The sequence below is a fragment of the Novosphingobium sp. FG90 genome, from assembly GCF_057808725.1.
The window spans coordinates 1-48,728 of sequence record NZ_JBMDIO010000038.1; the positions used below are offsets into that span (position 1 = coordinate 1).

The window sequence follows — 48,728 nt, forward strand, 5'->3', positions numbered from 1 at the left end:
TGTCCATCGGCTTGCGCCAGTGGGCGCATGGGTCATGATCAGAGAGTCTTGGTATTACTCGATCCGTAAGATACTAGATTCCGTTACCAGCGGTGAGATTAGAATACCCGCGTTTCAGCGTGGCTTTGTTTGGGAAATGGACAGAGTAGCCCATCTTTTAGATAGTATTTACAAGGGATATCCGTTTGGCTCTCTTCTTTTTTGGCGAACCAAACAACAATTAGCTGCCGAACGCCGGCTAGGCACGTTTATTTTACCCAACCCAGAAGCGGAATATCCAATTGACTACGTGCTGGACGGACAACAACGCCTGACATCTATCTTCACGGTGTTTCAGACCGAACTACAGCCTGAAAAGAATCCCGATTGGATGGACATCTATTTCGATCTAGATGCGGGCGACAACCCTCAAGACAGTGCCTTTGTCGCGCTGGAAAAAATCGAAGACGCCGAACGTCATCGATATTTCCCAATGCGCGTCCTATTTGATTCCGTTGGCTATCGCGCCAACACCGAACATTTAGACAAAACAAGAATTGCCACTATAGATAAGCTTCAGGAGAAGTTTAAAGAGGTCACTATTCCCGTTCAGGTACTTAAAAGTGAGGACCGATCAATCGTCGCCATTGTATTTGAGAGAATCAATCATTTAGGCGTCGCACTCGATACATTGCAACTTCTGTCGGCCTGGACTTGGAGCGAAGATTTTGATCTTCTGGACAAATTTCGCGACCTTCGGGACGATTTGTCAGACTTCGGCTTTGCGGGTGTTGGTGACGATTCTGACTTGATTCTAAGTTGCGTTGCGGGGATTTTGGCGGGTGAGCCTGGACCAGAAACACTACTAAACTTGAACGGATCAGACGTTCGTGCACAATTTCCCCGAGTCGAACAGGGTATTCGCGGCGCGATCGACTTTCTCAGAACGCAGCTGAAGGTTGTGCACCTAAAGCTGCTGCCCTACCCTGCTATGCTTGTCCCGCTTGCGGTTTTCTTCGCCGAGCCTGAAGGAAAGGATGTCGTATATAATGCGGCAACCTATAACCGTTTGAAGCGGTGGTTCTGGCGAACTTGCTTTTCTGCTCGATACTCCAGCCAAACACGCAAGACTACTATCCACGATATTCAACAGGCAGAGCTTCTGAAAAATGGCCAGCCAAACACCTTTGGCGAAATTGACTTAAAAGTTGAAGAAACGTTCTTCAAAAGCACGTTCCGGGTGGGCGCTGCTGCCACAAAGACCTTTGTTCTTCTACTGTCCAACAACTCGCCGAAAAGCTTGTTGTCGGGCAAAGAAATTGACCTCGATCGGGTGCTGCAAGGCTACAACAGGTCTGAATTTCATCATACTTACCCGCGAGCATTTTTGCGTGACAGTGGGTATGATGAGCCATCAATTAATATGCTTGCAAATTTCTGCTTTCTTAGCGCGGCGGAAAATAGAAACATCGGCAAGAAACGACCCTCGGTATATTTGCAAGATTTGGGCGGGTCCGAACACAACCTCGACGAGACACTCGCGTCAGCCTTCTGTGCAGCGGAGGAGTTTAACGACGACTATGACGGTTTCATAAAGGCGAGGATGGCCCGTCTCGTCGCCTTCGCGGAAAAATTGACCGCCTAGAATAGCAATGCGCGGGGCCATTCGAGAGTTTAACGGCGGCTTGCTGCACACTCAGAATTGCGGAGTATCAGCCCAATAGGGGCGGGGAGCGGTCGCTAGCGAACTCATCCCACACCCCACTTTCCTACATGCCCAGCCCCGTCATACCCTCCCCGACATGACCCAACCCCGCGCACCCAGATCGCCCCGCCGGAGCAACGCCGACTATCGTTGGACCAGAGCCAGGGTTCATGCCTTCGTCGCGGCGCTGGCTCGGACGGGAGGGGTTGCGGCGGCGGCGCGGGAGGTGGGGATGTCTCGCCAGTCGGCCTATCGCCTGCGCGCGCGGCTCGGGCCGCAGTTCGCCGAGGTCTGGGACGAGGGACTGGCCTGGGGCGCCCTCTTCCGGCAGGAACGCCAAGCCGCACAAGGTGACACCTTTACACACAAGGTTACACCACAAGGTGACACATCGGGCGCGCAAGGTGACACATTTGCCCTGCAAGGTGACACTTTCGGCCCCGAAACGGCCCCAAGGTGACACTTTTCCCTCTGGACCGTGTAAACCGTGTAAACCTGCGTCACCTTGTACCGCGCCTGATTACCGCTTCTGGTCCCCGCCGCGATCGGGTATGTTCGCGCCACCAGTGAGGGGGGAGTTCGCCGAATGGCCGGGTTTGCTCCGCAGCAGCAGGGTGTCTTCTACCTGACCGAAGGCGGGCAGGAGACCGAGATCCAGTACCGCCACGGGCACGACCTGCCCGAATTCGCCATGTACCCGCTGCTCGACGATCCGGCGGCGATGGCGGACCTCAAGGCGATGTATGAAGCTGTGCTGGAGGTCGCGGCGCGCCACGGCTTCGTGGCGATGCTCTCCGGCCTAGACTATCGGGGCAGCCCCGACTGGGCCGAGAAACTGGGCTATTCGCGCGATGGCCTCGCCGATGCGCTCGAACGGTCCATCGCCTTCCTGCGCGATGTTGCGGAGCCCTGGCGCGACCGGCTTCCCGGCCTGCTCATCGGCGGACAGGTCGGCCCGCGCGGCGATGCCTATGCCCTCAACCGCACGATCACGGCCGAGGAAGCCGAGGACTACCACGCCTTCCAGCTGGAGGTCCTGAAGCGCGCCGGGGTGGACTTCGTCTGGGCCGCGACCTTCAACGGCGTGCCCGAGGCGATCGGCGTAGCCCGCGCCGCCGCCCGCATCGGCCTGCCGCTGGGCATCTCGTTCATGCTGGACGGCGACCACCGGCTGAAGTCGGGCGTGAGCCTGAAGGACGCGATCGAGACGGTGGATGCCGAAACCGGCGATGCCCGGCCGGACTATTACGGCATCAACTGCTCGCACCCGATCGAATTCGAACCTGCCTTCGAGCCGGGGGATTGGGCTTCCCGGGTGCGCAGCCTGCGACCCAACGCCAGCGCCCGGGACAAGATCGAACTGTGCTCGATCGGCCATCTGGAGGAAGGCGATCCCGTCGACCTCGGCAACCGCATCGCGGGTTTCGCCGGGCGCCATCCGCAGGTGGACATCTTCGGCGGCTGCTGCGGAACCTGGGACAAGCACCTCGACCAGATCGCCGCCCAAGTTCGCGAAGTCAGGCGCGAAATCCGGGCGCAGTCATGAAAAAGGGCGCCCCGGCCAAAACCGGAGCGCCCTTCTCCCCCCGATCCGGAAAGGATCAGAACTGCATGTTGATCGAGCCCGAGATCGTGCGCGGAGCGCCTATGTAGGCATAGACGGTCGAGGTGTTGGACACGCCCGCATCGTCGAAACCGCCGACGTAGAACTTGTCGAACAGGTTGGTGACGTTGAACTGCAGGTAGGTCTTCTCGCCAAGGCCGAGGAACGCGGCGTTGAGGCGCGCATCGAGGTTGACGGTGGTGTAGGCCGGGACCTTGGCGCCGTAGACCTGCACGCCGGCGCTGGTGTAGACCGGGGTATTCAGGTCGTTGTAGTACCGCGCGCCGGTGCGCTTGGCCTCGAGCCCGACCGACAGCGGCCCGAACTCGCCCTGCACGCGGCCACCCAGGGTGTAGTGCGGCACGGCGCCTTCCATGTTGCCCGAGGTATCGGCGTACGTGCTCGCCCCGGTCTGGACGTCGTCCTTGATCTTCGACCACAGGTACGAATAGAACACCGAGGCCGAGAAGTGGCTGTCCGGCTTCACCGCAAGGCTGGCATCGATGCCGTAGCGATCGACCCGGCCGAGGTTGGTGTAGACCGAGGTCTGCGTGTCCGGGTCATAGGCGGACGACAGGCGGTTGCTGAAGATCGTGTACCAGCCGCCCAGCGAGCCCTGCAGGATGCCGCTCTGGTAGCGCACGCCGAGGTCGAAGTTGTCGGTCGTCTCGGGCTTCGCAGCCGATTCCCCGTCGTAGTAGAACGAGTTGTAGAGGTTGTCCGTGCCCGGGACCTGAATGCCCTTCGAGTAGTTCGCGAAGGCGGTGATGGCCGGGGTGAAGGCGAACGTCGCGCCGATGTTGGGCAAGGCGCGGGTGTACGAGAACGTCTTGTGCATCGCGCCGGTGTAGGTGGTGCCGAGCGAGGTCAGGTACGCCTCGTAGGTAGCCTGATCCTCGCTGTTGCTGCCGAAGCAGGTGACGCTGCCGCTGGCGCTGGTGGTCAGACAGTTCTGCGTCAGGTTGCGACGCAGGTTCTTGAGCGCGAGGCCCGCATTGAGGTGCAGCGCACCGAACTCGCCCGAATACTCGCCCGAGATCTGGTGCAGGATCGCGTAGGACAGGCGGTCGCGCTTCTGCAGGACGTTGCCGTCGGCATCGACGAGCGGGTCGTCGTTGTTGAAATAGGACGAGGCGAAGCCGTTGCTGTTGACGTAGCCCAGCTCGCCGGTCTGGCGGTGGCGGCCGCGATCCCAGGCGTAGGAAACGCGGAAGCGCTGGGTGTCGCTGAGGTCGTAGATCAGCGAGGCGAGGACGCCGAGGCGCCAGGTCTCGGTCTGGCTGGGGGCGGAGAGGAGCACGGTGTCGAGCGTGTCGCCGTCGCCGTTGAGATCGACCCCGCCGAAGTAGGGGGTGCCGCCGATGTAGCCGCTGATCGCCGAGACCGGGTTGGCGGTCGTGCCGGTGTACAAGCCTTCCTTGGCCGAAACGGTGCCGCCGCCGTTGGCCGAGGTGTACTGGAGATAGGGATCGACGGTCAGGGTCAGGCGATCGCTCAGCGTGAACCTGGAGTTCATGCGGATGTTCCAGGTGCGCGACGGGTTGTAGCGCCACTCCCACGAAGCGCCGCAGGTAGTCGCTGCATCTGCCACGCCGGTAACGCCGTCAGCCGCCGAGCAGTTGTCGAGCGAGTAGTCGTCACGCTCGGCCTTGCTGGTCGGGAAGCGGCCCGAGCTGCTGGAATTGACGCCGGTGTTGTTCGGATAGGCGTCGGTAACGAGGCGGACCGAGGGGTAGTAGTTGTTGTGGTTGACGTTGTAGTGCCCGGCGATCGAGATGAAGTCCCCATTGTCGCCCAGCGGCTGATAGATCTTGGCGTTGAGCTGGGTCTTGTCGATCTTGCCCACGCCGCCGTAGGCGACGTCGTAGGTGTCCTTCGAGGCCGCGAACCAGGCGCGGGTGCCGGACGAGTTGAGGTCGCCGGTGTTGATCATCCCGAAGATGCGCATCTTGTTGTAGTCGCCCAGCGTGCCGACCATCCGCGCGCCGAATTCGTGGTCCGGCACGATCGAGCGGTAGTTTACCGTCGAACCCGAGGCCGATGCGGTGGGCGAGTCGACATCGGTAGTGCCCAGGTTCACGTTGACCTGCTCGATCAGCTCGGGGTCGAGCATCTGGTTCGAGTAGATCGCGTAGTTGCCGGTGTCGTTGAGCGGGATGCCGTCGAAGGTCTGCGAGATGCGGCTGTCATCGAAGCCGCGGATCATCAACGTGCCGCCCGAGGAGCCGTAGCCATCGTTGTTCTGGAAGCTGACGCCGGGCATCATGTTGATGATGTCATCGACCGACTGCCCGGGGGTCTGGCGAGCGATCAGCTCCTGCGTCATGACCTGCTTGGCCTTGGGGGTGTCGGGAATCTTGAGGCCCGCGATGCCGTTGTCGACCTTGCCGGTGACGACGATCTCGGAGTTCTCGAAGTCGAGCGAGCCGGTCGACTGCGCCCGTGCGGGGGCGGAGCCGAGCGCGCAAGCGACGGCGGCGCTCGCCGCGGTGGCGGCGAGCAGGCGATACTTATGCATTTGAAACACGACCTCAAGCTGGCCCCTCGCGGGGCGTCAATGGCGCGGGATCATCCCGCTATGAGGAAGCACAATCGTCCGCCAACGGCCGTCTTCGATGGCAGCCCGTAACCCGCTGCCGGGACCGGCATAATCAAAGCTGTGTGACGGTTTCAAGACACAGCGATGCGCGAAGCACCGCGCGGCCACCGCTGTGGCGCGCTCGCCACATTTGTTGCAAGCGCGCCGATATAGAACTGAAATATATCGATAAAGCCTACGCAGTGCGACAAATCGGTGCACGCCGTGTCGTCCGCCGCCTCGTTTCGAATCGCGCGGCTGTGGTCAATGAGGCGATCGTGACCCACTACCGTTACCATTAGCCATGCTGCCGGTCAGCGCCTCGACCATGGCCGGCGCCGGGCTCAGTTCCATCGGCGCGACCTGCAACTGGCGGCGGCGGGCGATGGCCTCGGGCTGCTCACGGCGAATCCAGTCCATCATGCCCTCGCGGATTTCGCAGCGCAGGTCGAACAGGGTGGGGCCGTCCTTGGCGCTCATCAGCAGGCGCACTTCGAGGGTGGCGTCGCGGCAGTCGGTGACCTGGAGTATCTGCGCGCGCCGGTCCCACAGGCGGTGGGCCTTGATCTGACGGGTATATTCCTCACGGATCGGGCCGATGTCGGTGCCCTGATCCAGATAGAGGAACACCGTGCCGAGCAGCTGCGAGGTGGTCTTGGTCCAGTTCTGGAAGGTGTCTTCGAGGAAGCGGTTGGAGGGGACGACAAGGCGGCGGTCGTCCCACAGGCGCACGACGACGTAAGTGGTGCGGATGTCCTCGATCCGGCCCCATTCGCCGTCGAGGATGATGACGTCGTCGATCGAGATCGGCTCGGTCATCGCCATCTGGATGCCCGCGATCAGGGCCTTGAGGGCAGGCTGTGCGGCGGCACCGACGGCCAGCGCGGCAAGGCCGGCCGAGGCCATCAGGGTGACGCCGATCTCCTTCACGCCGGGGATCGAGGCCAACATGCCCGAGATCGTCAGGAACACGATCAGGAACGTGCCGAGGCGGCTCATGATGCCAAGGCGGGTGCGGCGGCGACGGGCGTTGCGGTTGTTCTCGACGGTGATGTCGGCTCGCAGGATCATCGCCTCGATGAAGGCCCGCAGGATGGCAATCGCGACCCAGCCGGTGAGCAACGGCATGATGAAGGGGGCAAAGCGCTCCCACACCGCCTGCAGCGCCGAGGCCTCGCGCGCGGCGAAGACCACGCCGATGGAGACGAAGGCCCAGCGGGTAGGGCGTTCAAGGCGGTTGACGACGAGGTCGTCGGCATCGCTGGTGCTTCCTCGCGCCACCCGAACGAGGACGCGGAACAGCACTTTATGGAAGACCAGCGCCAGCACCACGCCGATCAGCGCGGCGATGATGGCGACCACGGGTCTTTCGGCCCAGTTCGGAAGGCCCGCAATGTGGCTCTCGATGAAGTCGATCATGGGGAGCAAACGATGCTGCAGTGCAGCAGTTTCGCAGACGGTCGCACCAGACGGGCGTTGCGCCGAGAACCAATCCTTCGAAGGGCTCAGGGTAAGCGGGATTTAAGGGCTATCCCCAAGTGAGCGGGACCGGAAGAACCCCTAATCCCGCTCAACCTGAGCTTGTCGAAGGCCCCGAGGCGGGGCACAAGGCTCAGTGCGCCGCGCCCCAGCTTTCACCAAAGCCGATCTCGATCCCCAGCGGCACGTCCAGCGTCACGGCGGGCATCGCCGCCTCAGCCATCACCCGCTCGATCACCGGAGAGGCCGCCGCGACATCGCCCTCGGGCAGTTCGAAGACGAGTTCGTCGTGCACCTGCAGCAGCATGCGCACGTTCGGCAGGCCCGCCTCGACAAGCGCCGGGGTCATGCGCGCCATCGCCCGCTTGATGATGTCCGCGCTGGTGCCCTGGATCGGCGCGTTGATCGCCGCGCGCTCGGAACCCTGGCGCTCGGCCTGGTTCTTGGAATTGACGCGCGGAAACCACGTCTTGCGGCCGAACAGCGTCTCGGAATAGCCCTTGGCGCGCACGCTCTCCAGCGTCTCGTGAATGTAGCGCTGGATGCCCGGGAAGCGCTCGAAATAACGGTCGATCATCGCCTGCGCCTCGTCCGAGGACGTGCCCAGACGCCCCGCGAGCCCCCAGCGCGAAATACCGTAGAGGATCGCGAAGTTGATCGTCTTGGCCCGGCCGCGCGTGTCGCGATCGACGGTGCCGAACATCTCCATCGCCGTGCGGGAGTGGATGTCCTCGCCCGCCGCGAACGCCTCCTTGAGGCTGGGCACGTCGGCCATGTGCGCGGCGAGGCGCAGTTCGATCTGCGAATAGTCCGCCGCGAGCAGGACATTGCCCGGCTCGGCGACGAAGCAGTGGCGGATCTGGCGGCCGATCTCGGTGCGGATCGGGATGTTCTGCAGGTTCGGGTCGGTCGAGGACAGACGCCCGGTCTGCGCGCCGACGAGGCTGTAGCTGGTGTGGACGCGGCCCGTCTCCGGGTTGATCGCGGCCTGCAGCGCCTCGGTGTAGGTGGAGCGCAGCTTGGAAAGCTGGCGCCATTCCAGCACCTTGGTGGCAACCACCTCGCCCTCGGCGGCCAGCTTTTCGAGCACCGACTGGTCGGTGGAATACTGGCCGCTCTTGCCCTTCTTGCCGCCCTTGTAGCCGAGCTTGTCGAACAGAATGTCGCCCAGTTGCTTGGGGCTGCCGATGGTGAACTCCTGGCCGACCTTTTCGAAGATCTCCTTTTCCAGCGCGCCGATGGCCTCAGCGAACTGGCTGGAAAGGCCGGACAATTTCTCGCGATCGACCTTGACCCCGTGGCGCTCCATCTGCGCGACGACCGGGATCAGCGGGCGGTCGACGCGCTCGTAGATGCGGGTGCCACCTTCGTAGGACAGGCGCGGTTTCAGCGCCGAGTGCAGGCGCCAGGTAACGTCGGCGTCCTCCGCGGCGTACTGCGTCGCACGGTCGAGCGGGACTTCGCCAAAGGGGATCGCCTTCTTGCCGGTGCCGCAGATTTCCTTGAAAGTCAGCGTGGTATGGCCGAGGTGGCGCTGCGAAAGCTCGTCCATGCCATGCCCGCCGCCGATACCTTCGATCTGGCGGCCGGCGTCGAGGCAGAAGCTGACGATCATCGTGTCGTCGATCGGCGCCACCGCAATACCGTGGCGGGCCAGCACGTTGAGGTCGTACTTGATGTTCTGACCGACCTTGAGCACCGCATCGCTCTCCAGCAGCGGCTTTAGGCGGGACACAGCGGCACTCAACGGCACCTGAACGGGCCTTTCGGCGAACATATCGCTGCCACCATGGCCCAGCGGGATGTAGCAAGCTTCGTTCGGCCCGACCGCGAGACTGATGCCTGCGAGATCGGCGCGCATCGCGTCGAGCATCGAGGTTTCGGTGTCCACCGCGACCAGCCGCGCGGCGAAGGCCTTCGCGATCCACTCGTCGAGCTGCGCCTCCGTCGTCACGCACTCGTAAGCATCGCGATCGATCGCGGGCCATTCGGGCAGCGGCTGACGCGCCGCGCCTTCGGTCGGGCTGGAGGCTGCGGTCGTCGCCATGGCAGGGTTCAGCTGCGTCGCACGCTCAGGGCTGCCGTGGCCGGTGTCGAGGCGCTTCAGGAGGCTGGTGAAGCCGTGAGTGGAGAGAAACGCCGCCAGCGGCTCGGGCGGAATCGCGTCGAGCTTGAAATCGTCGAGCGCCATCGGGAGGGTGCAATCCTCCTTCAGCGTCACCAGCACCTTGGACAGGCGGGCCTGCTCGGCCTGCTCGATCAGGCGCTCCTGCAGCTTGGACTTCTTCATCTCCGGCGCGGCGGCGAGCGCGGATTCGAGATCGCCGTAGTCCTGGATCAGCTTCGTCGCGGTCTTGGGGCCGACGCCGTAGACGCCGGGCACGTTGTCCACCGCGTCGCCCATCAGCGCGAGCACATCGCCGACCTTCTCCGGAGGAACGCCGAACTTCTCGATCACTTCGGGAATGTCGATGCGCTGGTTCTTCATCGTGTCGAGCATGTCGACGCAGCCGCCGCCGATGCCGCACTTGCCGACCAGCTGCATGAGGTCCTTGTCCGAGGACACGATCGTCACGTCCCAGCCCTGCGCAGTCGCGGCGCGGGCGTAGGAGGCGATGAGGTCGTCCGCCTCAAGACCCTGCTCCTCGATGCACGGCAGCGAGAACGCGCGCGTCGCATCGCGGATCAGCGGGAACTGCGGGACCAGATCCTCGGGCGGAGGCGGGCGGTTGGCCTTGTAGTCCTCGTAGATGTCGTTGCGGAACGAGTGGCTGCCCGCGTCGAGAATCACCGCCAGATGCGTCGGACCGTCGGCCTTGTTGAGATCCTCGGCCAGCTTCCACAGCATCGTCGTGTAGCCGTAGACCGCGCCCACAGGCGTGCCCACCGGGTTGGTGAGCGGCGGCAGGCGATGATAGGCGCGGAAGATATAGGCCGAGCCATCGACGAGATAGAGGTGCTGCTTGGAATCCATGCCGCAACCCCTAGCAGCGCGATGCGGCGCCGTCAGCAGCGCTCATTTCTTCACCGCACAGGAACCGTTCATGTCCGCAAGTGTTTTCGCCGGGCGCTTGAAACGCCGCACTGCGCCTCGTACCCACGGGTCTGAGCCCGTCGAAGAGGCTCACGCGGCGTTTTCGCCGACGGGGTAACTCGCAGAAAGAGGGATAGAATATGCGCAAGATCGTTTTCGTTGCTGCAGCAGCCGTAGCCGCCATGTCGCTGGCCGCCTGCTCGGAAAAGACCCAGGACGCCGCCAGCGAAGCCGCTTCGTCGGCCGGTGACGACCTTTCCGACACCGCTTCGGACGTGGGCGACGCGCTGGGCGATGCCGGTGCCACCGCCTCGCAGGCCGCCAACGACACCGCCGACGCCGCCAAGGATGCAGCCAAGAGCGCCGAGAAGACCACCGACGACATCGCCGCCGACGCCGAGAAGGCAGCGAACGACGTCGCCAAGGAACTTGACGATCACACCGACGGCAATCCGCACACCAACTGATTGGTCGGATCGAAGAAACGGAAAAGGGGCCTTCGCGGCCCCTTTTTTGTGTCTTGCTCACGGTCGCTTTGGGTAGAACCAACCTCGTCATTGCGAGCGTAGCGAAGCAATCCAGAGCGGCGTTGAACGGATCTGGATTGCTTCGCTACGCTCGCAATGACGAAAGGGTAACCTCAGCGCGCCGAGGCGCTGCGCGGGTAGTTCGGACCTTCGGCCTGATAGCCGTTGTAGATCGTGCGCGCGATGTTGGCGATGCGCGTCTCGCGCCCGGGGCGACCGCCCTGCCCGGTCACGTAGATTGCGACCGCAAAGACCCGCCCATCGGGCGTCTGGATGATGCCGACGTCGCTCGAGGTATTGTTGAGCGAGCCGGTCTTGTGGGACACCTCCACCCCCGCAGGCAGTCCGGCCGGAATGCGGCGCTTGCCGGTCAGGCAGCGGCTCATCGCGCCGAGCAGGACGTTGCGGCTCGACGGGCTCAGCCACTTGCCCTGGTAAATGCCCGAGAGCAGGTTCACCATGGCCTTGGGCGTCGCGCTGTCGCGCTTGTCGACGACGCGGGCGGGATCGATCGCGCCATCGTCGCGCACCAGCGTCGCGATGTCGCGGTCGATGTGCCAGTCGTCGATCCCCGCGCGCTGGATCCAGGCATTGACCGCCTTGGGACCGCCGATGACCTTCAGCAGTGCGTCGGTCGCGTAGTTGTTGGAGCGCGTGATCATCAGCTCGATCAGGCGCGTGGCAGACATGTACTCACCCGGCCTCACCGGCGCGATCGCGCTGGAGAACGGTGCCGAGCCGACCGGAACCATCAGCGGAAACTCGCTCGACAGGCTCCACTTGCCCTTGTCCACGCCTTCCAGGAACGTCGCGGCGATGGCGATCTTGCTGGTGCTGGCCATCGGGAAGCGCTGGTCGCCCAGCACGTCGACCATGCGGCCGCTGGCGAGGTCCATCGCAGCGACGCCGATGCGCCCCTGCGAGGCATTGGCGACGGCGGCAAGCTGCTGGCCGAACGGGGAATTGTACGTGCGGGGACCGCGTTGGTCAGTGCCGAAAATATCGTCGAAGCTGTTCTGGACCTGCACCACCTGCTCGGTCGGGCGGGTGAGCGGATCGATCTGCTCTGCCTGCGCGACATGCGGTGATGTGACAGCCGCGAGCATCGTCGCAGCAGCGAAAAAGCGTCCGGCGCCCTTACGGCACCGCGCGAAAAGTCGGTCTGCCCCGGTCATGCAGCCCACACCCTACCTTCGTCCATATTCCCAAAAGGTTAACGTTCCAGCGACGAAACGCCAGAGTCCAGCGATGAGTTGCATTGGACTTGCGGCGATTTCCCAAATGCGCACTTTCCTTTCACGCAGATGAACGAAGTTTACGCAAAGCGCAGCGTGCGCCTTGGGGCTTCGACAAGCCGTGCCTGACCCTTCGACAAGCTCAGCGTGAGCGGGGATGGCGAGTATCCCCCTCGAAGCCGCTCAGGCTGAGCTTGTCGAAGCCCCCGAAGGCACGCAAGCAAAAGGGCCGGGAGATTGCTCTCCCGGCCCCTTCGATGTGCTGACGCTGGGTCAGGTGCTTCTTAGAAGCCCATGTCGCCCATGCCGCCCATGCCACCGGGCATGGCGGGCATTGCGGGCTTGTCGTCGGCGCGCTCGACGATACCGGCTTCGGTCGTGATGAGCAGACCGGCAACCGACGAGGCATCCTGCAGCGCGGTGCGCACGACCTTGGTGGGGTCGATGACGCCGGCGGCCTTCAGGTTCTCGTAGACGTCGGTGGCGGCGTTGAAGCCGATGCCTTCGTCCGACTGGTCGAGCAGCTTGCCCGCGACGACGGCGCCGTCGCTGCCGGCGTTCTCGGCGATCTGCTTGACCGGTGCGGTGATCGCCTTGCGGACGATGTCGATGCCGCGGGTCTGGTCTTCGTTGGCACCCTTGAGGCCTTCGAGAGCGCGGGTCGCGTAGAGCAGCGCGGTGCCGCCACCGGGGACGATGCCTTCTTCAACAGCGGCGCGGGTCGCGTGCAGCGCGTCGTCGACGCGGTCCTTGCGCTCCTTCACCTCGACTTCGGTGGCACCGCCGACCTTGATCACGGCAACGCCGCCGGCCAGCTTCGCAAGGCGCTCCTGCAGCTTCTCGCGGTCGTAGTCCGAAGTGGTGACTTCGATCTGCGCGCGGATCTGCTCGACGCGGCCCTTGATGTCTTCGGCCGAACCGGCGCCGTCGACGATCGTGGTGTTGTCCTTGTCGATGGTGACCTTCTTGGCCTGACCGAGCATGCCCAGGGTCACGGTCTCGAGCTTGATGCCGAGGTCTTCCGAGATCATCTCGCCGGCGGTCAGCGTGGCGATGTCGCCCAGCATGGCCTTGCGGCGATCGCCGAAGCCCGGAGCCTTGACGGCAGCGATCTTCAGGCCGCCACGCAGCTTGTTGACGACGAGCGTGGCCAGAGCCTCACCCTCGATGTCCTCGGCGATGATGAGGAGCGGACGGCCCGACTGCACCACGGCTTCCAGGATCGGCAGCAGCGCCTGCAGCGACGACAGCTTCTTCTCGTGGATGAGGATGTACGGGTTCTCGAGCTCGACCGTCATCTTCTCGGGGTTGGTGACGAAGTAGGGCGACAGGTAACCGCGATCGAACTGCATGCCCTCGACGACGTCGAGTTCGAATTCGAGACCCTTGGCCTCTTCGACCGTGATCACGCCTTCCTTGCCGACCTTTTCCATGGCTTCGGCGATCTTCTCGCCGACTTCCACGTCACCGTTGGCCGAGATGATGCCGACCTGGGCGATTTCCGAGGAACCGGCAACCGGGGTCGAACGGGCGGCGAGGTTCGCGATGACCTTGCCCACAGCGAGGTCGATGCCGCGCTTCAGGTCCATCGGGTTGGTGCCGGCGGCAACCGACTTCATGCCTTCGCGCACGATCGCCTGGGCGAGAACGGTCGCGGTGGTGGTGCCGTCACCGGCCTTGTCGTTTGCCTTCGAGGCCACTTCGCGCAGCATCTGCGCGCCCATGTTCTCGTACTTGTCCTTGAGTTCGATCTCCTTGGCGACCGACACACCGTCCTTGGTGATGCGGGGCGCACCGAAGCTCTTCTCGATGACGACGTTGCGGCCCTTGGGGCCGAGAGTCACCTTGACGGCGTTGGCGAGGGTGTCGACACCGGCGAGAATGCGCTCGCGGGCGTCACGGCCGAACTTTACGTCCTTGGCTGCCATTTTAGAATTCCTTCAAAAAACAGATGTTGGGTCGGATGCTCAGGCGATGACGCCGAGGATGTCCGATTCCTTCATGATCAGCAGGTCTTCGCCGCCGACCTTGACTTCGGTGCCCGACCACTTGCCGAACAAGACGCGGTCGCCGATCTTGACGTCGAGCGGGGTCACGGTGCCGTTCTCGGCGCGAGCGCCCGAGCCGACCGAGACGATTTCGCCTTCAGCGGGCTTTTCCTTGGCGCTGTCGGGGATGATGATGCCGCCGGCGGTCTTTTCCTCGGCTTCAACGCGGCGCACGAGAACACGGTCGTGCAGCGGGCGGAAAGTCATTGGGTGTCTCCCTAGATCCAACGAAGTATAAAACTGGACTTGGCACTCAGTGAAGGAGAGTGCCAACGGCGGAGATATGGTCCGGTGCCATGGGGCCGTCAATGGGGACTTCGCAGAAAAAATTTATCTGCCGTTCAACTTCGCGGCGAACTGGTGCGCCCGGCAGATGATCGCTCTATGACAGTGCGACAGTCGGCGCAGAGATAGGCATCGACCGTTCGGGCACAAGGCCGAATCGATCGCGCCAGTGCCAGCGACCGAGCAGCAGGATCGCCGCGACCGTCAGCCCGACCGCGAGGCCTATCCACACGCCCACGCCCTTGAGCGGCGTGAACAGCCCCAGCGCAACCGAAGTCGCAAAGCCCGCCAGCCAATAGCCGACGATGGCGATGACGGCGGGAATTCGCGTGTCCTGCACGCCGCGCAGCACGCCAGCGGCGATCGCCTGCACGCCATCGGTCAACTGGAATATCGCGGCGATGAAGAGATACTGCACCGCCAGCGCGACCAGTGCCGCATTGGCGGGCGCAGACACGTCGACATAGGCGGAGATGATCGTGCGCGGGATCGTCAGCATCGCCAGCGCCGACAGCCCGACAAAGCCGAGCCCGATCGCGATCGCCACCCATCCGGCCCGGCCGATCGCCTCGCGATCCCCGGCGCCGTAGTGATAGCCGACCCGGATCGTCGCCGCTTGGCCAATGCCGAACGGCACCTGGAAGGCAAAGGCGGCGATCTGCAGCGCGACGGTGTGCGCGGCCAGTTCGACCTCTCCGACGAGGCCCATCAGGAAGGCCGCGCCGGAGAACAGCCCACCCTCGGCGATCAGCGTGGCGGAGATCGGCAGGCCGAGCCGCAGCATCTGGCGCAAGCGCTGCCACTCCGGCCGCCAGAACCGACCGAAGACATGGAAACGGCGCAAGTTGCGATCGCTTCGGATCGCCACGACGTAAGCCACCACGGTGACGCAGGCGGTGATCGTGCTTGCCAGCGCCGAACCGGTCAGGCCGAGCGCAGGCATGCCGAGATTGCCGAACACCAGCGCATAGTTGCCCAGCGCATTCACGCCGATCGACAGCGCCGTGATCACCGTCGCGAAGACCGGTCGCCCCAGCGCGGATACGAAAGTGCGCAACACGTTGGCGATCGCCATGGGCACCAGCGCCAGCGAGATCACCCGGATGAAATGCCCGGAGATGGCGGAAATACGGGGGCTCTGGCCGGTCAACAGCATGATCTGTTCACCGAAAAAGCAGATCGCCACGGCAACGAGCCCCAGCCCGAGGGCGAGCCACAAGGCCATGCGTGCGGAACGCCGCACCTCGCGCACCGAATTGCGCCTGCGTCCGATCTCGGCGGCGATCAGCGGGGCGACCGCGCCGGTCACGCCATTGAGGCCCATCATCACTACCGCGACGATGGCGACGGCCAGACTCGACGCCGCGAGCGCCTCCTGCCCAAGCCGCGCCACGAAGATCACGTCCACGGCGAAGACCGCCATCTGCAGCATGTTGGCAAGGGCCAGCGGCCCGGCCAGCCGCAGGGTCGCGCGCAATTCGTCGCGCAAGGGGTGGTTCTTCTTACTCTCCCGCATCGGCCGCGCGATAGATGCTGGCTGTTGCAAGGGGAAGCTATTTCGTCGGGAGCTTTATCACGCGCCTTAGATATATTACCCAGCACGCATGAAGCAGATCGCGATCATCGCCGCCCTTTCCCTGGCAACCGCACTGGCCGGCTGCGGCGAGAAAGCGCCAGAGCAGGCCTCATCCTCTGCGACCACCGCGCCGGTCGCTGCCAGCCCGGCAGCAGTCACAGACCCCGCGCCGATGGCCTTCGCGACGTGTCGGTCGTGTCACTCCACCGAGCCGGGGCGCAACGGTATCGGGCCGACGCTGCACGGTATCGTCGGCTCCAGGGCCGGCGCAGTGGAGGGCTATGCGTTCAGCGCGGCGCTCAAGGATTCGGACATCACATGGGACCGCCAGAGCCTAGATACCTGGCTGCAAGGGCCGATGAAGATGGTCCCGGGCACGAAGATGGTGCTGCCGGTCCCCGATGCCCATAAGCGCAAGGCGATCATCGACTATCTCGAAACGCTGAAATGACAACCGAGGATGCCCTCGCCCTCGCGCAGATTCAGCAACACCTGGCCCGCTGCACGCAGGCCGGGGACGCACGGCAGGCGGACGCCTACGCGGACTGCTTCACGGCGGACGGAATGCTAGAACTGGCCCATGACACGATCGAAGGGCGGGAGGGCATCCGGGCCTGAATGACCGCCCCATCCGTGATTCCGCCTCCCCGGGACGGGGCTCCGGGCTTCGTGAGCCATCACCTGACCACCTGCCATGTCGAATTCACCGCGCCCGACGAGGCGACGGCCCGCACCTACTGGCTGGTGACGAGCGCCGCCGGTCTCGACCACAACGGCTTCTACCGGGATCGCCTGCGCCGTGAGGGCGGACGCTGGCTCATCGCGCACCGCCGTCCACGCACCTTGTGGGTCAGCCCGACGAGCGTGCTGCATCTGGGACAGGCGCAAGCCGGGTAACGAAAAGGGCCTTGCGCCTGTCCCGGCACAAGGCCCTGTCGTTCGACGTCCAGGGGACCGGGGACGTCGCGGGGTACCCCGCTGAACTCAGGCCTTGTGGCCGGGCGGGGGAGCCTGCTCGACCGGAGCTTCGGCCTTGGCCGGGATCGCCTGAGATGGCGCCTTCGCCGCATCGCAACCGTCGGAGGCCGCCTCGGTCATCCTGGGCTGGGCACCTGAACCGTCCGAACTGTAGGCAACAGAGCGGGTGCAGCCGTTCGCGTCGGTACTCGACGAATAATAGGTGACGTGCGCGCCCTTGGGCATGTCGCCGACAAGCGCAAGGCCCGGGAGGGAAGTGCCGTCCGCGCTCGCGGCCGTGGCATGTTGCTGCATAGCGGTCGCCTGCTGCTGCATGAGCGCCGCGCGCTGCATCATGGCGTTCATCTGCGCATCCATCATCGCAGAGATCTGCGCCATATGTGCGAAGGGATCCGTCATCGCCGGCGCGTCCGCTTGCTGCATGGCATCGGCAGGCACGAACTGGACACGGGGTGCGACGTCGCCCCTGTACTGCACGTGGACGACCGAGCCATCGGGCGCATCGACCTGCATGGTGTGCAACTTCGTGCTTGCGGCCTCTGCCGCTCCGGCGCCAAGCAGGGCGAGCACGGCGGCACCGATCAGATACTTCCTGGGGGGCATTCGCATTGGGAATGTTCTCCTTCGTGACTCGACCCTTTGCGGACACGAAGCTGCCTCCTCGAAGCTGAACGCAGGATTACGGAACCGGAACGCGAAAAGGGCGGCACCTTGCGGCACCGCCCTTCACGTTATCTGTCCGGTAGAAAACCGGAAGAAGATTACTTGAGCTCGACGGTACCGCCGGCTTCTTCGATCTTCTTCTTGATTTCTTCGGCTTCAGCCTTGGTCGCGCCTTCCTTGACGGCCTTGGGAGCGCCTTCGACGAGAGCCTTGGCTTCAGCCAGGCCGAGGCCGGTGATTGCGCGGACTTCCTTGATGACGTTGATCTTCTTGCCACCGTCGCCGGTGAGGATCACGTCGAATTCGGTCTTCTCTTCAACGGCTTCGGCAGCGGCGCCACCAGCGGCCGGGGCAACTGCGACAGCAGCAGCGGCGCTGACGCCCCATGCTTCTTCGAGAGCCTTGGCGAGGTCAGCGGCTTCCAGAACGGTGAGCTGCGACAGTTCTTCAACAAGCTTGGCGATATCGGCCATGATTTTAACTCCTGATCTGTGGTCCCGCTACCGCCTCATGCGGCAACGGGATAAATCGTAAGAAACGTTCTGCTTAAGCGAGCGCTCAGGCAGCCTTGTCGGCGTAGGCAGCGAAAACGCGAGCCAGCTTGGCCGCCGGAGCGGTCTGCAGCTGGGCGATCTTCGTCGCCGGAGCCTGAACGAGGCCGATGAGCTTGGCGCGCAGTTCGTCGAGCGAGGGCATCGAGGCGAGAGCCTTGACACCTTCGGGGGTCAGAACCTGCGAACCCATCGCGCCGCCGACGATCTCGATCTTGTCGGTCGTCTTGGCGAAGTCGACGACGGCCTTGGCAGCTGCGACGGGGTCCACCGAGGTGGCAATGGCCGTCGGGCCGGTCAGGAAGTCGCCGATACCGACGTAGTCGGTTTCCGCGATGGCAAGCTTGGCAAGACGGTTCTTCGCTACCTTGTAGGTCGCGCCTGCATCACGAATCTTTCCGCGCAGGGCGGTGGACTGGGCCACCGACATGCCGAGGTTGCGGGTGATGACCACCGCGCCGGCCTCGGAAAAGACTGCGTTGAGCGAGGCGACCGATTCGGCTTTCTGCGAACGATCCATGCCATACTCCTTCACAATGGCCACGAAAGGCGAACCCTTCGTAGCCGGCTACGTATTGTCCGGGGTGCTAATGCACCTCGGGCGAGTCCGTCGAAGGGGAAGGAGTATTTCGTGTCGAAACACGAACTTGGCACCACTCTTCCGAAGGAGTGTGGGCCGGGTGATTTCCTTGTCCCCGTCTAGGCTGCAAATTAAGAGGGTAACCCTCAGCAGCGGTCTCGGACGGATGACAGACGGGAATCACCCCATCAGTCGGGGCGGCGAATGACGGATCGGCGCATCAAAGTCAAGACCGGCCAGCTCTGCGCGGGTCATGTCAGGGAAGGGCTCTCAGGACTGGCGACACTGCACATGGCTGCGCGCGATCACCGCCAGCACCGTCAACAGCGCCAGAGCCGGAAGCGCCCAATGGCCGAGATGGCCCGCCGCGATCGCCAATGCCGCGAAGACCAGCAGGCCGTGCCGCCACGGCCCCGTCAGCACCAGTCGGTCGCGCACGAACCACAAGGCCGCCATGTACACCGCCAGCGGCACTGCCACCGCCAGGTCGCCGATGAGCGGCGCGGCGTGGTGCCCCTGCCCCGCCGCGTTGTCGATGGCGACTGCGAAGCCCGCCCCGGTCGCCGCACCGCCGGCGTAGATCAGGGCATGAGCATAGCTCCAGCGAAACGAACTGGCGAAGCGATCGTGGTCAAGCGGCCCTTCCTGCGAGAAATAGAGCCACCACATCGCGAACGTGATCGCCAGCGCAGACAAGGCCAGCACGATCAGTTCGGCGGTATGTCCTCCGCCATGCCCTGAAGCGGGAGCGTCAGCATAAGTGAAGGCTGCCGCGCTGGAGAGCAGCACCTCGCCCAGCACGATGATGACGAACAGGCCGTGCCGCTCGGCGACGTGGTGGTGGTGCCAGGGCGTCTTGCCCCGCGCCTCGGCAAGCACCGGCACCGCCATCTCCAGCAGCGCACCCAGCACGAACAGCCCCGCGACCGCGCCGAACGCGGCAGGCCGCAGCAGGAGCAGCGCCACCGTCCAGTAGAGCTGCACTACTGCGATGCCGACAGCATAGCTCGCCGCCGTCGCCCGATGCTTCGGGTCCGCGCGCGCGGCGATCAGCCAGAACGCCACCATCGCGATCCGCATGACGATGTAGCCGACGATCACCAGCGTCAGACTACCCCCCGCGAAGACGCGCGGCACACCGGCAGCCACCGCCAGCGCTCCCGCCATGATGGCGCAGGTGATGATGCGATAGACCGGCCCGTCGTTGTCGTAGGCAGACGCGAACCAGGTGAAGTTCATCCAGGCCCACCAGGTCGCGAAGAAGGTCATCGCGAAAGTCGCCAGCCCCATGCCGAGGTGCCCTGCGGCGATGGCGTGGTGCAGACCCTCGGCCGCGCTCGCGACGGCGATGACGATGACAAGGTCGAACAGCAGCTCCAGCGGGGTCGAGACGCGGTGCGGCTCGTGCGGGTCGCGAGCGCCGAATGGTCGCCAGCTGCGGGTCGTGGTCATGAGCGGATGCCCCCTTCTGTCGGATCCTTGATCCTTAGAAGAGGGCTCCGGAAAACGGCAAGCTGAACCGGCGGATTACCCGTCGTACCCGAGCAGGTCGCCCGGCTGGCATTCCAGCTCCCGGCAGATCGCCTCCAGCGTAGAGAAGCGGATCGCCTTGGCCTTGCCCGTCTTGAGGATGGAGAGGTTGGCGAGGGTAATGCCGATCCGCTCGGCCAGCTCGGTCAGCGTCATGCGGCGAGCGTGGAGCAGGTCGTCCAGTTTGACCACGATGCTGGTCCCTTCGGTTTCGTCGCCCATCACACCATGCCTTCCAGGTCGGCGCGCATCTGGGCGCCCTTGCGGAAGACGCGGGCAAGAATGAACAGGATCAGCATGAGCAGCAGGCCGTTGCCGTCGACGCCCCCGATGAACTCGAGATCGGTATGGCCGTGGCCTTCGGTCATCGCATTGATCCACGCCCCGATACCGGACATCGGCAGGCCGACGAGCTGTACCGCAAGGGTGAGCCAGGCCATCTGCGTCAGGCGCGAGGCATTGACGGGCACGAAGGGATCACCTTCGCCGACCGTATCGACGATGCGCTTGAGCAGCTGGAACAGCCGGAACAGCAGCGCACAGAGCAGCGAAGCCAGCAGCAGGATTCCCGCTATCGCCCACAGAAAGCGGCCGGCCGGAAGCTCCGGCGCATGCTCGGCGAGCGCGGACGCCGCCGATCCGTGGAAGATGGCGAGGCAGGGCGCGGCCAGCAGGCTCGCGCCCATGGCGAGCGTCAGGACCGCCATGAGGAACCACAGCACCCCCTTGGCAATGGCGAGCAGCGGGTCGCGGGTGATGACGTTCATCGGATCGACTCCCTTGCTTCGGATCACATCAGCGCGGGCGCAACCCGCGCTCCGACGACGATGACCTGGATCGGCGCCGAGGCTTCGGCAGGGGCGGTCACGACAGGAAGGCAGAAGCCGGCCATGAACACTGCGGCGAGTACGAGCATGAGAAGCAGTGGAGCCTCCCGAGGGCTTTCAGTGGCGATCATTGTTCGTTCTCCGATATGCCTGATATCGAAATTCAATAAACAACGACTCGCTTATCGTCAATCGATAATATCGAAAAACGATAATTCAGGTTGAAAGAGGTCCAATGCCAGGTGGAGATCGCAAAAGGGGCGACTCCGGATGGGAGCCGCCCCTCGTTGCCGGGCGTGACAGCCGGCGGGTCAGGCGTCGGTGAGCTGGCGGGTGGTTGCAGGGGTTCCGGCAGCCTTGGTCGACGACCTGTAAGTGCGGAAATCGAAGCGCGTGTCCGCATTCTGATTCTTGGCTTCCACGGCCTCGCGATGCTGAAGCTGCAGGCGCGCACGGCGCAGGCGCCCCTTGCGCGATGTGAAGGGATTGCCTTCATCCGGCTCGGCGGCGGACATCGCATCCAGCAGTTCATAGCGCTCCTCGGGCGTCTGCGGCAGCGGCGAGGCAGCCAGGATCGCGGCGGAAGAATTGCCCGCAGCGACCGACGGGGCGACCGGAGCAGGGGCTACAGTCGACGGACGATAGACAGGCGCAGGATCGATGATGGCCGCTTCCGGCATCTCCATGACCGGAGCTGGGGCAGGAACAGGCTCGGCAACTGCAACCCGTTCAAGCGGCTCGGGCGCATAATCGACCTCCTCATAAACCGGCTCGCTGCGACGGCGACGCATCGCAAGGATGCCCAACCCCGCTACACCGAGCGCAGCCAGAATGCCGGCGATCTCGGCCATGGGCAGGTCGCCGCCGGTATCGGCGTCAGGCGCGGCAGTCACCGGCTGCGCCGGAGCAGGTGCAGCTGCCCGGGCCGGCGCCGGAGCCGCAGGCGGCACCGAACCTTCGGCAAGCGCGCCGTCGGCGGCGGTCCCGCGTTCTTGCGCCGTCGGCACCAGCGGCCGGGCCGGAGCACGGTCAGCTTGCGCCGACGCACGTGCCGCCACCGTGCGCTCAGGAGCGGACCCCGCCTCACTGCGGACCGGAGCAGGACCGGCAACCGCCTCATTCGGCGCTTCATCGGGAGTAGCGGGCGCCGCAGCTTCCGGCAGCACTACGGTCTGCGCTGGCGTGGACGCTGTCGGCGGAGCGGCCGGAATGGATGGGGCCGACCCCTCCTGCTGCGGCGAAGTCCCCGCCGTGGTAGCCGGGCTGCTGGCCGTATTCGCCGGAGCGTTCGCTTCCGGGGGAAGTGTTACGGCAGCCGTCACAGGCGGCGTTGCGGGCGTCGCCGTGACTGGCGCTCCCGCAGTCACGTCCTGCGGCAGCGACAGGGAGGGTGTCGTCGTCGAGCGCTGCACATCCTGCGCAGAGGCGACCTCGACGGCCGGGATTGCGGAAAGCGCGAGGACAGCGGCGATCGCGGTCACGGCGCGGGGCGAGCGGGGGACAACAACATGTTTCATGCAAGTAGAAATGCGCCCACTGCATGAAAGTCGTTCCGCATCTGCGAAATACAGGACAAGTCGAATGAATCTCTGCGACGAGTTGATGATTGAGGCATTCGCTCATCAATTCCCGGCAGTATTTCGACATTTACGCCAGATGAACATAGCTCGCACTGCCAGCCTGGGATTCCACAAACACACCTTTTGAAGCCCGACCCATTTCCCGCGCCGTTGCAGTGCGGCATCCTTTTCCACCCCGGGAAGGACCATTTGACACCCTTCATGCGCAGTCCTATATGGCGGCCTCGCTCGATCGCTTCGAGCAAGGCGGGTCCATGCGCGGGGACACGCCCGGGAAGGAGGCGATCGGGATTTCATCCGACGTGGAAGGCTGCAGGCCGCATGGAGACCCAATCCTCGGGAATCCGCGTGCCAGGCGGCCTTTCTTGCGTTCCGGATGGCCTGCTTTCGGGCAGGTGACCGTCACTCGCGACGACGAATTTTTACGAAGGCCGCGTCCGACGCGACTCGGCCCTCACACGAAGAGGCAAAGACCAGCTCATGGCCACCAAGCCCATCGACACCACCCCGCTGGTGCGCACTACCAAGAAGCGCATCCGCAAGATCTTCGGCGACATCCACGAAGTCGTCCAGATGCCCAACCTGATCGAAGTCCAGCGCGAGAGCTACGAGCAGTTCCTGCGTTCGGACCCGTCGATCGGCTACGTTTCGGGCCTCGAGAAGACCCTGCGCTCGGTGTTCCCGATCCGCGACTTCGCGGGCACCAGCGAGCTGGACTTCGTCCACTACGAGCTGGAAGACCCCAAGTACGACGTGACCGAATGCCGCCAGCGCGGCATCACTTACGCCGCGCCGATGAAGGTCACGCTGCGCCTGATCGTGTTCGAGGTGGACGCCGAAACGGAAACCCGCTCGGTCCTCGATATCAAGGAGCAGGACGTCTACATGGGCGACATGCCCCTGATGACGGAGAACGGCACCTTCTTCATCAACGGCACCGAGCGCGTCATCGTCTCGCAGATGCACCGTTCGCCGGGCGTCCTGTTCGACCATGACCGCGGCAAGACCCACGCTTCGGGCAAGTACCTCTTCGCTGCCCGCGTGATCCCGTACCGCGGTTCGTGGCTGGACTTCGAGTTCGACGCCAAGGACATCGTCAACGTGCGCATCGACCGCAAGCGCAAGCTGCCGGTCACCTCGCTGCTCTATGCCCTGGGCCTCGATAGCGAGGCGATCCTCGACTACTTCTACGCCACGATGACCTGGAAGCGCGGGACCGGCGGCTGGCAGCTGCCCTACGCTCCGGAAGCATGGCGCGGCGCCAAGCCAACCTTCGACATCGTCGACGCCAAGTCGGGCGAGGTCGTATTCCCGGCCGGCCAGAAGATTTCCCCCCGCGCCGCCAACAAGGCGCAGAAGGACGGTCTGGAAGAACTGCTGCTGCCGACCGAGGAAATCTTCGGCCGCTATTCGGCAAAGGACCTGATCGACGAGTCGACCGGCCGCATCTACATCGAAGCCGGTGACGAAGTTTCGCCGGAGAACCTCGACGCGCTCGACGCGGCGGGCTTCGACCAGATCGAGCTGCTCGACATCGACGAGGTCAACACCGGCCCCTGGATCCGCAACACGATGAAGGCCGACAAGGCCGAGAATCGCGACATGGGTCTGGAAGCGATCTACAAGGTCATGCGCCCGGGCGAGCCGCCGACGAAGGAAACCGCCGAAGCGCTCTTCGACGGCCTGTTCTTCGATGGCGACCGCTATGACCTCTCGGCCGTGGGCCGCGTCAAGATGAACATGCGCCTCGGCCTCGACGCCGAGGACACCGTCACCACCCTGCGCGTCGAGGACATCCTCGCCGTGGTTAAGGAACTTGTCGGCCTGAAGGACGGCAAGGGCGAAATCGACGACATCGACAACCTCGGCAACCGCCGCGTGCGTTCGGTGGGCGAACTGCTGGAAAACCAGTACCGCGTCGGCCTGCTGCGCATGGAGCGCGCCGTCAAGGAGCGCATGTCGTCGGTGGACGTGTCGACGGTCATGCCGAACGACCTCATCAACGCCAAGCCCGCCGTGGCCGCCGTGCGCGAGTTCTTCGGTTCCTCGCAGCTCTCGCAGTTCATGGACCAGACCAATCCGCTCTCGGAAGTCACTCACAAGCGCCGTGTTTCGGCACTTGGGCCGGGCGGTCTGACCCGTGAGCGCGCCGGCTTCGAAGTCCGCGACGTTCACCCGACCCACTACGGCCGCATCTGCCCGATCGAAACGCCGGAAGGCCCGAACATCGGTCTGATCAACTCGCTGTCGACCTTCGCGCGCGTCAACAAGTACGGCTTCATCGAAACCCCGTACCGCAAGGTCAACGAGGGCAAGGTGACCAAGGACGTCGTCTACCTCTCGGCGATGGAAGAGCAGAAGCACACCGTCGCGCAGGCTTCGGCCGAACTGAACGGTGACGGCTCGTTCGTGGAAGAACTCGTCTCGGCTCGCCAGAACGGCGAATTCGTGATGAGCCCGCGCGACCAGATCACGCTGATGGACGTTTCGCCCAAGCAGCTCGTCTCGGTCGCCGCATCGCTCATTCCGTTCCTGGAAAACGACGACGCCAACCGCGCTCTCATGGGCTCGAACATGCAGCGTCAGGCCGTGCCGCTCGTCAAGGCCGATGCGCCTTACGTCGGCACCGGCATGGAAGAGACCGTCGCGCGCGATTCGGGCGCTGCGATCTCGGCGGCCCGCGCAGGCGTGGTCGACCAGGTCGACGCGACCCGTATCGTGATCCGCGCTTCGGGCGACATCGAACCCGGCAAGTCGGGCGTCGACATCTACCGTCTGCAGAAGTTCGAGCGTTCGAACCAGTCGACCTGCATCAACCAGCGTCCGCTGGTGAAGGTGGGCGAAGTGGTTCAGGCCGGCACCATCATCGCTGACGGTCCGTCCACCGAGTTCGGCGAACTGGCGCTGGGCCGCAACGTGCTCGTCGCGTTCATGCCCTGGAACGGCTACAACTACGAGGACTCCATCCTCATCTCCGAGCGCATCGTGAAGGACGACGTGTTCACGTCGATCCACATCGACGAGTTCGAGGTGATGGCCCGCGACACCAAGCTCGGGCCGGAAGACATCACCCGCGACATCCCGAACGTCGGCGAGGAAGCCCTGCGCAACCTCGACGAAGCGGGCATCGTCTACGTCGGCGCCGAGGTTCACCCCGGTGACATTCTCGTCGGCAAGATCACTCCTAAGGGCGAAAGCCCGATGACGCCGGAAGAAAAGCTTCTGCGCGCCATCTTCGGCGAAAAGGCTTCGGACGTCCGCGACACCTCGCTGCGTCTGCCGCCGGGCGTCTCGGGCACGATCGTCGACGTGCGCGTCTTCAACCGCCACGGCATCGAGGTCGACGACCGTACCCGCGCGATCCAGAACGAGGAAATCGAACGCCTCGCCAAGGACCGCGAGGACGAGCGTGCGATCCTCAACCGCGCCACCTACAACCGCCTGCGCGACATGCTGCTGGGCCAGACGGCGGCTTCGGCACCCAAGGGCCTGAAGAAGGGCGTCGAGATCACCGAGGAACTGCTCGGTGAGGCGGAGCGTCACGAGTGGTGGAAGTTCGCGGTTGCGGACGACCACATGCAGTCGCAGCTCGAAGCGGTGAAGACCCAGTACGACGCGACCGTGAAGGCGATCCAGGAGAAGTTCGAGGACCGCAAGGAAAAGCTGGAGCGCGGCGACGAGCTGGCTCCGGGCGTCCTGAAGATGGTCAAGGTCTTCGTCGCGGTGAAGCGCAAGCTGCAGCCGGGCGACAAGATGGCCGGCCGTCACGGCAACAAGGGCATCATCAGCCGCATCCTGCCGCTGGAAGACATGCCCTTCCTCGAAGACGGCACCCCCGTCGACTTCGTCATGAACCCGCTCGGCGTGCCTTCGCGCATGAACGTGGGCCAGATTTTCGAGACGCACCTTGGCTGGGCCGCACGCGGTCTGGGCAAGCGCATCGGCGATGCTCTGGACGCATGGCGCGTGGCCAACCCCAACCCGGTCGCAGGGCAGCCGCCCGAGGCCGTCCGTGAACTGCTGACCGAAATCTACGGCGACAACTACGCCGAAGACATCGCGACGCGCACGGACGACCAGATCGTCGAGTTCGCCGACTCCGTCCGCAAGGGCGTGCCGATGGGCTCGCCGGTGTTCGACGGCGCGGTCGAGAAGGACGTCACCGACATGCTCAAGCTGGCGGGTCTGGACGAATCGGGTCAGGTTGACTTGTTTGACGGCCGCACCGGCGACCGCTTCGACCGCAAGGTCACGGTGGGCATGAAGTACGTGCTCAAGCTGCACCACCTTGTCGACGACAAGATCCACGCCCGTTCGATCGGTCCGTACTCGCTCGTCACCCAGCAGCCGCTGGGCGGTAAGGCGCAGTTCGGCGGCCAGCGCTTCGGTGAGATGGAGGTCTGGGCGCTCCAGGCCTACGGCGCGGCGTATACCCTGCAGGAAATGCTGACGGTGAAGTCGGACGACGTTGTCGGCCGCACCAAGGTCTACGAAGCGATCGTCAAGGGCGACGACACCTTCGAGGCCGGCATTCCCGAGAGCTTCAACGTTCTCGTCAAGGAAATGCGCTCGCTGGGTCTCAACGTCGAACTCGCCAGCCACGAGGATGGCGAAGACGACGACGGCGTGGCGCTTGCGGCGGAGTAAGGGACATCGGGCGGGGCCTCGCGCCTCGCCCACCCTCTCCCGCCTGCAGACAAGATTTCACCCTCTAGAGGGATAAAACTATGAACGACCTGACCAAGTTCACGAACCAGATGGCCAAGCCCGAGACGTTCGACCAGATCCAGATCGGACTGGCGAGCCCCGAGCGCATCCGCTCCTGGTCCTTCGGCGAGATCAAGAAGCCGGAAACCATCAACTACCGCACGTTCAAGCCTGAGCGTGACGGCCTGTTCTGCGCCCGCATCTTCGGTCCCGTGAAGGACTACGAGTGCCTGTGCGGCAAGTACAAGCGCATGAAGTACAAGGGCGTCGTCTGCGAAAAGTGCGGCGTCGAAGTCACCGTGACCAAGGTGCGCCGCGAGCGCATGGGCCACATCGAACTGGCCGCCCCGGTCGCGCACATCTGGTTCCTCAAGTCGCTGCCTTCGCGCATCGGCCTGCTGCTCGACATGCAGCTCAAGCTGCTTGAGCGCGTCCTGTACTTCGAGAGCTACATCGTCATCGAGCCGGGCCTGACCCCGCTCGAGAAGTACCAGCTCCTGACCGAAGACGAGATGCTCGACGCGCAGGACGAGTATGGCGAAGACGCCTTCTCGGCCGGCATCGGCGCCGAGGCCGTCAAGCACATGCTGATGAACCTCGACCTCGAGCAGGAGCGCGCGGATCTGCTGCAGGAACTTGAGACGACCAAGTCGGAACTCAAGCCCAAGAAGATCATCAAGCGCCTCAAGGTCGTGGAATCGTTCATCGATTCGGGCAACCGTCCCGAATGGATGATCCTCGACGTCGTGCCGGTCATCCCGCCAGAGCTGCGCCCGCTGGTGCCGCTGGACGGTGGCCGCTTCGCGACCTCGGACCTCAACGACCTGTATCGCCGCGTCATCAACCGCAACAACCGTCTGAAGCGCCTGATCGAACTGCGCGCGCCGGACATCATCGTGCGCAACGAAAAGCGCATGCTGCAGGAAGCGGTCGACGCGCTGTTCGACAACGGCCGCCGTGGGCGCGTCATCACCGGCGCCAACAAGCGTCCGCTGAAGTCACTGTCCGACATGCTCAAGGGCAAGCAGGGCCGCTTCCGTCAGAACCTGCTCGGTAAGCGCGTCGACTACTCGGGCCGTTCGGTCATCGTGACCGGTCCGGAACTCAAGCTGCACCAGTGCGGCCTGCCGAAGAAGATGGCGCTCGAGCTGTTCAAGCCGTTCATCTACGCCCGTCTGGACGCCAAGGGTCTGTCGATGACCCTGAAGCAGGCCAAGAAGTGGGTCGAGAAGGAGCGCAAGGAAGTCTGGGACATCCTCGACGAAGTCATTCGCGAGCACCCGGTCATGCTGAACCGCGCGCCGACGCTGCACCGTCTGGGCATCCAGGCGTTCGAGCCGGTCCTGATCGAAGGCAAGGCGATCCAGCTGCACCCGCTCGTCTGCTCGGCCTTCAACGCCGACTTCGACGGTGACCAGATGGCCGTCCACGTGCCGCTCTCGCTGGAAGCCCAGCTCGAAGCGCGCGTGCTGATGATGTCGACCAACAACATCCTCTCGCCCGCCAACGGCAAGCCGATCATCGTGCCTTCGCAGGACATGATCCTCGGCCTGTACTACCTGTCGCTCGACCGCGACGGTGAGCCGGGCGAGGGCATGAAGTTCGCGGACATGGCCGAAGTGCACCAGGCGCTGCACGTCGGTGCGGTGACCCTGCACTCGAAGATCGAGGCCCGCGTGCCGCAGACCGACGAGAACGGTCAGCAGTACATGAAGCGCTTCCAGACCACCCCGGGCCGCATGCTCCTGGGTGAATGCCTGCCGAAGTCGCACACGGTGCCCTTCGACGTCGTCAACCGCCTTCTCACCAAGAAGGAAATCGGGGACGTCATCGATCAGGTCTACCGTCACACCGGCCAGAAGGACACGGTGCTGTTCGCCGACGCGATCATGTCGCTCGGCTTCCGCAACGCATTCCGCGCGGGCATCTCCTTCGGCAAGGATGACATGATCATTCCGGACTCGAAGGTGGCGCTGGTGGCCGAGACCAAGGAACTGGTTGCCGACTACGAGCAGCAGTACCAGGACGGTCTCATCACCCAGCAGGAGAAGTACAACAAGGTGATCGACGCCTGGAGCCGCTGCGGCGACCAGGTTGCGAACGCCATGATGGACGAGATCAAGGCCCAGCCGATCGACCCCGAAACCGGCCGCATGGCACAGATCAACTCGATCTACATGATGAGCCACTCGGGTGCGCGTGGTAGCCCGGCGCAGATGAAGCAGCTTGCCGGTATGCGCGGCCTCATGGCCAAGCCGTCGGGCGAGATCATCGAAACGCCGATCATCTCGAACTTCAAGGAAGGTCTGACCGTTCTTGAATACTTCAACTCGACCCACGGCGCCCGTAAGGGCCTCGCGGATACGGCGCTCAAGACGGCGAACTCGGGTTACCTGACCCGCCGTCTGGTCGACGTTTCGCAGGACTGCGTCGTCGTCGTCGATGACTGCGGCACCGAGCGCGCGCTGGAAATGCGTTCGATCGTGCAGGGCGGTTCGGTGATCGCCTCGCTCGCCGAGCGTATCCTGGGCCGTACCCTGGCCGAGGACATCGTCGACAAGGAAGGCAACGTCATCGCGACCAAGGGCCAGCTCCTCGACGAAGCCGCCGTGGCTGCGATCGAAGTGACCGGCCTGCAGTCGGCGCGCATCCGCTCGCCGCTGATCTGCGAAGCGACCCAGGGCGTCTGCGGCACCTGCTACGGCCGTGATCTCGCTCGCGGTACGCCGGTGAACATCGGTGAAGCCGTCGGCGTCATCGCGGCGCAGTCGATCGGTGAGCCGGGCACGCAGCTGACCATGCGTACCTTCCACATCGGCGGTGCCGCGCAGCTGAACGAAACCTCCCACCTCGAAGCGATCAGCGCGGGCCATGTCGAATATCGCGACATCCCGACGATCGTGGACAAGCGCGGCCGCATGCTGTCGCTGGCCCGTAACGGCGAGATCGTGCTGTTCGACACCGAGGGCCGTGAACGCGCACTGCACCGCGTGCCTTACGGTACGGTGCTGCTGCACAAGAACGGCGCCAAGGTCGAGCAGGGCGAACGCCTGGCCGAGTGGGATCCGTTCACCCTGCCGATCATCACCGAGACGTCGGGTATCATCAAGTATCAGGACCTGATCGACACCCGCACGCTGACCGAGCACGTCGATGACGCCACCGGCATGACCAGCCGCGTCGTCACCGAGGACCGTTCGACGGCCCGCGCCAAGAAGAAGGAAGATCTGCGTCCGCGCATCACCCTTCTCGACGACGCGAGCGGCGAATCGGCCCGCTACATGATGGCGCCGGGCACCACGCTCTCGGTCGAGGACGGCCAGACGGTCGAAGCGGGCGACATCATCGCCCGTGCCAGCCGCGAAGCCGCCAAGACCCGCGACATCACCGGTGGTCTGCCGCGCGTCGCCGAACTGTTCGAGGCCCGCAAGCCGAAGGACAACGCGGTCATCGCCAAGGTCTCCGGCCGCATCGAGTTCGTCCGCGACTACAAGGCCAAGCGCAAGATCGCGATCATCCCGGAAGAGGGTGAGCCGGTGGAGTATCTGATCCCGAAGTCGAAGGTCGTCGACGTTCAGGAAGGCGACTGGGTCAAGAAGGGCGACAACCTGGTTTCGGGCTCGCCCGATCCGCATGACATCCTGGAAGTCCTCGGCGTGGAAGCGCTGGCGGAATACCTGGTTGCGGAAATCCAGGAAGTCTACCGACTGCAGGGCGTGAAGATCAACGACAAGCACATCGAGGTGATCGTTCGCCAGATGCTGCAGAAGGTCGAGATCACCGACGGCGGCGACACCACGCTGCTGGCGGCCGAGCAGGTCGACTACGAGGAAATGGCCGAGATCAACGGCAAGCTGCCCGAGGGCAAGCGTCCCGCCGTCGGCAAGCCGGTGCTGCTGGGCATCACCAAGGCCTCGCTGCAGACCCGCTCGTTCATCTCGGCGGCGTCGTTCCAGGAAACCACCCGCGTGCTCACGCAGGCGGCGGTCGAGGGCAAGAAGGACTCGCTGATCGGTCTCAAGGAGAACGTCATCGTCGGTCGTCTGATCCCGGCCGGTACGGGTGCAGGCATGAACCGCGTTCGCGTGGCGGCCTCCAGCCGTGACGCGGCGCTCCGCGCGGCCACCCGCCGCGTGCAGGAAGCCATGATCCTCGCCAACACGGCCGAGGAAGAGCACAAGGCCGAACTGCTGCGCAACGCGGCGGACGACCTGGGCGACAGCCCGCTCGCGGCGGTCGAGGGCGAGACCCACGGCACCGACGCCGATGCCGGCGACTACCTGATCAAGGGTGACGAGGCCGAATAAGCCTCTCCCCTCAGGGCAAATGAAAAGCCCCGCCGGAGCGATCCGGCGGGGCTTTTTGCATTCGGCGAAACGGGCGTGAGTTCCCATCGCGTTCGATCGAACTGTCGTTGCACGAATGTCACACATTGGTCGCCATCGACGAGTTGAGCGGAACCCCCTGTGCGCCCTCGGGTTTCCCCTCATGAGATGATCGAAGGTAGCTAAGACACACGAACTGTTGTTGATCAGGTACATGGACCTTTCCCGCCACGGCGGCAGCGCAGCGCGATAGCTGCCGGTCCATCCCGTCACCCCAACGCGAACAGACCTCGTTACCCCCGCACGGCGGTGCCGTTTGCTGCGTCCCCTGCGTGGGCACGGCGGCGATGCCGCACCCCTCGGTCTCTCTCACAACTGGCGGCGCCTTCCCCCCCGGCCTGCCAAGATGGAGTTGAGTTTATGAAGAAGATTGCACTCTGCGCGGCCGCCCTGATCGCCGTCGCCCCCGCCGCTGCTTTCGCGCAGGACGCCGACACCGCGCCGACCACCGAGGCCACCGCCCCTGACGGCACGCCCGCCTTCGGCATCGAGCCTTACGTCGGCATCATGGGCGGCTACGACAGCTACGACAAGAGCAGCGAATTCGGCTCCCCGCGCGGCGGCAAGATGAACGGCGCGCTGATCCAGGGTGTCGCGGGTGTTAACGTGCCTCTCGGCCCGGTCTTTGTCGGCGCCGAGGGCAACGTCGCCAAGGGCTTCGGCGACATCGACTGGGAGTACGGCGTCAAGGGCCGCGTCGGCGCCCGTGCCGGTGACAGCGGCATGATCTACGCCTCGGCCGGGCACGAATGGGTCAACGGCAAGCGCGCCTACTCCGACCAGAAGGACTGGATCTACGGCGTCGGCGTAGAGGTCGGCCCCAAGGACATCGGCCTTGGCGGCGTGACCGGCAACGGCGGCCTGCGCCTGCGCTTTGAAGTCGATACCTACGACTTCGACAGCATCCGCCCGATGGCCGGTGTTATCGCGCACTTCTGAGCGGACGGAGCTGACGTTTCGCAAACAGAAGGCCCCGCCGGAGCGATCCGACGGGGCCTTTCTTTTGTCAGAAGTTCGCGAAGACGCCGGTGCCTGCGACCAGCACGTTTTTCGCGCCCTGACGGCCGCCCGGGTTGATGTACCACTGCAGGTTCGGCCGCAGGCTGAGGCCGGGCATCAGGGCGATCGAATAGTTCGCCTCGATCGCGTATTCGTTGCTCTGCGGCTCGATGTCCTCGCCCAGCGCCGCGTTGCGCGCGGCCTGGAGGCCCCGCAAATTGCGGTTCACGCGCGAGCGGCCGACGGCAAGGCCGATCTGCTCCTTTGGGCGGCCGGGGATCAGGCCCGAATAGGTGACGCCTGCCGTGATGACGTTGACCAGCTTGTTGGTCCGGTGGTCGGCGCTCACGAAGTTGAAGAAGGCTTCCAATGCGCCCGCGCCATCGACTCGGCGGCGGCGGTGAACTGCTGGCGCGCGACGGCGTAGATGCTCGCCCGGCCACGCTCCCGTGCCAGCGGATCGCCGGTCAGCTGCGCGACACCGCCGTTGTCGTCATAGACGAGGTTGCTGCTCTTCGAGGTGTCGAAGAACGCGCCGACCTTGTAGGTGCCCGCCAGCTTCGGGTTGCCGCCCAGCTTCACGGCCCTGTGGCTGACCCCGCGCCTGCCGGCCTTCCTCGACAGCCACCCCGGCATGGACATCCGCATCACCGCAAGCACCGACTATTCGCGCTTCGCCGCCGACGAGGTCGATGCCGATATCGTCAACGGCCCGCCGCTGCCCGGCCCGGTCAAGGCGATCCCGCTGGGGGAGGAGGAGGTGACGGTGCTCTGTACCCCGCAGATGGCCGCCTCGATCACCTGCGCGGCGGACGTCATGGCGCTGCCGCTGATCAACGGCGACCGCAACCGGGTGACATGGGCGCGCTGGGCGGAGCTTGCAGGCGTCCCGGCGCCCAAGACTTACGCGATGCACTTCGACCGCAGCTTCATGGTGATCGCCACTGCCGCAGATGGCCTCGGCGTGGCGCTCGAATCCACCCGCCTCGCCCAGCGAGAACTGGCCGAGGGCAGGCTCGTCGCGCCGCTACCGGGATGCACGATCCGGGAGACGCTGCACTCGCTGGTCTATCCGCTAATCCACGCCGATCGCCCGATCATCCGGGCCTTCGAGACATGGCTGCTGGCGGAACTGGCATCCACCTGATCGTCATTGCGAGCGCAGCGAAGGAATCCAGGGCCACGTAAACCGCTCTGGATTGCTTCGCTGCGCTCGCAATGACGAGATGGAGGATCACTCCGCCGCGACGGCTTCCTGCGCGGCGTTGGCGGCCTCGATCTCCGCCGCCTTGGCTTCCACCAGACTGACGATGTGGTCGAGCATCGTCTCGCTCTGCACGGTGTGGTCGGTCACGCCCGAAAGGTAGACCATGTGCTTGCCGTTGCCGCCGCCCGTCAGCCCGATGTCGGTCTCGCGCGCTTCGCCGGGGCCGTTGACGACGCAGCCCAGCACCGAGAGCGAAAGCGGCGTCTTGATGTGCTGCAGGCGCTCTTCCAGCGCCTCCACGGTGCGGATGACGTCGAAGCCCTGCCGTGCGCAGCTGGGGCAGGAGACGACGCGAACACCGCGCGTGCGCAGGCCGAGTGCCTTCAGCATCTCGAAGCCGACGCGCACTTCCTCTTCCGGCTCGGCCGAGAGCGAGACGCGCAGGGTATCGCCGATGCCCGACCACAGCAGCATGCCCATGCCGATCGAGGACTTGACGGTGCCGCCGATCAACCCGCCCGCCTCGGTGATGCCGAGGTGCAGAGGGCAATCCACCGCGTCCGCCAGCCCCTGATAGGCAGCGACGGCGAGGAACACGTCGCTGGCCTTCACCGCCACCTTGTATTCGTGGAAGTCGTGGTCCTGCAGCAGCTTGATGTGGTCCATCGCCGATTCGACGAGGGCATCGGGACAAGGCTCGCCGTACTTTTCGAGGAGGTGCTTCTCCAGGCTGCCCGCGTTCACGCCGATGCGGATCGCGCAGCCGTTGGCCTTGGCGGCGCGCACCACTTCGGCGACGCGGTCGGACGAGCCGATGTTGCCGGGGTTGATGCGCAGGCACGCCGCGCCCGCGTCGGCGGCTTCCAGAGCGCGCTTGTAGTGGAAATGGATGTCCGCGATCAGCGGCACGCGCGATCCGCGCACGATCTCCCGGAACGCCGCCGTCGACTCGACGTCGGGGCAGGAGACGCGGATGAGGTCCGCCCCGGCATCCTCGCAGCGGCGGATCTGCTCGATCGTCGCCTTCGCGTCGGATGTCAGGGTGTTGGTCATGGTCTGGACCGTGATCGGCGCATCGCCGCCAACGGGGACGCTGCCGACCATGATCTGTCGGCTCTTGCGGCGCTCGATATCGCGCCAGGGTCGGATGGAGGACATGAAGCCTCTATAGGCGTTCTGCCTTGCGGATTGAAGACGCATTCCGGTGTGCTGGCGACTTCGCGCGATTTCGGGCATTTACTCGTCCATGACTGTGCATGCTGCCGACAAACCCCTCACCGACGACGAGTCCTCCGAACTTCCGCTGCTGTTCGGGCGCGTGCTCGACGGCCGGGGCGGTGCGCGCGTGGTCGGATGGAAAGAGGCACAGCGCTGGAAGCCCGGCGTCGAGGGCGAAGTGCTGTGGATCCATCTCCTGCGCACCCATCCGGGGATGCAGGAGTGGCTGGAAACCCACTGCGCGATCCCCGAGCCGACCGCCGAACTGCTCACCAGCGACGCCAACCGCCCCCGCGCCTTTCGCGAAGGACAGACGCTGGTGGCGACGCTGCGCGGGATCAACTTCAACCCCGGCGCCGCGCCCGAGGACATGCTCTCGCTGCAGTTGTGGAGCGACGGCAGCCGCGTCGTCACCCTGCGCCGCGCGCCGCTGCAGACGCCGCGCCTCGTCGCCGACGACCTCGATGCAGGCAGCGGGCCGCATGACGCGGGCGCGCTCGTCACCGCGCTCACCGAGCACCTGATCGACCGCATGAGCCACGCCATCGTCGACATGAACGCGATGATCGACGATCTCGAGGACGAGACGGCCGATACCTACACCGACCAGACCCTTGACAAGATCGCCATGATCCGCCGCCAGAGCCTTGCCCTCAAGCGCCACATGTCGCCGCAGCACGAGGCGCTGACCGCCATCGCCAACGGCGCGCCCGGCTGGTTCGAGGACCACGACCGGCGCGAGATCGCCGAATCGATCGCCCGCCTGCGCCGCTATCTCGACGACCTCGACATCAGCAAGGAATCGGCGGTCGTGCTGCAGGACGACATCCGCGCCCGCGCAGCAGCGAACAGCCAGCGCACGCAATATGTGCTGGCGGTGGTGGCCGGGGTGTTCCTGCCGCTGACCTTCATCACCGGGTTGCTGGGAATCAACGTCGGCGACATTCCGCTGTCGGCGCAGGGATCGCACGGGTTCTGGATCATCGTCGGGATTTGCGCGGCGATCCTGGGCGTGGAGATCGCGCTGCTCAGGCGGTTGAAGTGGTTCTGATCCTCCCTGTTCCGCAGGAATGGGGAGGTGGCAGCGCGAAGCGCTGACGGAGGGGTTCGCCTCCTCCACCACCCGCCGCGCGGGCGGTCCCCCTCCCCATCGCTTCGCGACAGGGAGGAACGTTACAGCACCTTCGCGAACAGGAACTCTTCGTCCCGCTGCTCGCCGACCATGAAGTGAATGTCGGCGACCTTGCCGAACCCGTAGCGCGCGTAGAACTTCTGCGCCCCGGGGTTGTCCGAATAGACCGAGAGCTGGACCTCGCCCGCCCCGAAGGCCGCCGCTTCCGTCAGCGCCCAGTCCATCAGCGCCGCGCCGATGCCCTGCCCGGTCGCCTCGGGCGCGGTGTAGAGTTGCTTGAGTTCGATCACCCTATCCGCCCGCGCATGCTCGGGCCAGCCGCAGGTCATCACCAGCTTGCAATAGCCGAGCAGCTGCCCGCCCCGCTCCGCCAGCATCACCCGCATCGCGGGATCGGCGATCTCCTTGGCCACCTTGGCCTCGCTGTGCGATCCGGCGAGGAAGTTCGCCAGGTCGTCCGGCGTGTAGAGGTGGCCGAACTTGGCGACGAAACTGTCGGTGCCGAGACGCGCCAGCGCGGCGGCATCGGCGGGAGTGGCGGCGCGAAGTTCCATCATAATTCCCTGGTCATGCAGATCGAGAAGTCATCGGAGACATAGTCCCCGAAAGGCGCGCACTCGGCAAAGCCGTGCGCGCGGTAAAGGCCGTGGGCGGGGTGGAACGGCTCCGGCCGCCCGGTTTCCAGACTGACGCGGGCATAGCCGCGCGCGCTCGCCTCTTCCAGCAGGCGCAGCAGCAGCGCCTTGCCCACGCCCTTGCCGCGATAGTCCGGCGCCGCGCGCATCGACTTGAGTTCGCCGTGGCCTTCGGACAAGTGCTTGATCGCGCCGCAGCCCGCCAGCACATCGCCGTCCCACGCGGAGAAGAACGTCACGTCCGGCTGGCGCAGGCGCGCTGCGGGCATGGCGTGGACGCTCTCGGGCGGGGACCAGCGATGCATCTCATCGAGGTGGAACTGGAGCAGCGCCAGCACCGCTTCTGAGGTGAGGTCGTCGGGCCTTATGGTCAGGTTCATGCTCTACTCTGCGTGCTTGTCGGCCTTGCGGCGTCCCATGCGCATGCCTGCTTCCAGCCGCGCCCGCAACTGGGTGTAGTAGTCCGAGAGGAAGCGCCGCTCGGCGCCCCAGCCGTCGTTGCGGCCGATCTTCTCGGCGATGGTCTGATAGACCGTCTCGACCGCGTCGGTCCGGTCCTCGCGCAGCACGCGCTCCAGCGCCTGCAGTTCGAACTCGCCGTAGACCGCCAGTTCGTGCTCCTCGAAGCGGAACTGGAAACGCTCGGCCACCGGCGCTTCGGAAGTCGTCATCGCCGCCTGCAGCTTCTGCCTGGGGCGTTCGAGCACCCAGCTTCCCGCGATCACGTCGCCTGCGCGCAGGGCATCGCGGTTGAACAGCGGGAAGAGCAGGAAGATCGCCAGCCACCCCGCCGCCGCGAGCCAGGCCATGCCGTTGTCCGGCCCCGCCATGGCGATGAGCGGGATCGGCAGGAACATCTCGATGTCGCGCAGGAGGTTGCGGGCGATCACCATCTCGGCGGTGAGGCGGCCGCCGTCGCGCGCGGCGATGCGGATGCCGGTCATGCGCTTGCCGGGCGTCGCGCCCCGCGGCCCCAGCTCGAAGTAGAGGAAGTAGGCGTTGCGGAACAGGAACATCGCCACGATCCACACGACGATGAGGAACTGCAGGATCTGCGCCGCCGCCCCCTTGCCCTCGACGGCCTGCGTGATCTGCGCCGCCCCGCCGGCGATCTGCATCAGTGCGATCGAGGTTCCGATCATGAGCAGGGCGATGATGATGAGGTCGAGGATCAGCGCCCCCACCCGCGCCCCGCGCCCGGCCACCGTCACCGGCAGCGCGATGCCCTCGGGCGTGACGAGCACGCGCTGCTTGCTGCCGCGCACCCGGTTGATCCGGCGCTTCATCGCCCGGCCCTCCCGCGATAGGCGAAGAAGTAGGCGCTCCACGCCAGCAGCATGAACCCGCCGACCGCGAGGCGCGCGGGCGTCTGGTCGACCAGCTGGCGCGCGAACCCTTCCAGCAGCGCGGCGACGACCAGCATCAGCACCACCCCGACCATGACCACTGCCGCGCGGCGTCCGGCCTCGGCGGTCGCGGTCAGGACCGGGCAGTTGCCGGGAAAGGCGATCGAGCGCCCGACATGCAGCCCCGCCGCGCCCGAGAGCAGGATCGCGAACAGCTCGGTCGTGCCGTGGATGCTGATCCAGCCCGCGAAGTCGAGCAGCAACCCGGCCTTCCAGTAGACCCACCCCATCGCTCCCAACCCCGCAAGGTTGTGAACCAGCAGCAGCAGCGACGGGATGCCCAGCGCGAAACCCAGCGCAAAGGCAAGGATGGAAACTTGCGCATTGTTGCTGAACAGCTGGGCGGCAAAGACGCTCATCCCCGTCTTGTCGGTATTGCCGAAGATCGTGCCGCGCAGCGCTTCGGCGCTGGCGCCGGGGACGCGCTCGCCCGCCATCTCGCGGCCCATCAGCGCGAAGTACCATTCGGGATCGTGCGAGACGAGCAGCCAGCCGACCACCGCGCCCGCCACCATGACGAGCAGGGCGATGGCGATCTCGAAGCCGATGCCGCGCACCGCCCGGCTCCAGCCGCCGCCGAGGAACCCGCGCAGCCACTCCCACAGCGAGGAGCGTGGGCCGTAGACGACGAACCACGCCCGCTGCACCAGCGATTCCAGATAGCCCAGCGTCGCCGCGTCGAGCGAAGTCTCGCGCGCGATCGAGAGGCTGGAGGCGACGGTGCGATAAAGGCCGGGCAGCGCCAGCAAGTCCTCGTCGGAAATGCCGCGCAGGCGGCCCTTCTCCATGCGCACGACGATGTTCTCGAGCCGCTGCCAGTCCGCCTCGCGCTCCAGCCGGAAGCGGTCGGAGCGCAGCGCGGCGCTTTCGATGGCGGCATTCGATATCGCGTTCATCCGATCGCTCCCGAACGCTTGATGGCAAGGTAGGCGTCGATCAGCCGGGTGCCGACCTGCCGCCACGGAGCCTCGATCACGTCGACGCCGATCTGCCGCAGCCGCCGGGTGACGACCGCGCGCTGGCGCAGCAGGCCATCGGCGGCGACCGCCATCGACAGCACTTCCATGTCATCGGGCTCTGCGGTGGACAGCGTCTCCAGTTCCTCGTCCGCCATCGTCACGAACAGCACGACGTGGCGCGACACCAGCCGTCCGATGCTCTCGATCATCAGTTCAGCGCTGGTGGGGTCGGAGAAGTCGGAGAAGATCACGATCAGCGAGCGGCGCTGCAGCCTTCCCGCCAACGTAGCGAGGGCGAGGGTGAAGTTGGGCTCCTCCGTGCGGTACTCCAGCCCCGCCGCCGCGCGCTGGAGGCGGTGGAACTCGCTGCTGGCGGTGACGAAGGGCGTCGCCACCTCGGGCCGCGAGGCGAAGCCGAACAGCGACACCCGGTCGCCGCCCTTGAGCGCCACGAAAGCGGTCGCCAGCGCTGCCGAAACGGCGCGGTCGAGGCGGGGCATCCCGGCGATCGGCTCGCACATCGCCTGCCCGCAGTCGAAGGCGAAGACGATCTGGTTGTTGCGCTCGACCTCGTATTCCTTGGCGTAGAGGTGGACGTGACGCGCCGAGCTTTTCCAGTCGATCCGGCGGCGGTCCATGCCGGGCTGGTACTCGGCGAGCGATTCGAACTGCGTACCCTCACCCCGGATGCGGCGGGCGAGCAGGCCGTATTGCGCATCCTTGAGGAACGTCTGCAGCGTGGGGGAGCGCACGGCGGCGACGTTGGGCCAGACCCGCACCGTCTCGTCCAGAGTCCCCGCCAGCTGCCGCGCGCCGAGGCCCAGCGGCCCGGTCCAGCGCAGCCATGCGCGGGTGACCTTGCCGGTGCCGCGACGCGAGGGCGTGAAAGTGCCGGAGCCGCGCCAGCCGCCATCACCGGCGATCAGCGGAAACACCAGCCGCCCGCCCGGTGCGAGGCGCGGGTCGCACTCCAGCGCCAGTTCCGCGCGCGAGGGCCTGCCGGAGCGCAGCGCGACTGCGGCCTCCATCCGGCCCTCGGCGCCGACTTCGACGTCGCCGGGCACCGTAACCCGAAGGTCCGCGACCCGGCCGCCGAGCAGCGCGTCGATCACCACCAGCACCAGCACGGCGAGCCCCGCGACCGGCGCGATCACCCACAAGTCCGGGCTCGCCGCCGCGATCACCAGCGCGACCGGGGCGATCGCCGCCAGCGTCACCGCCGCGCGGGCCGTCGGGACTATCGGGGCGAGTCTTGCTTTCACCGGATCAGCGCGGCGCTTCGGTCTGCTCGACCAGTTGGGCGACCAGCGCCTCGACCTGCTTGCCCTCGATCTCGGCCGCCGGGCTGAGCAGCAGGCGGTGGCGCAGCACCGAAGTCGCCAGCGCCTTCACATCGTCGGGCACCACGTAGTCGCGCCCATCGAGCGCGGCGCGGGCGCGGGCGGCACCGGCCAGCAACACGGCGGCGCGGGGGGAGGCACCGCTCGACAGGTCCGCAGACTCGCGCGTCGCGCGCACGAGGCGCACGATGTAGTCGGTCACGCTGTCCGCCAGCTTCACCGAGGCCACCGCCCGCGTCACCGCTTCCAGCTGCGCGGGGGTCGTGACCGTGACGATGCCCACATCCGCCGGTGTCGGCGCACCGCGATTCTCGCCGTAGCGCGCGACGATGGCGCGCTCTTCCTCGGCGCTGGGATAATCGACCAGCACCTTGAACAGGAAGCGGTCGAGCTGCGCCTCGGGCAGCGGGTAGACGCCCTGGCTCTCGATCGGGTTCTGCGTGGCGACCACCGTGAAGTGCGGCGGCAGCGGGTGCGCGGTGCCGTCCAGCGTCACGCGGCGCTCCTGCATCGCTTCGAGCAGCGCCGCCTGCGTCTTGGGCGGGGTGCGGTTGATCTCGTCGGCCAGCAGCAGGTCGCAGAAGATCGGGCCGTGCGTCAGGGTGAACTGGCTGGTCTGGAAGTTGAACAGGTTGGAGCCGAGAATGTCGCCCGGCATCAAGTCCGGCGTGAACTGGATGCGCCCGAAGTCCAGCCCCAGCGTCGCCGCGAAGCACTGCGCAAGGAACGTCTTGGCGGTGCCCGGAGGTCCTTCCAGCAGCACATGGCCGCGCGCCATCAGCGCGATCAGCAGGTGCTCGATCGTCTCGGCCTGCCCGATCACGCCCTTGCCCACTTCGGCGCGGATCGCCTGCGCGAGCGCGCCTACTTGTGCGATATCGGGTGCAGTCTCGGTCATCGGGTCAGCGTCCTTTCGAGCGCGTGGAGATCGCGCGCGGCCTTGAGGAGATCGTGCGAACGCCCGGCCGCATGGAGGCGGGCGGCGATCACGGAGAAGGGCTCACCATCAGCCCCGCGCGTGGCAAGCGCCCGGTCGATGGCGGCGTCGGTGTGCTCGGCATCCACGCCGCGCGGCAGGGCCAGCGCCGCGACCAGCCGTTCCCGCGCGCGGTCGGCGTAAGGCGGGCCGAGCAGGTGGAAACGGCGCGTACGGCGCACCAGCCCGGCGGCATTGCTCACCAGCGCGCGCTTGCCGAAGGCGATGGCCCGCTCGGGCATCAGCGGCGGCCCGAAGCGCAGGAACGCGCGCCAGCCCACCGCCACCGCCGCCAGCAACAGGCACAGCGTCGCGGCAAGGAACGGCGGCGTGAAGGCGAGCGTCAGCAGGTTCTGCGCATGGCCGTAGCCGGGCAGGGTCATGTCGAACACGACAGCGCCGCCCGGCCTGACCCCGGTGGCGCGCACCAGAGCCTCGGCCAGCTGCGCGCTCTCGATCCGGGCCATCCCGTAGTTGTCGAGGAGGTCCGGCTCGAACACCATGACCACCGGATAGCGGCCCTCGTCGTAGTCCTCGCCCTCGATATAGTGCTGGCCGTCCTGCGCCATCGCGTCAAGGGCGTCGTAGCGGCCACCGTCGTCCATGAAGCCCGCCAGCACCAGCTTGCCGTCGCGGCTGACGACCAGCGGCACCAGCCCCTCGCCCTTGCCCGCCTGCACGGTGCCGGTCGGCAGCGTCCCGGAAATCCCGTCGGCGCGCCAGCCCGCTTGCGCCTTGGGCACGGTATCGCCGCTCAGCGTCAGTTCGTCAAGGAAGCCCGGCCAGTCGAGCGTGGTTTCGCCGCCGAGGCGTACCCAGCCCTTCTTCGCCTTGTCGCGCTGCTCGCGGATCGGCGGCATCGGCTGCCACTTGGGCGCGATCACCAGCGTCGGCCCGATCGAGCGCCGGGCGCTGACGATCTTGTCGATCTCCTTGCCCTTGATGATCGCGGGCGGGGTAAGCACCAGAAGTCCCGGCCTTTTGAGTGCCGCAGGATTGCGCGTCGCCTCGACCGCGAAGCCGCGCCGTTCGAGGTAGTCGGCCATCGCCGCATAGCCGTTGAGGCCCTTGCCCTCCGCATGCGCCTTGCCGTCGTTGGCGGTGCCCATGCCGATACCGGTGCCGATCATCCACAGCAGCGCCACGAACAGCAGCGCGCCGAGAACCACGATCGCCAGCACCGCCCAGAGCGAGAACGGATTGGCGCCGACTGCGACGCCTTTCGCCTTCGCGTTCATGCCCGCAGCTCGATTTGCGCGAACTGCGCATAAGCGGTGCGGGCGGCGGTCCAGTCCTGCGCGTCGAGGTCCCGCAGCGCGAACAGCGCCCGCTCGACCCGTCCGGCGATCACGGCGAAGGCACTGCGGCCGCTTTCGGGCAGCATCGGCAGCACGGCGATCTCGCGCGCGGTGCTCGCGGGATGGAGCCAGTCGGGCCAGGCGTCTGAAATCTGGCGCACGCTGCGCCGGAGCAGCAGATGCGCGGCCTCTCCATAGCGACCCTGCGCGGCGAGGTTGTCGGCGTCTTCCAAAAGCGCCACCGCCTCGGCCTGCGTCGGAGTCCAGTGGACCTCCTCCAGCTTCGGACGGCGGCTGCGCCAGGCGTCGAGGCTAGGCTCGATCAGCAGGCGCCAGAGGATGAACAGCGCCAGCGCCGCCGCTGCGGCGATGAGAATCCACTGGAACACCGGCCACGACATGCCGAGCAGCTTGCCGATCGGCGCGAAGATCGCCTCCAGCAGGCGGCCGAGCGCTTTCAGCCATTCGGGAATGTCGGTGGGGGGAACGGGTTTGGGGTCGGGGAGCGGCGTGAACTGGATGTCCGCCGCGTCGCGCACGGCCTTCCAGTCCCGCGCCGCGTCTGCGGCCGAACCCGCTTCAGTGCCCCCGCCAATCGTCACGCCTAGCACGATTGCATGGCGGGAAGTGCGGCGCAAGCGGTTGAAAGCGCTCGTCGTGTCGGGGAAAGACCCCCTCCGTCAGTCGCGGCGCGACTGCCACCTCCCCATCGCTGCGCGACGGGGAGGAACAGGCAAATCCTCCCCGTTCCGCAGGAATGGGGAGAGGGACCGCCCGCGTAGCGGGTGGTGGAGGGGTCAGCCCCGCTTGCGCGCCTGCTCGTAGGTCCCCAGCGGGCGCACGTACTTGCAGTGGAACGCCAACTCCTGCAGCGCCGAATCGATGCGCGCCTCGCCGGGGGCGCCTTCGATGTCGGCGTAGAACGTCGTCGCCGCGAAGCTGGCGCCGATCTGGTAGCTTTCCAGCTTGGTCATGTTGACGCCGTTGGTCGCGAAACCGCCCAGCGCCTTGTAGAGCGCCGCCGCGATGTTCTTCACCTCGAAGATGAAGGTCGTCATCGCCTGCGTGCCCTTGAGGTCGAACGGATCGAGCGGCTCACGCGCCAGCACCACGAAGCGGGTGGTATTGTCCGAGGCGTCCTCCACCCGATCCTCCACGATCTCGAGACCGTAGAGTTCTGCGGCCAGCTTCGGCGCGATCGCGCAGGCTTCGGGGTCGCCCTGTTCGCGCACCAGCGCCGCTGCACCGGCGGTGTCGGCATAGGCCATCGGCACGATGCCCCGCTCACGCAGGTAATGGCGCGACTGGCCGAGCGCCTGCGGGTGGCTGTAGGCCGCCGAAAACGGGCCTTTCGCGCCGGGCAGCGCCATCAGTGCGTGGCTGATCGGGGTGAAATGCTCGCCGACGATCGACAGGCCGCTCTCGGGCAACAGGAAGTGGATGTCGGCGACGCGGCCGTGCTGCGAATTCTCGATCGGGATGATCGCGCGGTCGGCCCGGCCCTCCTTCACCGCGTCCAGCGCATCCTCGAACGAGAAGCACGGCAGCGGCAGGCAACGGGCATCGTATTCGAGCGCGGCGCGGTGGCCGTTGCAGCCCGGCGCGCCCTGAAACGCGACGGCGCGCGCCGGCTGTGCCTGGGCGGCGGCCTCCATATCGGCGACGAGGGCGATGGCGGGCTGGGGATAAGCATGCATGACGTGCGCGCGATTAGGCGGCCCCAGCCCCAAGCGCAATGGCCGAATTCCGTATCGGCACTTGCGCTGGATCAAGGCGGACATTAATGCCCGAAGCCAACAGGATGAGTGAATAATCACCGCGGGGCATGCTGAATGGACGATCGTTTCAATACTATCGCCGGTTGGACTCTTTTTTCGGGCATCGTCGGCCTGGGACTGACGATCGCCAGTTCGATGTATTTTCAGGCTGACAAGCATCACGCGCCGGAGACTGCAGGCTATGCTGTCGAAGGCGTCGCCGAGGAAGGCGCAGGCGGCGGCGATCCGCCGATCGCCACGCTGCTCGCCAGCGCCGACGTGGCCAAGGGCCAGGCGACTTTCGCCAAGTGCACGTCGTGCCATACGATCAATGCGGGCGGCGCCAACGGCATCGGCCCGAACCTGCACGGCGTGGTGGGCGAGGCGATCGGCAAGGGCGTCGGCGGCTTCGCGTTCTCCGACGCGCTCAAGAGCAAGGGCGGCAACTGGTCGTTCGATGCCCTCAACGACTGGCTCAAGAGCCCCAAGGCCTACGCGCCGGGCACCAAGATGACCTTCGCCGGACTTTCCAAGCCGGAAGACCGCGCCAACGTCATCGCCTATCTGAATTCACAGGGCTCGAACCTGCCGCTGCCCGCCGCTGACGCGGCCCCCGCAGCCGATGCCGCCGCAGCGCCCGCCGAGGGTGAGGCCGCGCCCGAGGCTTCCGAAGCGGCGGCGCAATAACCCGATCCGGCCCCTTTCAAGGGATCGCCGGTTGAAAACGGTCCGCTAGCGCCGCCGAGTCGCTAGCGGGCCGTTTTCGTCTTTGCGGGGCAAATTCCTCCCCGAGCTTGTCTCGGGGAGGAATTCGAAAACAAAGCCCGTCATCCCAGCGAAAGCTGGGACCGCTGGCCTGTTACGGCCACCTATCGCCGGGGCGCCCTGCCGAGAGTTGGGCTTTACGCGGCCAGCGGTCCCAGCTTTCGCTGGGATGACGATGTTGTGTGTGCGGCAAGGTCACACAAAAATACCCGCTGGCGAGTGCGGGCCATTACGCCGGGGGAAATCAACGCGAATTCCGAGAACATCGGGTCGGCGCCGGGAGCGTCCACACCGGGACGCGGGGGTTTGTTTTCCACCTGCTCTGACGAGCGGCCGGGTAGCGGTGGTCAGCCCGGCTCGACCTGGGTATTCCATCGGAGCCGTCCCGTATGACCGACGTTAGGGTTCGCGTCGTTGGCGGTCATGGGTCATCCGGGATAGCCTTCGCATTGTCTGTCCATGAGGACAAAGCGGTTCGAAGGACGTTTCCAGAGCCGAGAGGACGGTCCGGGTCTTCGTTGGGCGCGTGGTTTGCGCGATCGCGGCTTGAAACCGCATCCCGGCCCACGACGCCGACCCGATACACCTTTTCGGCGTGATCATCGCCGGATCGGATGCTGGGTCATATAACCTATTTGGCGATAAATGTCAAGCCTCGCCAGCTTCTCCGCGCCCCTTGAAGCCCTTGGCGATCACATACCACTCGGACGAATCCTTGCGGCTGGCAGGCGGCTTGGCGTGCTTGACGCTGGTGAAATGCTTCTTGAGCAGCGCAAGCAGTTGCGTATCCGTCCCCCCCGCCAGCACCTTGGCGAGGAACGTCCCGCCCGGCGCAAGGTACTGGATGGCGAAGTCCGCCGCCGTCTCGACCAGGCCCATGGTGCGCAGATGGTCGGTCTGCTTGTGGCCCACGGTATTGGCCGCCATGTCCGACATGACGAGGTCCGGCGCGCCCTCCAGCGCCCCGTCGAGCGCTGCAGGCGCTGCGTCCGCCATGAAGTCCATCTCGAAGATGGTGACGCCCTCGATCGGGTCGGTGGGCAGGAGGTCGATGCCGACGATCTTCGCCTTGGGCCGCTTGAGACGCAGCACCTGGCTCCACCCGCCCGGCGCGATGCCAAGGTCGACGGCGCGCTCGACGCCCTTGAACAGCTCGAATTTCTCGTCGAGTTCCAGCAGCTTGTAGGCAGCGCGGCTGCGATAGCCGTCCGCCTTCGCCTTCTTCACGTAAGGGTCGTTGAGCTGGCGCGTCAGCCAGCGCGCCGAACTGGTCGAACGCTTCTTGGCGGTCTTCAAGCGCTCGCCGGGATCGCGTCCTGAGCGGCTCATCGGGCGTGGACTGCGTTGCGGATGGTGTCGGTCATGTTTCGTATTCCAGATGCCGGGCCGGGCGAGTGCGAGGCGATGAGGCTGCGCAGGATGCCTTCGCGGATGCCGCGATCGGCGACGCCGAGGCGGGCCGCGGGCCAGAGGTCGAGGATGGCTTCGAGGATTGCGCAGCCGGCGACGACAAGGTCCGCCCGCTCGCGCCCGATGCAGTTGAGTTCGCGCCGCTCCTCGATCGCCATGGAGGACAGCCGCGAGCTGATCCCGCGCATCGATTCGGCAGGCACGATCAGCCCGTCGACCATGCGCCGGTCGTATTGCGGCAGTTCGAGATGCAGGCTGGCGAGGGTGGTGACGGTACCGCTGGTGCCGAGCAGGCGCAGCGGCCCGTCGTGGCTGGCGCTCTCGCGCGCCGGACCGACCCGTTTGGAGAAGGCGGAAAAGCTCTCCGCCACCAGGCTGTGCATGTGGCGATAGCGCTCCAGCCGTTCGGCCTGCGTGGTGCCTTCCGGCCCGCAGCTTTCGGTGAGCGAGACGACGCCCCAGGGCACGCTCTGCCAGTCGAGGATGCGCGGGACGGTGCCGGTGCTCTCGATCAGCACCAGTTCGGTCGAGCCGCCGCCGATGTCGAAGATCATCGCCGGGCCGAAGCCGTCCTCCAGCAGTACATGGCAGCCGAGCACCGCAAGGCGGGCTTCCTCGCGCGCCGAGATGATGTCGAGGTGGATGCCGGTTTCCTGGCGCACCCGCTCGATGAATTCCGGCCCGTTGCTCGCGCGGCGACACGCCTCAGTGGCCACCGAACGGGCCAGAAAGACGTTGCGCCGCATCAGCTTGTCCGCGCAGACGCGCAGCGCGGACAGCGTCCGCTCCATCGCCGCATCGGACAGGCGGCCGGATTGCGCGATCCCCTCCCCCAACCGCACGACACGGCTGAAGGCATCGATCACCGTGAAATTCTCGCCCGAAGGCCGGGCGATGAGCAGGCGGCAGTTGTTGGTGCCGAGATCGATCGCCGCATAGGCCTGGCGCCCCGAACCGGCAGGACCCGGCGATCCGGGCAACCCGGGTGACCCGGGCGCCATCGACGGAACCTTCCGAACCGGCTGCACGGGCGCCTTTGCGGGCGGTGCGGCTGTCTTGTCTGCGCTCGGCGCCTTGCCTGCCTCGGACCTGGCGGCGCTGCCCGACGGGCGCGCCTTCCCTTTGGCTTTCGTGCCGGGCGGCTGAGGGCTTTGCTGGGGGTTCGCCGGCGCCTTCGCCTTGCCCCTCCTGCCCTTGCGCCGCCGCGACGGACGACCCGTCACTTCGGCTTTTCCCGACACTTCGACTTTGGCAACCGGCGGATCGTGGTCCGCCATAAATTCGATACTCGTTCTAATGTCTTCCCGCCGATCGGGCGGGCACCTGACACCGATGCTAACGCCCCTCGCGCCAACGGGCAAGGCCCGCACTTTTTCCTGCATCAACCGGCTTGACCCGAATCACGACCGCCGCTAGTGGGGCGCCTCCCGATGCCCCGTCGTCTAATGGTAAGACTACGGATTCTGATTCCGTCTATCGAGGTTCGAATCCTCGCGGGGCATCCAATCTCTCCTACATCGCTGGAAAACCGAGCTTTTCAGAGCAGGATCGGTCTGCGTGTAGCACACTACAGTTGCACACGACGTCCCGTCCATCACCGGAAAGCCCCGGAAATCGTGGGAGAAACGGTGCTGCCGACTGTAGCACACCACTGTTGCACAAACGTTCGAATAGACGGTTGCCGGGACTATGGCGGCGGGGCACGATCTTTCAGTATCGCGTGAGGGTTCCTGCCGATGTCGCCACAGTGCTGGGCCGACGTCACATCAGTCGGTC

At 65.5% G+C, this 48,728-nt stretch carries 41 protein-coding genes, 1 tRNA gene and 1 pseudogene; 14 read left to right on the forward strand and 29 right to left on the reverse strand.

Going from position 1 to position 48,728, the window contains the following annotated elements:
* The 3 genes from ACODRZ_RS22560 to ACODRZ_RS22570 all read left to right on the forward strand — a co-directional run.
* The coding region (locus tag ACODRZ_RS22560) for a GmrSD restriction endonuclease domain-containing protein (RefSeq protein ID WP_488972615.1) at positions 1-1,624 on the forward strand (1,624 nt) is incomplete at its 5' end.
* A 292-nt stretch (positions 1,625-1,916) separates the two neighbouring features.
* Positions 1,917-2,144: a hypothetical protein gene (locus ACODRZ_RS22565; protein WP_008829704.1), complete on the forward strand. Its 228-nt coding sequence runs from the start codon at positions 1,917-1,919 to the stop codon at positions 2,142-2,144.
* A gap of 126 nt (positions 2,145-2,270) precedes the next feature.
* Positions 2,271-3,230, forward strand: coding sequence for a homocysteine S-methyltransferase family protein (locus ACODRZ_RS22570; protein ID WP_488972614.1), 960 nt, complete (start codon positions 2,271-2,273; stop codon positions 3,228-3,230).
* Positions 3,231-3,285: 55 nt separating this feature from the next.
* Here ACODRZ_RS22570 and ACODRZ_RS22575 read toward each other — a convergent pair whose 3' ends face one another.
* From ACODRZ_RS22575 to polA, 3 genes are all read right to left on the reverse strand, one after another.
* The gene (locus tag ACODRZ_RS22575) at positions 3,286-5,805 is read right to left on the reverse strand and encodes a TonB-dependent receptor (RefSeq protein ID WP_488972613.1); all 2,520 of its coding nucleotides are present in this window, start codon (positions 5,803-5,805) and stop codon (positions 3,286-3,288) included.
* Positions 5,806-6,129: 324 nt separating this feature from the next.
* On the reverse strand, positions 6,130-7,284 hold the full coding sequence (locus ACODRZ_RS22580; protein ID WP_488972612.1) for a mechanosensitive ion channel family protein: 1,155 nt from the start codon (positions 7,282-7,284) through the stop codon (positions 6,130-6,132).
* Between the two features lie 193 nt (positions 7,285-7,477).
* On the reverse strand, positions 7,478-10,318 hold the full coding sequence (gene polA / locus ACODRZ_RS22585) for a DNA polymerase I (protein ID WP_488972611.1): 2,841 nt from the start codon (positions 10,316-10,318) through the stop codon (positions 7,478-7,480).
* Between the two features lie 200 nt (positions 10,319-10,518).
* Here polA and ACODRZ_RS22590 point away from each other — a divergent pair, with 200 nt between their 5' ends.
* Entirely contained in the window at positions 10,519-10,845 is a 327-nt protein-coding gene (locus tag ACODRZ_RS22590; RefSeq protein ID WP_488972610.1) for a hypothetical protein, read from the forward strand.
* A gap of 173 nt (positions 10,846-11,018) precedes the next feature.
* Here ACODRZ_RS22590 and ACODRZ_RS22595 read toward each other — a convergent pair whose 3' ends face one another.
* The 4 genes from ACODRZ_RS22595 to ACODRZ_RS22610 form a co-directional block, all read right to left on the reverse strand.
* Complete coding sequence (locus ACODRZ_RS22595; RefSeq protein WP_488972609.1) at positions 11,019-12,080, reverse strand: serine hydrolase; 1,062 nt, start codon at positions 12,078-12,080, stop codon at positions 11,019-11,021.
* A gap of 344 nt (positions 12,081-12,424) precedes the next feature.
* Complete coding sequence (groL, locus tag ACODRZ_RS22600; RefSeq protein WP_488972608.1) at positions 12,425-14,068, reverse strand: chaperonin GroEL; 1,644 nt, start codon at positions 14,066-14,068, stop codon at positions 12,425-12,427.
* A gap of 39 nt (positions 14,069-14,107) precedes the next feature.
* A complete protein-coding gene (gene groES, locus ACODRZ_RS22605) occupies positions 14,108-14,395 on the reverse strand; it encodes a co-chaperone GroES (protein ID WP_488972607.1) in 288 nt (95 codons plus the stop codon).
* Positions 14,396-14,570: 175 nt separating this feature from the next.
* Positions 14,571-15,989 (reverse strand): MATE family efflux transporter, encoded by a 1,419-nt coding sequence (locus ACODRZ_RS22610; RefSeq protein WP_488972606.1) that lies wholly within the window; start codon positions 15,987-15,989, stop codon positions 14,571-14,573.
* An 88-nt stretch (positions 15,990-16,077) separates the two neighbouring features.
* On the opposite strand from ACODRZ_RS22610, the gene ACODRZ_RS22615 reads away from it, so the two are divergent.
* Both ACODRZ_RS22615 and ACODRZ_RS22620 read left to right on the forward strand, forming a co-directional pair.
* Positions 16,078-16,500 carry a c-type cytochrome gene (locus ACODRZ_RS22615; RefSeq protein ID WP_488972605.1) on the forward strand — a complete coding sequence of 141 codons (423 nt, stop codon included), beginning with the start codon at positions 16,078-16,080 and terminating at the stop codon, positions 16,498-16,500.
* Positions 16,497-16,946 (forward strand): annotated as a pseudogene (locus ACODRZ_RS22620) (nuclear transport factor 2 family protein). The gene ACODRZ_RS22615 and the pseudogene ACODRZ_RS22620 overlap by 4 nt, the downstream one beginning before the upstream one ends.
* 87 nt (positions 16,947-17,033) lie before the next feature.
* Here ACODRZ_RS22620 and ACODRZ_RS22625 read toward each other — a convergent pair.
* The 8 genes from ACODRZ_RS22625 to ACODRZ_RS22660 form a co-directional block, all read right to left on the reverse strand.
* Positions 17,034-17,636 (reverse strand): hypothetical protein, encoded by a 603-nt coding sequence (locus tag ACODRZ_RS22625; RefSeq protein WP_488972604.1) that lies wholly within the window; start codon positions 17,634-17,636, stop codon positions 17,034-17,036.
* Positions 17,637-17,788: 152 nt separating this feature from the next.
* On the reverse strand, positions 17,789-18,163 hold the full coding sequence (gene rplL, locus ACODRZ_RS22630; protein ID WP_008829397.1) for a 50S ribosomal protein L7/L12: 375 nt from the start codon (positions 18,161-18,163) through the stop codon (positions 17,789-17,791).
* 85 nt (positions 18,164-18,248) lie between these two features.
* Entirely contained in the window at positions 18,249-18,761 is a 513-nt protein-coding gene (gene rplJ, locus ACODRZ_RS22635; protein WP_488972603.1) for a 50S ribosomal protein L10, read from the reverse strand.
* A gap of 330 nt (positions 18,762-19,091) precedes the next feature.
* On the reverse strand, positions 19,092-20,273 hold the full coding sequence (locus tag ACODRZ_RS22640) for a low temperature requirement protein A (RefSeq protein ID WP_488972602.1): 1,182 nt from the start codon (positions 20,271-20,273) through the stop codon (positions 19,092-19,094).
* A gap of 75 nt (positions 20,274-20,348) precedes the next feature.
* Positions 20,349-20,573 carry a helix-turn-helix domain-containing protein gene (locus ACODRZ_RS22645; protein ID WP_488972601.1) on the reverse strand — a complete coding sequence of 75 codons (225 nt, stop codon included), beginning with the start codon at positions 20,571-20,573 and terminating at the stop codon, positions 20,349-20,351.
* The gene (locus tag ACODRZ_RS22650; protein WP_488972600.1) at positions 20,573-21,118 is read right to left on the reverse strand and encodes a DUF2975 domain-containing protein; all 546 of its coding nucleotides are present in this window, start codon (positions 21,116-21,118) and stop codon (positions 20,573-20,575) included. Before ACODRZ_RS22650 ends, ACODRZ_RS22645 begins: the two co-directional genes overlap by 1 nt.
* Positions 21,119-21,141: 23 nt before the next feature.
* Complete coding sequence (locus tag ACODRZ_RS22655) at positions 21,142-21,309, reverse strand: hypothetical protein (protein ID WP_488972599.1); 168 nt, start codon at positions 21,307-21,309, stop codon at positions 21,142-21,144.
* 180 nt (positions 21,310-21,489) lie between these two features.
* Entirely contained in the window at positions 21,490-22,695 is a 1,206-nt protein-coding gene (locus ACODRZ_RS22660; protein ID WP_488972598.1) for a hypothetical protein, read from the reverse strand.
* A gap of 543 nt (positions 22,696-23,238) precedes the next feature.
* On the opposite strand from ACODRZ_RS22660, the gene rpoB reads away from it, so the two are divergent.
* The 3 genes from rpoB (at position 23,239) to ACODRZ_RS22675 (ending at position 32,789) form a co-directional block, all read left to right on the forward strand.
* Positions 23,239-27,405 carry a DNA-directed RNA polymerase subunit beta gene (gene rpoB / locus ACODRZ_RS22665; protein WP_488972597.1) on the forward strand — a complete coding sequence of 1,389 codons (4,167 nt, stop codon included), beginning with the start codon at positions 23,239-23,241 and terminating at the stop codon, positions 27,403-27,405.
* An 80-nt stretch (positions 27,406-27,485) separates the two neighbouring features.
* Positions 27,486-31,772 carry a DNA-directed RNA polymerase subunit beta' gene (rpoC, locus tag ACODRZ_RS22670; protein ID WP_488972596.1) on the forward strand — a complete coding sequence of 1,429 codons (4,287 nt, stop codon included), beginning with the start codon at positions 27,486-27,488 and terminating at the stop codon, positions 31,770-31,772.
* A gap of 438 nt (positions 31,773-32,210) precedes the next feature.
* Positions 32,211-32,789, forward strand: coding sequence for an opacity protein (locus ACODRZ_RS22675; RefSeq protein WP_488972595.1), 579 nt, complete (start codon positions 32,211-32,213; stop codon positions 32,787-32,789).
* A gap of 67 nt (positions 32,790-32,856) precedes the next feature.
* Here the strand turns inward: ACODRZ_RS22675 and ACODRZ_RS22680 are convergent, their stop codons facing one another.
* Together ACODRZ_RS22680 and ACODRZ_RS22685 are read right to left on the reverse strand one after the other, a co-directional pair.
* Positions 32,857-33,219, reverse strand: coding sequence for a carbohydrate porin (locus tag ACODRZ_RS22680; protein ID WP_488972594.1), 363 nt, complete (start codon positions 33,217-33,219; stop codon positions 32,857-32,859).
* Positions 33,195-33,431, reverse strand: a complete 237-nt coding sequence (locus tag ACODRZ_RS22685) for a carbohydrate porin (protein WP_488972593.1) — start codon at positions 33,429-33,431, stop codon at positions 33,195-33,197. Before ACODRZ_RS22685 ends, ACODRZ_RS22680 begins: the two co-directional genes overlap by 25 nt.
* Here ACODRZ_RS22685 and ACODRZ_RS22690 point away from each other — a divergent pair.
* Positions 33,415-33,996, forward strand: coding sequence for a LysR substrate-binding domain-containing protein (locus ACODRZ_RS22690; protein WP_488972592.1), 582 nt, complete (start codon positions 33,415-33,417; stop codon positions 33,994-33,996). The genes ACODRZ_RS22685 and ACODRZ_RS22690 overlap by 17 nt on opposite strands.
* 87 nt (positions 33,997-34,083) lie before the next feature.
* On the opposite strand, the gene ispG is transcribed toward ACODRZ_RS22690, so the two are convergent.
* Positions 34,084-35,214: a flavodoxin-dependent (E)-4-hydroxy-3-methylbut-2-enyl-diphosphate synthase gene (ispG, locus tag ACODRZ_RS22695; RefSeq protein ID WP_488972591.1), complete on the reverse strand. Its 1,131-nt coding sequence runs from the start codon at positions 35,212-35,214 to the stop codon at positions 34,084-34,086.
* An 88-nt stretch (positions 35,215-35,302) separates the two neighbouring features.
* On the opposite strand from ispG, the gene ACODRZ_RS22700 reads away from it, so the two are divergent.
* Positions 35,303-36,325 (forward strand): zinc transporter ZntB, encoded by a 1,023-nt coding sequence (locus tag ACODRZ_RS22700; protein WP_488972590.1) that lies wholly within the window; start codon positions 35,303-35,305, stop codon positions 36,323-36,325.
* Between the two features lie 122 nt (positions 36,326-36,447).
* Here ACODRZ_RS22700 and ACODRZ_RS22705 read toward each other — a convergent pair whose 3' ends face one another.
* The 9 genes from ACODRZ_RS22705 to ACODRZ_RS22745 all read right to left on the reverse strand — a co-directional run bounded on the left by ACODRZ_RS22705 (position 36,448) and on the right by ACODRZ_RS22745 (position 44,717).
* Positions 36,448-36,960, reverse strand: coding sequence for a GNAT family N-acetyltransferase (locus ACODRZ_RS22705; protein WP_488972589.1), 513 nt, complete (start codon positions 36,958-36,960; stop codon positions 36,448-36,450).
* Positions 36,960-37,421 carry a GNAT family N-acetyltransferase gene (locus ACODRZ_RS22710; RefSeq protein WP_488972588.1) on the reverse strand — a complete coding sequence of 154 codons (462 nt, stop codon included), beginning with the start codon at positions 37,419-37,421 and terminating at the stop codon, positions 36,960-36,962. The genes ACODRZ_RS22705 and ACODRZ_RS22710 overlap by 1 nt, the downstream gene beginning before the upstream one ends.
* A 3-nt stretch (positions 37,422-37,424) precedes the next feature.
* A complete protein-coding gene (locus ACODRZ_RS22715) occupies positions 37,425-38,327 on the reverse strand; it encodes an RDD family protein (RefSeq protein ID WP_488972587.1) in 903 nt (300 codons plus the stop codon).
* Complete coding sequence (locus ACODRZ_RS22720; RefSeq protein WP_488972586.1) at positions 38,324-39,343, reverse strand: stage II sporulation protein M; 1,020 nt, start codon at positions 39,341-39,343, stop codon at positions 38,324-38,326. The genes ACODRZ_RS22715 and ACODRZ_RS22720 overlap by 4 nt, the downstream gene beginning before the upstream one ends.
* Entirely contained in the window at positions 39,340-40,668 is a 1,329-nt protein-coding gene (locus ACODRZ_RS22725) for a DUF58 domain-containing protein (RefSeq protein WP_488972585.1), read from the reverse strand. The genes ACODRZ_RS22720 and ACODRZ_RS22725 overlap by 4 nt, the downstream gene beginning before the upstream one ends.
* 4 nt (positions 40,669-40,672) lie before the next feature.
* On the reverse strand, positions 40,673-41,644 hold the full coding sequence (locus ACODRZ_RS22730) for an AAA family ATPase (RefSeq protein ID WP_488972584.1): 972 nt from the start codon (positions 41,642-41,644) through the stop codon (positions 40,673-40,675).
* The gene (locus tag ACODRZ_RS22735; protein ID WP_488972583.1) at positions 41,641-42,960 is read right to left on the reverse strand and encodes a DUF4350 domain-containing protein; all 1,320 of its coding nucleotides are present in this window, start codon (positions 42,958-42,960) and stop codon (positions 41,641-41,643) included. Before ACODRZ_RS22735 ends, ACODRZ_RS22730 begins: the two co-directional genes overlap by 4 nt.
* The gene (locus ACODRZ_RS22740; RefSeq protein ID WP_488972582.1) at positions 42,957-43,622 is read right to left on the reverse strand and encodes a hypothetical protein; all 666 of its coding nucleotides are present in this window, start codon (positions 43,620-43,622) and stop codon (positions 42,957-42,959) included. The genes ACODRZ_RS22735 and ACODRZ_RS22740 overlap by 4 nt, the downstream gene beginning before the upstream one ends.
* Before the next feature lie 195 nt (positions 43,623-43,817).
* Positions 43,818-44,717, reverse strand: coding sequence for a prephenate dehydratase (locus tag ACODRZ_RS22745; protein WP_488972581.1), 900 nt, complete (start codon positions 44,715-44,717; stop codon positions 43,818-43,820).
* 135 nt (positions 44,718-44,852) lie between these two features.
* Here ACODRZ_RS22745 and ACODRZ_RS22750 point away from each other — a divergent pair, with 135 nt between their 5' ends.
* Entirely contained in the window at positions 44,853-45,464 is a 612-nt protein-coding gene (locus tag ACODRZ_RS22750; protein ID WP_488972580.1) for a c-type cytochrome, read from the forward strand.
* Between the two features lie 726 nt (positions 45,465-46,190).
* Here ACODRZ_RS22750 and ACODRZ_RS22755 read toward each other — a convergent pair.
* Together ACODRZ_RS22755 and ACODRZ_RS22760 are read right to left on the reverse strand one after the other, a co-directional pair.
* The gene (locus tag ACODRZ_RS22755; RefSeq protein ID WP_488972579.1) at positions 46,191-46,871 is read right to left on the reverse strand and encodes an RlmE family RNA methyltransferase; all 681 of its coding nucleotides are present in this window, start codon (positions 46,869-46,871) and stop codon (positions 46,191-46,193) included.
* Positions 46,868-48,229, reverse strand: a complete 1,362-nt coding sequence (locus ACODRZ_RS22760) for a Ppx/GppA phosphatase family protein (RefSeq protein ID WP_488972578.1) — start codon at positions 48,227-48,229, stop codon at positions 46,868-46,870. Before ACODRZ_RS22760 ends, ACODRZ_RS22755 begins: the two co-directional genes overlap by 4 nt.
* 154 nt (positions 48,230-48,383) lie before the next feature.
* Between ACODRZ_RS22760 and ACODRZ_RS22765 the strand changes: the two genes are divergently transcribed.
* Together ACODRZ_RS22765 and ACODRZ_RS22770 are read left to right on the forward strand one after the other, a co-directional pair.
* Positions 48,384-48,457 (forward strand) — tRNA-Gln (locus tag ACODRZ_RS22765).
* Positions 48,458-48,630: 173 nt separating this feature from the next.
* Positions 48,631-48,728: DUF6538 domain-containing protein (locus tag ACODRZ_RS22770; protein ID WP_488986244.1), on the forward strand; the 98-nt coding region annotated here is incomplete at its 3' end.

Coding starts and splice junctions, on each gene's coding strand:
- ACODRZ_RS22580 (WP_488972612.1), bottom strand. CDS start 7,284: ATGATCGACTTCATCGAGAGCCACATTGCGGGCCTTCCGAACTGGGCC.
- rpoC (WP_488972596.1), top strand. CDS start 27,486: ATGAACGACCTGACCAAGTTCACGAACCAGATGGCCAAGCCCGAGACG.
- ACODRZ_RS22590 (WP_488972610.1), top strand. CDS start 10,519: ATGCGCAAGATCGTTTTCGTTGCTGCAGCAGCCGTAGCCGCCATGTCG.
- ACODRZ_RS22615 (WP_488972605.1), top strand. CDS start 16,078: ATGAAGCAGATCGCGATCATCGCCGCCCTTTCCCTGGCAACCGCACTG.
- ACODRZ_RS22610 (WP_488972606.1), bottom strand. CDS start 15,989: ATGCGGGAGAGTAAGAAGAACCACCCCTTGCGCGACGAATTGCGCGCG.
- ACODRZ_RS22650 (WP_488972600.1), bottom strand. CDS start 21,118: ATGAACGTCATCACCCGCGACCCGCTGCTCGCCATTGCCAAGGGGGTG.
- ACODRZ_RS22645 (WP_488972601.1), bottom strand. CDS start 20,573: ATGGGCGACGAAACCGAAGGGACCAGCATCGTGGTCAAACTGGACGAC.
- ACODRZ_RS22595 (WP_488972609.1), bottom strand. CDS start 12,080: ATGACCGGGGCAGACCGACTTTTCGCGCGGTGCCGTAAGGGCGCCGGA.
- ACODRZ_RS22570 (WP_488972614.1), top strand. CDS start 2,271: ATGGCCGGGTTTGCTCCGCAGCAGCAGGGTGTCTTCTACCTGACCGAA.
- ACODRZ_RS22755 (WP_488972579.1), bottom strand. CDS start 46,871: ATGAGCCGCTCAGGACGCGATCCCGGCGAGCGCTTGAAGACCGCCAAG.
- ACODRZ_RS22710 (WP_488972588.1), bottom strand. CDS start 37,421: ATGAACCTGACCATAAGGCCCGACGACCTCACCTCAGAAGCGGTGCTG.
- ACODRZ_RS22565 (WP_008829704.1), top strand. CDS start 1,917: ATGTCTCGCCAGTCGGCCTATCGCCTGCGCGCGCGGCTCGGGCCGCAG.
- ACODRZ_RS22760 (WP_488972578.1), bottom strand. CDS start 48,229: ATGGCGGACCACGATCCGCCGGTTGCCAAAGTCGAAGTGTCGGGAAAA.
- ACODRZ_RS22660 (WP_488972598.1), bottom strand. CDS start 22,695: ATGAAACATGTTGTTGTCCCCCGCTCGCCCCGCGCCGTGACCGCGATC.
- ACODRZ_RS22735 (WP_488972583.1), bottom strand. CDS start 42,960: ATGAACGCGAAGGCGAAAGGCGTCGCAGTCGGCGCCAATCCGTTCTCG.
- ACODRZ_RS22715 (WP_488972587.1), bottom strand. CDS start 38,327: ATGAAGCGCCGGATCAACCGGGTGCGCGGCAGCAAGCAGCGCGTGCTC.
- rpoB (WP_488972597.1), top strand. CDS start 23,239: ATGGCCACCAAGCCCATCGACACCACCCCGCTGGTGCGCACTACCAAG.
- rplL (WP_008829397.1), bottom strand. CDS start 18,163: ATGGCCGATATCGCCAAGCTTGTTGAAGAACTGTCGCAGCTCACCGTT.
- ACODRZ_RS22655 (WP_488972599.1), bottom strand. CDS start 21,309: ATGATCGCCACTGAAAGCCCTCGGGAGGCTCCACTGCTTCTCATGCTC.
- ACODRZ_RS22720 (WP_488972586.1), bottom strand. CDS start 39,343: ATGAACGCGATATCGAATGCCGCCATCGAAAGCGCCGCGCTGCGCTCC.
- ACODRZ_RS22705 (WP_488972589.1), bottom strand. CDS start 36,960: ATGGAACTTCGCGCCGCCACTCCCGCCGATGCCGCCGCGCTGGCGCGT.
- ACODRZ_RS22745 (WP_488972581.1), bottom strand. CDS start 44,717: ATGCATGCTTATCCCCAGCCCGCCATCGCCCTCGTCGCCGATATGGAG.
- ACODRZ_RS22730 (WP_488972584.1), bottom strand. CDS start 41,644: ATGACCGAGACTGCACCCGATATCGCACAAGTAGGCGCGCTCGCGCAG.
- ACODRZ_RS22575 (WP_488972613.1), bottom strand. CDS start 5,805: ATGCATAAGTATCGCCTGCTCGCCGCCACCGCGGCGAGCGCCGCCGTC.
- ACODRZ_RS22750 (WP_488972580.1), top strand. CDS start 44,853: ATGGACGATCGTTTCAATACTATCGCCGGTTGGACTCTTTTTTCGGGC.
- rplJ (WP_488972603.1), bottom strand. CDS start 18,761: ATGGATCGTTCGCAGAAAGCCGAATCGGTCGCCTCGCTCAACGCAGTC.
- ACODRZ_RS22700 (WP_488972590.1), top strand. CDS start 35,303: ATGACTGTGCATGCTGCCGACAAACCCCTCACCGACGACGAGTCCTCC.
- ACODRZ_RS22640 (WP_488972602.1), bottom strand. CDS start 20,273: ATGACCACGACCCGCAGCTGGCGACCATTCGGCGCTCGCGACCCGCAC.
- groES (WP_488972607.1), bottom strand. CDS start 14,395: ATGACTTTCCGCCCGCTGCACGACCGTGTTCTCGTGCGCCGCGTTGAA.
- ACODRZ_RS22675 (WP_488972595.1), top strand. CDS start 32,211: ATGAAGAAGATTGCACTCTGCGCGGCCGCCCTGATCGCCGTCGCCCCC.
- ACODRZ_RS22625 (WP_488972604.1), bottom strand. CDS start 17,636: ATGCGAATGCCCCCCAGGAAGTATCTGATCGGTGCCGCCGTGCTCGCC.
- polA (WP_488972611.1), bottom strand. CDS start 10,318: ATGGATTCCAAGCAGCACCTCTATCTCGTCGATGGCTCGGCCTATATC.
- ispG (WP_488972591.1), bottom strand. CDS start 35,214: ATGTCCTCCATCCGACCCTGGCGCGATATCGAGCGCCGCAAGAGCCGA.
- groL (WP_488972608.1), bottom strand. CDS start 14,068: ATGGCAGCCAAGGACGTAAAGTTCGGCCGTGACGCCCGCGAGCGCATT.